Raw genomic sequence first — 56786 nt, forward strand, 5'->3', positions numbered from 1 at the left:
TGTCTAACTTTTCAATACGAAAGAGCTGGTTTCGCATACGCAAATCGACTAGCGTTGATCCCGCCATGACCCACATCGACAACACCACCCCAGACTTCGTCGCCGACGCCGGCATCACGCGTCACCCGCACACGCTGGCCGATGGCCGCGACCTCATCTACTTCGATGACCCCGACACCACCCTGTCGCCCGAGCGCGCACCCGACCTGCGCGACCTGGGCCCGCGCCCGCCGACCGCGCGCATGCGCCAGGACCCGCTCAGCGGCGAGTGGGTCTCCATCGCCGCAGCCCGGCAGAACCGGGTCTTCCTGCCGCCGGCGCACCTCGACCCGCTCGCGCCGTCCACGCCGGAGAACCCGTCGGAGGTGCCCAGCAACTACGACGTTGCCGTGTTCGAGAACAAGTCGCCCTCGTTCGGGCCGCTGCTCACCGACGACGACGCGCCCACCGGCCTCGACGACCTGCGCACGATCGGTCTGGGGCGCATCCGCACCTCGGTCGGCCGCTGCGAGGTCGTCTGCTTCAGCCCGGCCACCGAAGGTTCATTCGGCAGCCTGTCGGTCACCCGCGCCCGCACCGTGATCGAGGCCTGGGCGGAGCGCACCCACGCGCTCTCCCAGATGCCCGGCATCGAGCAGGTGTTCCCGTTCGAGAACCGCGGCGAGGCCATCGGCGTCACGCTGCACCACCCGCACGGCCAGATCTACTCCTACCCGTATGTCACCCCGCGCACCCAGCGGCTGATCGACTCGATCGAGAGCTACGGCCCCACCCTGTTCGCCGACATCCTGGCCAGCGAGCAGGCCGGCGACCGGGTCATCCTGCGCGGTGAGCACTGGACCGCGTTCGTGCCGTTCGCGGCCCGCTGGCCCGTCGAGGTGCACATGCTGCCGCACCGGCACGTGGCCGACTTCGCCGGCACCACCCTGGCCGAACGCGACGAGCTCGCGGTGTTGTACCGCCGGCTGCTGCGCGGCATCGACCAGCTCTACTCCACGCCCACCCCGTACATCGGCGCCTGGCACCAGGCGCCGGTGCACGCGCACCGCGACACCATCCGGCTGATGCTGCAGCTCACCAGCCCGCGCCGGGCCGAGGACAAACTGAAGTTCCTGGCCGGCTCCGAGGCCGCCATGGGCGCCTGGATCGGCGACGTCACGCCCGAGCAGGCGGCCGACAACATCCGTGCCGCGATCGCACGCTCGGACGCCGCCGACGCGGCCGCAACACCCACCAGCACCACCGGAGAGGCCCACTCGTGAACGACCAGACCCAGAGCACCACGAGCGGATTCCGCGACCGGTTCGACCGCGAGCCCGCCGGCCTGTGGTTCGGCCCCGGCCGGGTCAACCTGATCGGCGAGCACACCGACTACAACGACGGCTTCGTCTTCCCGTTCGCGATCAACCGCCGCGCCGTCGTGGCACTCGCCCTGCGCGACGACCGGATGCTGCGGGTCGCCAGCTCGTTCACCGACGAGGTCGTGGAGATCTCCCTCGACGAGCTCTCCCCCGAGACCGTGTCCGGCTGGTCGGCGTATCCGCTGGGCGTGGCCTGGGCGCTGGGCGAGAAAGGCGCAGATCTGTCGGCAGTGGCCGGCTTCGACGCGTTCATCGACTCCGATGTGCCGATCGGCGCCGGGCTCTCCTCCTCGGCCGCGATCGAGTGCGCCACCGCCGTGGCCCTCGACGAGGTCTGGAACCTCGGCTTCGACAAGCAGGTGCTCGTGCGCGTGGGCCAGCTGGCCGAGAACAAGGTCGTGGGCGCGCCCACCGGCATCCTCGACCAGTCGGCGTCGCTGCTCGGCCAGACCGACTCTGCTGTGTTCCTGGACTGCCGCAGCTTCGAGTCCGAAGTCATCCCGCTCGGTTTCGACGCCGCAGGCCTCGAGCTGCTCGTGATCGACACCAAGGTGAGCCACGCGCACGCCACCGGCGGCTACGCCGACCGGCGCGCCTCCTGCGAGACGGGCGCCGCCCTGATGGGCGTGGGGTCGCTGCGCGACCTCACCGTGGACGACCTGCCCCGGGCCACCGAGGTGCTCGACGACGAGACCTTCCGCCGAGTGCGGCACATCATCACCGAGAACCAGCGGGTGCTCGACACTGTGCGGGTGCTGCGCGACGAGGGCCCCAGCGCCATCGGTTCGCTGCTGGATGCGTCGCACACCTCGATGCGCGACGACTTCGAGATCTCGGTCGCCGAGCTCGACCTCGCGGTTGAGGCGGCCCGCGCGGCCGGCGCCCTCGGCGCCCGCATGACCGGCGGCGGCTTCGGCGGCTCGGCCATCGCGCTCACTCCGCACGCGCTCATCCCCGCCGTGCAGCACGCCGTGGCGGATGCCTTCGCGGCCGCCGGCTACACGGCACCCGACATGTTCGTGGTGCGTGCCGCGGCCGGGGCGGCCCGCCTCTCCTAAGGGTTCCGGCGTCCGGTGAGTTGCGGACTTCCGGCCTTCGTTCCCACAACGAAGGCGGGATCTCCGCAACTCAACGCGCGGATGGGTCGACCTCAGGGACCACCGGAGACGCCGTTCCGCCGGTGAGGCGCAGGAGCTCGGCGAACGAGGTCGGGAACACCGTGTGGGCGTGGCCGGCAGCGGCCCAGACCACGGGGTAGCCCGCGAGGTCCTCATCGACCAGCGTGCGAATCGGTGCCGGATGCCCGAGAGGTGCGACCCCGCCGATCACCTGCCCAGTGGCCTCCTTGACGAGGTCTTTGGAGGCACGCCCGATGGTGCCGCCAAGCCGCTCCCCTAGCCAGGCCGTGTCCACCCGGTGTGCGCCGGAGGTGAGCACCAGCAGCGGGGTGCCGTCGAGGGTGAAGACCAGCGAGTTCGCAATCGCGCCCACCTCGATGCCCAGGGCAGCCGCAGCCGCGACCGCGGTCGTGGCAGCATCGTCGAACCAGCGGATCTCGGGGTCGAGCCCCTGCGCGTTCAGTGCACGCCGCACTCTGTCGACGGCCGGATGCGCGGTGTTCACCATCCCCAAATCCTAGAGCCCGCGAACCGTGAGTTGGGCCCCGAAACCGCGACCTTTTTTGGGGCTCAGGTCACGGCTCGCGAGACGCGGATGCGTAGGGTGGACCCATGACCGCCGACAGCGCTGCCCGCCTCATCGTCCTGCCCGACCGACCGGGGCCGCAGGTGGCCGAGACTGCGTTCGTCGCCGCCGGCGCCGTGCTGGTGGGCAACGTGAGCCTCGCCGAACATGCGAGCGTCTGGTACAACGCGGTCCTGCGCGCCGAGGCCGAGCCCATCCGCATCGGCGCCGGCTCGAACCTGCAGGACAATGTCTCCTGCCACGTCGACGACGGTTTCCCGCTGATCGTCGGCCGCGATGTGTCGGTGGGCCACGGCGCGGTGCTGCACGGCTGCACGGTCGAGGACGGTGCGCTGATCGGCATGGCCGCCACGGTGCTCAACGGGGCCGTGATCGGCGCCGGGTCACTCGTGGCCGCCGGTGCCGTGGTGCTCGAGGGCACCATCGTGCCGCCGGGCTCCCTCGTGGCCGGCGTGCCGGCCAAGGTGCGCCGGGAGCTCACGCCCGCGGAGATCGACGGCATCCGCCACAACGCCGAAGCGTATCTGGGTCACGCGGCCCTACACCGCCTCGCGACCCGTGAGTAAAGCCCCGAAACCCTCGGGTTTTCGGGGCCGAACTCACGGCTCGCGGAACGAGGACTAGGGCTTGAGGAGGCGCTCGGAGGCCTTGACCACGTTGGCCAGCAGCATCGCACGCGTCATCGGGCCCACGCCGCGCGGGTTCGGGGACAGGTATCCGGCCACGGCGGCGACGTCGGGGTGCACGTCGCCGGTGAGAACGCCCTTGCCGGTCTCCGGGTTCTGCACCCGGGTGATGCCCACGTCGAGCACGGCGGCGCCGGGCTTGATCCAGTCGGCCTGCACCAAGTGCGGCACGCCAACGGCGGCCACGACGATGTCGGCACGGCGCACCTCGGCGGCCAGGTCGACGGTGCGGGAGTGGGTGAGGGTGACAGTGGCGTCCAGGCCCTTACGGGTGAAGAGCAGGCCCAGCGGACGGCCCACAGTGAGGCCGCGGCCGATGACCACCACGTTCTTGCCGGCGATCGGCACGTCGTAGCGGCGCAGGAGCTCCACGATGCCGGCCGGGGTGCAGGGCAGCGGCGAGGTGAGTTCACCCTCGATGCCGAGCACCAGGCGGCCCAGGTTGGTGGGGTGCAGGCCGTCGGCGTCCTTGGCCGGGTCCATCAGCTCGAGCATGGCGTTCTCGTTGTGCCCAACGGGCAGCGGCAGCTGGATGATGTAGCCGGTGACCTCGCGGGCGGCGTTGAGGTCGGCAATCGCGGCGCGCACATCCGCCGTGGTGGCGGAGCCGGGCAGGTCGATACGGATCGACTCGATGCCCACCTCGGCGCAGTCGCGGTGTTTGCCGGCCACGTAGGACAACGAGCCCGGGTCGGCGCCGACGAGCAGGGTGCCGAGCCCGGGCACGATGCCTTGCGCAGCCAGCGCGCGCACGCGCTCGGTGAGTTCGAGCTTGACCTGGGTCGCGGTCGCGACGCCGTCGAGGGTGAGTGCGGTCATGCGAAATCCGATCTGTTGGTTATCTGCGCGCACGCCCCAGCCTGGGGCCACGCGCCAATCTGGCGAGCCAGCGCCGGGCCCGAGAACGGGGGCGGCGCGACACTGCCGGGTGCGGGTGGTGACGGATGCGTGCACGCGCGTGCTCAGCATCCGCCACCACCCGGCAGGCCTACTGGGAGAGGCCGGGGTACAGCGGGAACGCGTCGGTGAGGCCCTTGACCCGGGCGCGGAGCGCGGGGATGTCGGCGCCGGGCTTGAGGGCCTCGGCGATGACGTCGGACACGACGGTGAACTCGGCGTCGCCGAAGCCGCGGGTGGCCAGGGCCGGCGTGCCGATGCGGAGGCCCGAGGTGACCATCGGCGGGCGCGGGTCGAACGGCACCGAGTTGCGGTTGACGGTGATGCCCACCTCGTGCAGGGCATCTTCGGCCTGCTGGCCGTTGATCTCGGAGTTACGGAGGTCGGCGAGCACGAGGTGCACGTCGGTGCCGCCGGTGAGCACGTCGATGCCCGCGGCACGCGAGTCGTCGGCGGTGAGCCGGTCGGCGAGGATGCGGGCGCCGCGCAGGGTGCGCTCCTGCCGCTCCTTGAACTCGGGCAGCGCTGCGAGCTTGAACGCGGTGGCCTTGGCGGCGATCACGTGCATGAGCGGGCCGCCCTGCTGGCCGGGGAAGACGTTGGAGTTGAGCTTCTTCGCCAGCGCGGTGTCGCGGGAGAGGATGAAGCCCGAGCGCGGGCCGGCGAGGGTCTTGTGCACGGTGCTGGAGACGACGTCGGCGTAGGGCACCGGCGACGGGTGCAGACCGGCGGCGACGAGGCCGGCGAAGTGGGCCATGTCGACCCAGAGCTTGGCGCCGACCTCGTCGGCGATGGCGCGGAAGGCGGCGAAGTCGAGCTGGCGGGGGTAGGCCGACCAGCCGGCGATGATGACCTGCGGCTTGTGCTCGAGGGCCTTGTCGCGCACCACGTCCATGTCGACGCGGAAGGTCTCCGGGTCGACGCCGTAGGCGACCGGGTTGTAGAGCTTGCCGGAGAAGTTGAGCTTCATGCCGTGGGTGAGGTGGCCGCCGTGCGCCAGCTCCAGGCCCAGGATGGTGTCGCCGGGGGTGGCGATGGCGGAGAGCACCGCGGCGTTGGCGGTGGCGCCGGAGTGCGGCTGCACGTTCGCGTACTCGGCGCCGAACAGGCTCTTGGCCCGGTCGATGGCGAGCTGCTCTGCCACGTCGACGTACTCGCAGCCGCCGTAGTAGCGGCGGCCCGGGTAGCCCTCTGCGTACTTGTTGGTGAGCACCGAACCCTGCGACTGCAGGATGGCGCGGGGCACGAAGTTCTCGCTGGCGATCATCTCGAGGTAGTCGCGCTGGCGTCCGAGCTCGAGTTCGAGGATCGCGGCGATCTCGGGGTCGACGACCTCGAGCGGCTCGTTGAAGGTGGAGGGTACGGAACTAGTGAGCACAGTGTCGGACACGGGAAAACTCCTCATACATATTGATGGATGTGTCGTGGCCCAGGCGTGCGGCCACTCACCGTGTCAGTCGCTCCCCGATGGTGACCCATCTTTCGTGCTACGCCAGTTGCGACTCGGCAATACTATCAGCCGCGTGCGTCCCGCAGCTCGTCGAGCACCAGTAAATCCGGGCGCAGGTGGTCGGTCTGGTAGGCGGCGCGGGCCACCAGGTGCGCCGCCATCGGCGCGGTGAGCGACTGGAACAGCACGATCGCGACGACGAGGGTGACGGTGCCGACACTGAAGTTCGTCACCGCGATGTCGAGGGTGACGGCCATCAGGCCGAGGATCTGGGGCTTGGTGGCGGAGTGCAGCCGGGTGAGCACATCGGGGAAGCGGAGCAGGCCCACGCCGGCCGCGAGGCACATCAGGGCGGCGAGCAGCACCAGCACGGCGGTGACCACGTCGCTCCACGGGGCGCTCATGCCCGGTCCCGTCCGGGCAGGAATCGGGCCACGCTGAGTGAGCCGAGCACCGCGAAAAGGGCCAGGACGAGCAGCACCGGCAGGTTGTCGGTGTGCCGGTTGAACGCCATCTCGGCGCCGAGGGCGCAGATGATGGTGGCCACGAGCACGTCGGAGGCGATGACCCGGTCGAGCACGCTCGGCCCCCGGATGATGCGGTAGATGGCGGCGAGGGCGCCGACGCCGAACATGATTCCGGCGACGACGGCGACGATATCCATGGGGGTCATGTGTGGGCTCCGTTCTCGGAATCGGAAGAATCGACCGGATGCGTCAGGTCGGGGCGGCTGTGCGGGCCGGGTGAACCCGGCGCATCGTCGGTGCTGTTCTCTGCACCCTGCACCCGGCAGACCCGTTCCACGTCTTCGGCCGAGCCGAAGGCCATCACGATTCGCCGCTCGGTGGCGAGCACTCGAGCACGGAAGCCGTCGGCGTCGGAGGCCGAGCGCATGTTGATGACGTGCAGGTAGAGCGTGGAATCCACCCGTTCGATGTCGACGACGATGGAACCGGGCACGATGGAGGTGGCCACGGCGGTCCAGGTGAGGATGAGGTCGCTGCGGGTGCGCAGGTGCACCGCGACGATGGCGTTGCTCGGCCGGTAGCCGGGGCCGAGGGCTAGCCAGGACACGTCGACGGACGCACGCACGATGTCGAAGAACAGTTTGCCGAACAGCCAGGCGCTGCGCCACAGGTTGATCCGGCCGCTCAGCTGCACCGCCGGCAGGTAGAACACCACGGACACGATCGCCGCGAACACGGCCCCGGTCACCAGGTTGAGCCAGGAGAATTTGCCCCAGAGCAGCGCCCAGAGCAGTACCAGGCCGAGGAACAGCGGCAACTGGCTGACGACGCCGCCGAGGCGTTCCTTCACGCTGCTCACGGGGTGCCCGCCGGGAATACGGCGTCGATGTACGTCGACGGTTCCACGATGTTCGCCGCGGCGCGGGCGGCCAGGTCGAACGCCGGGCCGGCGAACACCGTGAGGCTCACGGTGAGGGCCAGCATGGTCGCGGTCGCCGTGGTCATCAGCGCCGACGTGGTCTTGGTGGTGACGGTGCCCTCGTCGTGTGGGTCGTCCTGCAGGGCGTTGAGCATGGCGGAGTCGTAGTTCTCGACATCGCGCCGGGGCCGCCAGAACGCCATGTTCCAGGCCCGGGCCAGGGCGTAGAGGGTGAGCAGCGAGGTGGCCGCTCCCCCGGCCAGGAGCACGTAGCTCAGCGCGCCGCCCACCTGCACGCCCGCGTCGAACAGGGCGACCTTGCCGAGGAACCCGGAGAACGGCGGGATGCCGCCGAGGTTGAGCGCTCCGATGAAGAACAGGATGGCCACCAGCGGCGCGGCCTTGAGCATCCCGCCCAACCGGGCCAGCGAGGTGGTGCCGCCGATGCGCTCGATCAGCCCGGCGCAGAGGAACAGGGTGGTCTGGATCATGATGTGGTGCACCACGTAGAAGATGGTGGCCGCGATCGCCGCCTCGGTGCCGAGGGCGATGCCGAAGATCATGTAGCCGATGTGGCTGACCAGGGTGAACGACAACAGCCGTTTGATGTCGGCCTGGGCCAGCGCGCCGAGGATGCCCACCAGCATGGTGAGCAGCGCCACGATCATCAGCGGCACCGAGAGCCGGTTGTCGGGGAAGAGCAGCGTCTGGGTGCGCAGGATCGCGTAGACGCCGACCTTGGTGAGCAGGCCGGCGAACACCGCCGTGACCGGCGCCGGCGCGGTGGGGTAGGAGTCCGGCAGCCAGAACGACAGTGGGAACACCGCCGCCTTGACGCTGAACGCGATCAACAGCATCAGCCCGAGGATCAGCTGCACGTCACCGGGCAGTGCCGGGATGCGCTCGGCCAGCAATGCCAGCGTGACGGTGCCGGTGGCGCCGTAGATCAGCGCGATGGCGGAGAGGAACAGGATCGAGGAGACCAGGCTGACGACGATGTAGGTGACGCCGGCTCGGATGCGTGCGCCGGTGCCGCCGAGGGTGAGCAGCACGTAGCTGGCCGAGAGCAGCATCTCGAAACCCACGTACATGTTGAACAGGTCGCCCGCGATGAACGCGTTGAACAGCCCGGCGGCCAGCACCAGGTAGGTGGGGTGGAAGATCGACACCGGGGTCTCCCGGTCGCCCTCGACGATGCCCTGGCCGACGGCGAAGAGCAGCACGCCGAGCAGCATCAGCGCCGACACTATGAGCATGATCGCCGACAGCCTGTCGACGACGAGCACGATGCCCCACGGCGCCTGCCAGTCGCCGACGTGCACGACGGCAGGGCCCTGCTGGTCGACGAGCACCAGCAGGATGGCGCTGATCACGACTATCGCGGTGAGCGAGAGCACGCTCACCATCACCTGGTAGCGCGACCGGCGGCCGAGCGCGAGGGCGAGCGCCGCACCGAGCAGCGGGATGGCGACCACGAGGGGCACGAGGACGTTCATCGGGGGCCGCCCTCCCGGTCGGTGGTCGCGGAGTCGGGGGTCGACGGGTCGCGCTCATCGGAGCGGTCGGTGGCGTCGACGGCTGAGCTGTCGTCGTCGCTGCCGTCCTCGCTGGCATCGAGGGAGGCCTGCACGGCGGCCTCATCGTCGCTGGAGGACCTGAAGGTGATCTCGGAGTCTTCGCTGGTCTCCGCGGCGTGCTCGTCGGTGAGGGTGTCGCCCTCGTCGCCGAGCTGCGCCAGCCACCAGGATCGGTAGATCAGCGCGAGCAGCAGGGCCGTGATACCGAAGTTGATCACGATGGCGGTGAGCATGAGCACTTGCGGCACCGGGTCGACCATGGTGTCGTCCAGGGCCGTGCCGGTGACGATCGGCGAGCTGCCGGGTCGGCCGCTCATGATGAAGATCAGCAGGTTGGTGGCGTTGCCCACCAGAAGGAACCCGATCAGCACCCGGGTGAGGCTGCGCTCGAGCATGATGTAGATGCCCGCGGCGTACATCACGGCCATCACGATCACGAGGGTCAGGGACGCGCTCATCGGTGTCCCCCCGTCGGTGCGCTCTCGGTGTCGCCGGCCGGATCGGCGGGCTGGGTGATCGGTGACGTCTCCGGGCCCATGCCGGCAGCTGGCGCCTCGGCGGGAGTCCACTCCGACGATGCGTCGAAGCCCATGGCGTCGCCGGCATCGCTGGAGGCGTTGCCGATCGGCGGCACCGTGGGGTGGTCGGGGTCGTCGTCGCCGGGTTCGTCGAGTTCGCTCTGCCGGTCGATCTCACTGCCGAGGCTGCGCAGGATGTCCAGGCTCAGGCCGATCACGACGAGGTACACGCCGATGTCGAAGATGCTGGAGGTGCCGAAGGAGAGGTGGCCGAGCACGGGCAGGTCGGCCTCGAAGTAGGCGGACTCGAGCGGGATGCCGGTGATGAAGAGCGAGCCGACGGCGGTGCCGACGGCAAGCACCACGCCGAGGCCGAGGATCTTGCCCGGGTCGATCGGCGCGGCCTCGCCCAGCTCGTACCGGCCGCCGGCCAGGTATCGGGCCACGAGGGCCAGCCCGGCCAGGAGCCCGCCGGCGAAGCCGCCGCCGGGCAGGTTGTGGCCGGCGAAGAGCAGGTAGATCGACACGATGATCGCCGGGTGGAACAGAAGCCGCACGAGCACCTCGATGAGGATCGACCGGTTCTCGGCGGACTGGGTGCGGCCGCCGAGCAGCCAGGACTGCCGGGTGACGGCATGGCCGGCGGAGCTGGCGTGCGGGTCGGCGACAATGCGGCGGCGGTTCTTCGGGGCGCGGCGCTTGCGCGACTCCCGCAGTCTGGGCATCTGCTCGCTGCGGCCGGAGACGAACAGCAGGCTGGCCACACCGGTGGCCACGACGATGAGCACCGAGATCTCACCCATGGTGTCCCAGGCGCGGATGTCGACGAGCATGACGTTGACGATGTTGTTGCCATGGCCCTCCTCGACGGCCAGGCGGGGCAGTTCGGCGGCGATGCTCCGCGCCTGGCGGGCGCCGAGCGAAATGATCGCGATGGTGCCCATCACGAGGCCGACCAGGCCGCCGATGATCGCGCGGCGGCGGCGGTGCATCGGCCGGTTGTGCTGGGCGATACGGCTGGGCAGCCGGCGCAGCACGAGCACGAACACGACGAGGGTGATCGACTCGACGAGGGCCTGGGTGAGCGCCAGGTCGGGGGCGCCGTGGAAGGCGAACAGGGCGACCATGCCGTAGCCGGTGACACCGGCCAGCAGCACCGCGGTCATCCGCTGGCCGACCCTGGCGGCCATCACGGTGGCGATGATCATGACCAGGCCGATGATCACCTGGGCCGGGTAGTCCCAGAGCACGATCGCGTCGGGCCAGGTGCGGTTGACGAAGGAGGCGGCGCCCAGCGCCAGCACGAACACCACGAGGATCGTGGACAGGTATTGCGGCAGGCCGCCCTTCTGGGCGAGGTGGGTGGTGCGGGCGGCGACCCTGTCGATGAACCGCACGGTGTAGCCGTAGCCGTGGCCGGCGTCGACCCAGGCGGGCACCGTGGCCTGCCAGCGGGCCACGCGCTTGCGCTGGGCGAAGATGACCAGGCCCATGGCCACCACCACGATGCTGAGGAACAGCGCCGGCTCGAAGCCGTGCCAGAGCTGCAGGTGCGCGTCGCCCTCGCCGGGGACGGTGTCGGCGTAGACCGCAAGCACCGGGTCGAGCAGGAACACCAGCGGGCCGAGCAGCACTGTGGCGACCGTGAGGATGCCGGGCGCCAGCGCGAAATCCCAGCGGCTGGAGTGCAGGGGCGTGTCGCTGATGGCAGGGCGGGTGCCGAACGCGCCCCAGAAGAACTTGGCGCTGTAGGCGACGGTGAGCACCGAGCCGACCGCGGTTCCGGCCAGGGCGATCCAGCCCCAGCCGTCGCCGGCCAGGCCGGCCTCCAGGAACGCGGTGAACACCGATTCCTTGGCCACGAAACCGAGCAGCGGCGGCAGGCCGGCCATCGACGCGACGGCGATGAGCGCGATCGCGGCGAGCACCGGTTCGCGGCGGCCGAGCCCCGAGAGTTTCCGCCAGTCGCGGGTGCCGGCGCGGTGGTCGATGATGCCCACGACGAGGAACAGGGTGGCCTTGTAGAGCGCATGCGCGAGCAGCAGCAGCACCCCGGCGAGCGCCGCGTCGCGGGTGCCGAAGCCGACGACGACCATGAGGAAACCGAGCTGGCTGACGGTGCCGTAGGCCAGCATCAGCTTGATGTCGTGCTGGCGCAGCGACCGCCAGGCGCCCACGAGCATGGTCCAGACGCCGATGGTGACCAGCACCGGCAGCCAGCCGGGCGAGTCGGCGTAGCCGGGCGCGAAGCGGGCGGTGAGGTAAATGCCGGCCTTCACCATGGCGGCGGCGTGCAGGTAGGCGCTCACCGGGGTGGGCGCGGCCATCGCGGCCGGCAACCAGAAGTGGAAGGGGATCAGCGCCGACTTCGACAGCGCGCCGACCAGGATCAGCAGAACCGCCCAGATCGCGACGGGGCTGTCGGACGGATGCGCGACGATAGTGGCCAGCGAGGTGGTGCCCGCCTCCACGGAGATCATCACGACGCCGATGAGCATCACCAGTCCGCCGAAGGTGGTCACCAGCAGCGCCTGCAGCGCCGCACCGCGGCTCTCCCGCTTCGCGGTGTAGTGCCCGATCAGCAGGTAGGAGAGCACGCTGGTGATCTCCCAGAACATGAACATCACCAGGATGTCGTCGGCGGTGACGAGTCCGTACATGGTGCCGGCGAAGGCGAGCAGCAGGGCGGCGAACCGCCCCAGGCTGGGCTCGTCCGCGTCGAAGTAGCGAGCACAGTAGATCAGCACCAGCGCGCCGACGCCGGTCACGACGAGAGCGAGCAGCCAGGCGAGCGCATCCACCCGGAAGCTCAGGCTGATGCCCAGTTGCGGGATCCAGGGCAGGCTCTGGGTCACCGCGCCACCGGCAGCCACCGTGGCGGTCTGGGTGAGCGTGTACCCGAAGGCCGCTGCGGGCAGCAGGGCGACGACATAGAAAACACGCAACCCGAGCAGTCGGGTGAGCGTGGGGGTGAGGACGGAAACGAGCAGGAAGATCAGGAGGATTGTCGCCATGCGGCCTCCCGGCTCCCTGGAATCAGAGTGTCGTCTCTACGGTCAGAGTGTCGCCACTCAGTCTACAGGAGAGGGTCTTTAGGCCCGAACCGCTCTCTAGCGGTCGACTAGGGTTGCCGCAACCCCCAGAACGGATGCTCCACGTGACCACTCGCACCACCGGGCCTGACCGGCCCGAGAACTCGTCCGCGCAGTCCGGTGCCGCCGTGCACCACACCGGGCACGACGAAACTCCGCTCGAGCGCATCGACGACGCCCTGAGCGTGCACGAGGACCAGGGGCTGCACAAGGGCCTCAAGGCGCGGCACGTGCAGATGATCGCGATCGGCGGCGCCATCGGCACCGGCCTGTTCCTCGGTGCGGGCGGCCGGCTCGCCAGCGCCGGTCCTGCCCTGGTGTTCGTCTATGCCATCTGCGGCTTTTTCGCGTTCCTGATCCTCCGCGCGCTCGGCGAACTGGTGCTGCACCGGCCTACCTCGGGATCCTTCGTGTCGTACGCCCGGGAGTTCTTCGGCGAGAAGACCGCGTTCGTGACCGGCTGGCTGTACTGGCTCAACTGGGTGATGACCGCGATCGTGGACGTCACCGCGGTGGCGCTCTACATGAACTTCTTCGGCAAGTACTGGGCGCCCTTCGGCGACGTGCCGCAGTGGCTGTTCGCTCTGCTGGCCCTCGCCGTGGTGCTCGGCCTCAACCTGCTCTCGGTGAAGGTCTTCGGCGAGCTGGAGTTCTGGTTCGCGCTGATCAAGGTCGTCGCCATCGTGGTGTTCCTGCTGGTGGGCACCTGGATGGTCATCTTCGGCACCCCGGTTGAGGGCGCGACCGTGGGCTTCTCGCTCATCGCCGACAACGGCGGCTGGCTGCCCAACGGCATCATCGCGTCGGTGCTCGTGGTGCAGGGCGTGGTGTTCGCCTACGCCTCGATCGAGCTGATCGGCACCGCCGCCGGCGAGACCGAGAATCCGGAGAAGGTGATGCCCAAGGCGATCAACACCGTCATCGTGCGCATCGCGGTCTTCTACGTCGGCTCGATCCTGCTGCTCTCGCTGTTGTTGCCGTACACGGCATACGAAGCCGGGGTCAGCCCGTTCGTCACCTTCTTCGGCTCCATCGGAGTCGACGGCGTCGATGTGATCATGAACCTGGTGGTGCTCACCGCCGCGCTCTCGTCGCTGAACGCCGGCCTGTATTCCACCGGGCGCATCCTTCGTTCGATGTCGCTGGCCGGGTCTGCGCCCCGCTTCGCCGACAAGGTGAGTCGCAACGGGGTGCCGTTCGGCGGCATCCTGCTCACCGGTGTGGTCACCCTGCTCGGCGTGGGCCTGAACGCGATCGTGCCCGACGAAGCCTTCGAGATCGTGCTGAACATGGCCGCGATCGGCATCATCAGCGCGTGGGGCATGATCGTGCTCTGCCAGCTGCGGCTGCAGGCCTGGGCGAAGGCCGGCATCCTCACCCGGCCGACGTTCCGGATGCCCGGCGCCCCGTACACCGGCTACCTCACCCTGGTCTTCCTCGCCACGGTGCTCGTGCTGATGGCCTTCGACTGGCCCGTCGGCACACTCACCATCAGCTCGCTCGGGCTCATCATCCCGGGGCTGGTCGTGGGCTGGTTCGCCTGCCGCGGCCGCATCCTCGAGATCGCGGCCGCCCGGCCGCCGCTGCCCACCGCGAAGCGCTAGCCGGTCCCCGGCCGGCCCCAACTGTTCCCCGTCCGGACTTCTGCGCCCGGCACGCCAGACGCAGAAGTCCGCTTCGGCAACAGTTGCGGCTGGCGGGCGCGGCGCGGGTCAGGCGCGGCGGCGGCGGATGACCAGGTCGCTGAGCAGCACGAGCGCCAGGGCCAGCAGCAGGATGCCCACGTAGACCAGCGGCACCGTGCCCAGCCCCACCTGGCCCAGCAGGAGGGCGCCGAGGAATGCACCCAGGCCGATGCCCATGTTGAACGCGGTGGTGTACACGGCACTGGCGGTATCGCGGATGCGCACAGAGGCGGTCTGCAGCAACCGGGTCTGCAGCAGCGGCGGGAAGGTGCCGAACGCCAAGCCCCAGACCAGCAGGGCGCCGATCGCGAGCGGCAGGGTGGCGGTGGAGAGGGCCAGCACGGTGACGCTGACGGCGCTCACCGACATCCCGAGCACCAGGCCCAGCTGCGGTCGCTTGCTGAACACAACCCCGCTGATGAACAGGCCGGCGGCACCCGCGATGCCGTAGGCGAAGAGCAACGGCGCCACGGCGTCGCTGCCCACACCCATGTTCTCGCTGAGGAACGGCGCGATGTAGGTGTAGAAGGTGTAGTGCCCGATCATGGTGATCGCCGTGATGACGCAGACCAGCGCGACCGCGGCGATGGTGGGGTCGCGGGGAAGCTTGGCCGGCAGGGTGAGGGTTCCGGTGGCGGTCGTCACGGCGGCCGGACGCCTCGCGCCGTAGTGCTCGACCTTGGGCAGGAACCGCCAGATCACCACGGCGCCGACGAGCATCAGCCCGGCCAGCACCACGAAGGAGAGCCGCCAGCCGAGCAGGTGGCCGAGGAAGGTGCCCAGTGGCACCCCGAAGACGAACGCGAGGGTGCCGCCGGCGATGGTGATCGACACCGCCCTGGCGATCTGGTCCTTGGGCACCAGGTGCGCCGAGTAGGCGCCGACGACGCCCCAGAACAGGCCGTGCGCCAGCCCGCCGATCACCCGGGAGATCACCACGAAGGTGTAGTCGGGGGCGAAAGCCGTGAGCACGTTGCTGAGCGCGAAGACTATGAGCACCATCACGATGAGGCCGTGCCTGGGCATCCGTTTGGTGAGCAGGGCCAGCGGCGTGCTGGTGAGCACGACGGTGAACGCGAACCAGGACACGAGCAGGCCGACGTCGGACTGGCTGACGCCCAGGGAGTCGCTCATCTCCGGCAGCAGGCCGGTGGGCAGCATCTCGGAGGTGACCGAGAGGAAGACGGCGGCAGAGAGGGCGATCAGGCCGATCCAGGGGAACGGACCCGGCGGGGTGGTATCGGGGCGAGGCGCGGCGGTTGACGGCAGCGAGATGGGCGCGGTGAATGACATGGGTGCTGTGGCTCACAGACAGGGGCCCGCTCGCCCGGAGTGCCAGCGGCTGTCACGGCTGGTTGTGCGGGGGTGTTCGAGCGGTGCGCGCCGACGTGCGCGCCCGGGGCCGCGCGAAAATCCGCCGACCAGGGACCAGCCTAGCCGGATACCTGCTCGAGTGAGGGGTATGCCCAGCGCAACCAGCCGATCGGCAGCCCGCTGTGCTCGGCGAGGGCCTGATGGGTGGGCGCCCGCCCGCCTAACCGGCCGCGGAGTTCCTGCAGCCCGGCGACCACCGCGGCCTCCCGGCGCGCCTGCCGCTCGCTGCGCCGCAGCCCGGGTTCCCGTTTGGGCGCGGGGGTCTGGCGGGGATCGGCGGTCTGTTTCCAGTGCACAGACAGCTCAGGCCGCGGCGCTGGCCCCGGCGGCGTACCAGTCGCGGGTGTTTTGCACGTCCACGGCGAGCTGGTCGACGAGGGCCGGGGTGTCGACGAACGCCACCTCGGCGCGCAGGAAGAGGCGCAACTCCACGTTCAGCTCCTGCCCGTACAGGTCGCCGGCGAAGTCCAGCAGGTGGGCTTCGAGCAGCGGATGGCCGGCGTCGCCGTAGTAGGTCGGCCGGGTGCCCACCGAGATCGCGGCCAGCACACCCTCTGCGGGCAGCGCGTCGCCGCGCACGATGCCGGCCCAGATGCCGGAGTGCGCCAGGAGGTCCGGTACCTCGATGTTCGCGGTGGGAAACCCGATCACCCGTCCCCAGGCGTTGCCGTGGATGACGGTTCCGGTGATCGTCGTCGGCCGAGTGTCGGTGGCCCGCAAGCATCCGTCTGTCATGTGTTTCTGCCTTCCACGTCGGGGTCTCGGCAGCGATCCTGCCGACTGCTATCTCAGCATCCGCGAGTTTCGGTCACGAAACCATTTGATTGCCGGTTTGTTGCGCCGGTTTACGCTCCCCGGATCCGGCTCGGGGCGGGGCAAGGCCGCCCACAACGCCGTCGCACACGAGCGGGTGCGGCGGGGCCGGTACTCTGGTGCCATGAACACCAGCTCCTCGATGCCCGCCCACCATCACCACCTGGTCGTCACCCTGGTCTGCCCCGACCAGCCCGGCATCGTGCACGCCGTCAGCGGCGCCATCGTTGAATCCCGCGGCAACATCACCGAGAGCCAACAGTTCTCCAGCGCCGACACCGGTCGCTTCTTCATTCGCCTGCAGGTGGAATCGCCCGCGAACCGGGAGGAGCTGCAGGCCGCTCTCGCCCCGATCATCGAGCGGTACGCGATGGCTTCCGTCATCGACGTCGTCGGCCGCCCGTTGCGCACCCTGGTGCTCGCGTCCACGGCCGGGCACTGCGTGAACGACCTCCTGTTCCGCCAGCGCGGCGGACAGCTGGCCGTCGAGGTTCCCCTGGTGCTCAGCAACCACGGCACCCTGCGCGACCTGGTCGGCTTCTACGGGGTGCCGTTCGAGGCGCTGCCCATCACGGATGCCGCCAGCAAGGCCGCGTTCGAGGCGCGCGTGGTCGAGGCCGTGGAAGAGAACGACATCGAGCTCGTGGTGCTGGCCCGGTACATGCAGATCCTCTCCCCCGAACTCTGCGCCTACCTGGAGGGTCGGGCGATCAACATCCACCACTCCTTCCTGCCCGGCTTCAAGGGCGCCAACCCGTACAAGCAGGCGCATGCCCGCGGTGTGAAGCTCATCGGCGCCACGGCGCACTTCGTCACGAGCGACCTGGACGAAGGCCCGATCATCGAGCAGAACGTGGTGCGTGTCGACCATTCCCGCACACCGGCGGAGCTCGTCGCGATCGGTCAGGACGAGGAGAGCCGCACCCTCACTCAGGCCGTGAAGTGGTTCGCCGAGAACCGGGTGCTGCTCGACGGAGCGCGCACCATCATCTTCAAGTAGCCCGGTCGGTAGGATTGCTGGGTGAACGACACCCGCCCCACCCCTGTCATCGGCGCCAACGACATCCTGCGTTTTGTGCTCGAACTGTTCGCCTTTGTGAGCCTGGCGCTCTGGGGGTTCCTGGCGTGGCCGCTGCCGTGGCCGGGCATCCTGGTGGGCATCCTCGCGCCGGCGTTCGCGATCGTGGTGTGGGCCCTGTTCCGCTCCCCCAAGGCCGTGTTCAGGCTCGACCCGTTCGGCAAGGCGATCGTGGAGATCTTCGTGTTCGGGGCGGCCGCCCTGGCCTGGTGGGACCTCGGCCAGCCGATCGTGGCCGGCGTCTTCGCCGTGATCGCCACGGTCAGCGGCGTCATCTCCGGCCGCAAGGAGATCGGCGCCTGACCCGGCCTTCCTCCCGCCCTCGGAGTGGGCCGGAGGACAGCTCAGCGGTCGAGGGGCTCGGTGACCGGGGGCTGCGCGGCGGGCTTCGCCGGCAGGCCGGCAGGCATCCGGGTGGCGTAGAGCGAGGTGGCCACGAAGAGTAGGCCACCGAGCAGGAACGCAGCCGGGTACGACACCGTGTCGGCGAGCAGGCCGGCCACGAGCGGGCCGACGATGGCGCCGAAGTCGGAGAACATCGAGAAGATCGCCACCGGGCGGCCTCCCGCGGTGCCGGCCACGTCGCCGACGGATGCCGCCGGCGCGGTGCCCATGAACGCCGCGGCAACGCCGTAGACGCAGAGCAGCACCGTGAGCAGCACGATGTTCGGGGCGAACGGGATCGCCGTGATCGTGACCGCCGCCACCAGGAACGCCCCGATGATGGCGGGTTTGCGGCCGACGGTGTCGACGAACCTGGATGCCGGCGCGAGAGCGAGGGCCTGGGCGACGGCGGCGATCGCGAAGGCGATGCCGGTCCAGGAACTCGGGCCCTTGAGAACCTCGACGACCAGCACCGGCACGAGGGCGCCGCGCACCCCGAACGACGACCAGCCCTGCGAGAAGTTCGCCAGGCAGGCGGCGCGGAACCGGCTGTCGCGCAAAACCGTGCGAAGCGGCAGCAACGGGGTCGGGGCGCCCGTCGGGCCGGAGCCCGCACGAATGGCCGGCTGCAGCATCACCAGGCCGATCAGGCCGGCCACGGCGAGGGTGCCGGCGTAGAAGAAGAACGGCGCGGTCAGCGAGATGGTGGCGAGCAGGCCGCCGAGCGCCGGCCCGGCCATGCCGCCGATGAGGAAGCCGCCCTGGTAGAAGCCCACGGCGCGGCCGCGGATGCCCGGAGCGGTGGTGCGTAGCAGCAGCGTCATCGCGGCGACCGAGAACATCGCGGAGCCGATGCCGCCGGCGCCGCGCAGCAGCAACAGCTGCGGGTAGCTGCCGGCGATGCCGACCAGGCCGCTGGAGACGGCGACGATGCCTATGCCCACCGCCAGGACGGTGCGTTCGCCGGCCCAGTCGATGAGCTTGCCGCAGACCGGGCTGGCGATGAAACGCATCAGAGCGAACGCCGACACCACGGCGCCGATCTCCAGGTTGCCCACGCCGAAGCTCTTGACGTAGACCGGCAGCACGGGAACCACCACGCCGAAGCCCACCATGACGAAGAAGGCGATGACTCCGAGAACGTACACGTCCCGGCCGAGCCGCGGTTCGTCGGCCGATCGGAGGCGGGTGGACCCGAACGGGAAACGGAGGCGGCGCATCCCTCCAGAATATGCCGTCTGGGTGGCCGGCCCCGCCGGGCGGCGTCGGCTGCGGGCGCCTCCGTCGGCATCCGGCAACGACGGCTGGGTGTACCCGCTCAGCGGCTGGGCACCGGCTGGGTGGCCGCCGGCACCCGCGCGGCCACACCGCGGGCGCGCACATCGCGGCGCCCGCCGATGGCCCGCAGCGCGTTCAGGATCGTGGCCAGGTCGACGAGCTCCTGCAGCAGGGCGCCGACCGTGGCGGGGATCAGCCCGAACGCGGCGACGAGCATCAGACCGACGCTCAGGGCGATGCCCAGCCAGATGCTCTGCAGGGCGATGCGCACGGTGTCCCGGCCGATGCCCACGGCCCGGGCGGCGCGGGACAGGTCATCGAGCAGGATCACCGCATCCGCCGACTCGCTGGCCGCCGTGGCTCCCTTCGCGCCCATGGCGATGCCCACATCGGCAACCGCCAGCACCGGGGCGTCGTTGACGCCGTCGCCGACCATGATCACCGGGCGTTCCCGGATGGCGCGCACGGCGTCGACCTTGTCGGCGGGCAGGCAGTCGGCGCGCACCCTGGTGATGCCCACAAGCCGGGCGATGTGGTTGGCGGTCGGCCGGGCGTCGCCGGTGAGCATCACCGATTCGTGTACGCCGAGCCGGTCCAGGGCCTGCACGGTGGCGCGGGCGTTGTCGCGCACCTGGTCACCGGCCACGATGCAGCCGGCGTACTGGCCGTCGACGGCGAGGTAGATGGCGAGTTCACCGCCGGCCAGCTCGGCCGGGTAGGCATCCGGGGCGTGCTCGGCCACGAAGGCCAGCTTGCCCACGATCACCTCCTGGGCGCCGAACCGGGCGGTCACACCGTGCGCGGGCACCTCCACGGCCGTCTCGGTGCGCAACAGCGTCAGGTCGCGCATCTCCGCGGCCGTGACGACGGATGCGGCGAGCACGTGCGACGAATACTGCTCGGCCGACGCCGCCAGGGTGAGCAGCTCGTTCTCGGTGTACGGCGGTTCGGGGCAGACCCTGGCGATGGTGGGCGCACCGTAGGTGAGGGTGCCGGTCTTGTCGAAGACCACGGTGCGGGCCCGGGCGAGCATCTCCAACACCCCGCCGCCCTTGACGATGATGCCGTTGCGGGCGGCCCGGCTCATGCCGCCCATGAACGCCACCGGTGCGGCGAGGAGCAGAGGGCACGGCGTGGCGACGACGAGCACCTCGGCGAACCGGACGGGGTCGCCGGAGACGAACCAGGCGATGCCGGCGACGAGCAGTGCCACGACGGTGAACGGCACGGCGTACCGGTCGGCGAGGCGCACGACGGGGGCCTTGCTGGCCGAGGCCTCGGCCACGAGCGCCACGATCTGCTGGAACTGGCTGTCGGCGGCCAGGGCCGTGGCGCGCACCGTTGCGGCCGCCTGGCCGTTGATCGACCCGCTGAGCACCGGGTCGCCGGCGCGACGTTCGACGGGCAGGCTCTCCCCGGTGAGCGACGATTCGTCGAACGCGGCGCTCTCCGAGACCAGGTCGGCGTCGACGGGCACGATCTCCGACGGCCGCACCAGCAGCACGTCCCCGACCTGCACCAGGGTCGCGGGGATGTCCTCCACCTCCGACGAGCCGTCCCGCAGCAGGTGCGCCACCTGCGGGGCCCGGTCGAGCAGTGACGTCAGCTCCCGCTGGGCGCGCCCAGCGGCGTAGTCCTCGAGGGCGGCTCCGCCCGAGAGCATCAGCACGATGAGCAGGGTGGCCACGTACTCGCCCACGAGGATCGTGGCGATGATGGCCATGATCGCCAGCAGGTCGACACCGAACGAGCCCTGGCGCATCCGCTTGACCATGCCGACACCCTGGATGCCGGCCACGACCAGGCCGAGGCCGGAAAACAGCCACTGCACCGCCAGCGGCAGCCCGAGCGCCCAGAGCACCAGGCCGATCAGGCCGATCAGAATGGTTGCCGCCACAACCGGATACCGGCGGAATGCTCCCGTGAGCGTGGACATGGCTCCATTGTCGCCTCGGATGCGCGTGCGCACCAGCAAGGAAAGCCTCCCCTTGTCGGCCCGCCCGAGGCTAACTGTGCCCGGTGCGGCGCCCGCGGCATCCGGCCACGCATCCGGCCAGAACTGTTCCCGAAGCGGACTTCTGCGTCCCGCACACCGGACGCAGAAGTCCGCCCGGGCAACAGGTGGGCGCAGAAAAGGCCCCGCCGGCTGGGCGGGGCCTTTCAGTGCGGGCCCGGTCGGGCTCGGTGCGGGCGGACTACGCCAGGCGGGTCTGCAGGTTGTCGGCGATCGCGGCCAGGAATTCCTCGGTGGTGAGGTAGGCCTGGTCGGGGCCCACGAGCAGCGCCAGGTCCTTGGTCATCTTGCCGCTCTCGACGGTCTTCACGACCACATCCTCGAGGGTGTGCGCGAACTCGGCGAGCGCCGGGTTGCTGTCGAGCTTGGCGCGGTGCGACAGGCCGCGGGTCCACGCGTAGATCGACGCGATCGGGTTGGTGGAGGTGGGCTTGCCCTGCTGGTGCTGGCGGTAGTGCCGGGTCACGGTGCCGTGAGCGGCCTCGGCCTCGACGACGCTGCCGTCGGGGGTGGAGAGCACGCTGGTCATCAGGCCGAGCGAGCCGAAGCCCTGCGCCACGGTGTCGGACTGCACGTCGCCGTCGTAGTTCTTGCAGGCCCAGACGTAGCCGCCCTCCCACTTCATGGCGGATGCGACCATGTCGTCGATGAGACGGTGTTCGTAGGTGAGACCGGCGGCCTCGAAACGGTCCTTGAACTCGGTGTCGAAGATCTCCTGGAAGATGTCCTTGAACCGGCCGTCGTAGGCCTTGAGGATGGTGTTCTTGGTGGACAGGTAGACCGGGTAGTTGCGCTCGAGACCGTAGTTGAGCGAGGCCCGGGCGAAGTCGATGATCGACTTGTCCAGGTTGTACATGCCCATCGCCACACCGCTGCCCGGCGCCTGGAAGACCTCGAACTGCTGCGGGTCGCCGCCATCCTTCGGGGTGAAAGTCATGGTGAGGGTGCCTTCGCCCTCGAAGCGGAAGTTGGTGGCACGGTACTGGTCGCCGAACGCGTGGCGGCCGATGATGATGGGCTTGTTCCAGCCCGGCACCAGGCGCGGGATGTTGGAGATGATGATGGGCTCACGGAAGATGGTGCCGCCGAGGATGTTGCGGATGGTGCCGTTGGGCGAGGCCCACATCTTCTTCAGGCCGAATTCCTCGACGCGGGCCTCGTCGGGCGTGATGGTCGCGCACTTCACGCCGACGCCGTGCTTCTGGATGGCGTGGGCCGCGTCGATCGTGATCTGGTCGTCGGTCTCGTCACGCTTCTGGATCGACAGGTCGTAGTACTCGAGGTCGATGTCGAGATACGGGTGGATGAGGGTGTCCTTGATGGCCTGCCAGATGATGCGCGTCATCTCGTCCCCGTCGAGCTCGACGACAGTACCTGCAACCTTGATCTTCGACAATGGATTCTCCTCAGTGAGTCGGGGCATGGGGCCGTGGACAATCCTAGCCGAGCGCGATAACTCTCTCGACATCGAGAGACTTCGGCAGCGGAGCCACCCCCGTCCGTTTGTCCGTCAGAAACCCGACTATCTGCCGCCGCGGGCGGGCGATAGCCTTGGGTTATGCCTGAACTCCGACTTGAAGAACTGTCCGCGCGCAACATCGTCGCGGCCAATAACCTGAGCCTCAAGCCTGGTCAGGAGCAATTCATCGCCCCGGTCTCGTACTCGGTGGCGGCGTCCGTGATCAACCCGGCCACCGCCTGGCAGCGTGTGGTGGTACTCGACGGCCAGGTCGCCGGGTTCATCCACGGCAATTTCGACCCGGAGTCCGCCCAGGAGGAATTCCGGGCCTGCATCTGGCGCATCAACGTCGACGCTGAGGCGCAGGGCATGGGCGTGGGCAAGTTCGCCGCAGAGGCCCTCGCCGAGGAGGCCCGGCACCGCGGTTTCGACCGCATCACGGTGATCTGGGAACCCGGCGAGGACGGCCCGGAGGCGTTCTTCCACCGCATCGGCTTCACCGACATCGGTGAGACCGAGTTCGGCGAGGTCATCGGCGCGCTCGCCCTCTAACCCGTGCGCCTCAACCCGGCCAGCCCGTTCGTCGCCGCGGTGCTCGAGATTGTGGAGTCCATCCCGGCCGGTCAGGTGATGACCTACGGTGACGTCGCCGCCACCCTCGGCTCCCGCGCCGCCCGGGTGGTGGGCCAGACGATGGCGCAGTTCGGGGCGGATGCGCCGTGGTGGCGGGTGATCCGCGCCGGAGGTCTCCCACCGACCGGCCATGAGGCCAGGGCCTTGGCGCACTACCGGGCCGAACAGACACCGCTGCTGCCCGGCGCCGGGCCGGACACTGAGCCGGACACCGCGTACCGGATCGATCTCAGCCGAGCGCGCTGGCGTCCCTGACCGTTCCCACCTCGGCCAGGTCCGGCGCCGGATGCATCATGCCGGGCTCGTCCAGGAGCGCCTGCCAGTGCGCCACGAGCGCCGGCTGGTCGATGCCCAGCACACCCACCGGCCGGCCGCCACGGCGGTAGACGGCCACGAGGTCTCCGGTGTCGACCCCGCCGGCCTCGACCGAGATCTGCTCGGTGCCGGTCAGCCGGCCGGCGAACTGCACGCGCACACCGGCCTGCTCCGAGGCCACCCGGCCGGGCGTCAGCGCCGCGCCGGCGTCGACGCCCAGGAGCGCCGCCATGGCGATGGCCGACCGGTTGCGGGTGTCGCTCCAGTGCGGGATCCGCCGGTGCTGCCCGGTGACCGGGTCCAGCCACGCCGCACAATCGCCCACGGCCACGACCCCGGGCACCGAGGTGGCGCCGGCGGCATCGCACACGACACCGCCGCGCAGGTCGAGGCCGGCGTCGCCGAGCCATCCCGCCAACGGCACGGAGCCGATGTCCAGCAGAACCACGTCGGCGCCGATCTCCTCCCCGGTGCTGAGCCGCACACCCGACACCCAGCCGGGACCGATCAGATCGGCGACCCTGAGGTCGGTGCGCACCGTGGTGCCGCGCCGGGAGTGCAACGCGTAGACGGCGTCGGCGACGGTGCCGCCGAAGGCCGTGCAGAGCGCATCCGTGGTGCTCCCGAGCACCGTCACGTCCAGGCCCATGTCGCGGGCGGTCGACGCCACCTCCAGGCCGACGACGCCGGAGCCGACCACGATCATCCGCGCGCCGGGCAGCAGCTCTTCCCGCAGCGCCAGGGCGTCTTCGACGGTGCGGAGGGTGTGCACGCCGCGGGGCGAGGCCCCGAACCGGCGGGCGGCGGAGCCCGTGGCGATCACGACGGCGTCGGAGTCGAGGGTGCGACCGTTCGCCAGCGTCACCCGGTGCCCGGCCGCATCCAGCGCGACGGCGGCCACGCCCAGGCGCCAGTCGGCGTCGAGGTCCTCGTGGGGAGCCTCGAGGGCGAGCTCGCCGATGGTGGTCTGCCCGGTGAGGAAGCCGCGGCCGAGCGGCGGCCGGTCGTATGGGCGGTGACGTTCGCCGCCGATGACCGTGATCCGGCCGGTGTAGCCGAGCGTGCGCAGGGCGGAGGCGCTCGCGTGCCCGACGACCCCCGCGCCCACGATGGTGACTGAATCCATGCTGGGTGATCCCCCGATCAGACTGGCCGGCGCCTGGGCGGATGCCCCGTTGGCGACGGCTCGGGAACGAGCGTTCTCGTTCAGGCGGTTGTGTTCTCTGGGTCCAGATTCACCGCCCGCCCGGGGAGTGTCAAGCGTGTCAGGCGGGTTCCCGGCGAGTGGTTCGACGCCCTTGACATGCCTGAAACACCGCCGACTCAATCCCCCTCGAATAGGGGACTTTGGTCCTAAAAACCGACCGGACGCATGGATTCCCCGCCCTCCCCCGAGCCGTGAGTTCGGCCCCGAAAACCTCGAGTTTTCGGGGTCAACCTCACGGCTCGCGGGCGGTGTATCGTGCCTGCATGGATACCGCCGACCCGGTGAGCTCGAACCCGGACCACTACAGGGTGCTGTTCGAGAATGAGCGTGTACGCGTGCTCGAGTACCACGACGAGCCCGGAGACGAGACCGCGCCGCACCGGCATCCGGACAGCGTCATGGTCACCCTCAGCGCGTTCCGGCGCCGGCTGTCCAGCGGCGACCGGGTGTTCGACACCGTGCTGGATGCCGGCGACGCCCGCTGGCTGCCCGCCCAAACCCACTCGGGCGAGAACACCGGCGCTACGCCCACCCGGGCGATCTTCGTCGAGCTGCGGGAGCCCTCCCCCCTGGCACCCCCGGAGGTCACTCCCCTGGGTCCGTCCTAGCCCGCGAGCCGTGAGATAAGCCCCGAAAACGTGACGTTTTCGGGGCTTAAGTCACGGCTCGCGGAATTGGGGAAGGGGTTAGACCAGGGACTCCCGCCAGGCGGCGTGCAGGCGGGAGAACCGGCCGGTTCCGGAGATGAGCATGTCGGGGGTGCCGTCCTCCACGATCACGCCGTTCTCCATCACGAGCACCCGGTCGGCGATCGCGACCGTGGAGAGGCGGTGCGCGATGATGACCGCGGTTCGGTCGCTGAGCAGGGTCTGCAACGCCTCCTGCACCAACCGTTCGCTGGGGATGTCGAGCGAGCTGGTGGCCTCGTCGAGGATCAGCACCGCCGGGTCGGCCAGGAACGCCCGCGCGAACGAGATCAGCTGACGCTGACCGGCTGACACCCGGCCGCCGCGCTTGTTCACGTCGGTGTCGTACCCGCCGGGCAGACCCTCGATGAAGTCGTGCGCGCCCACCGCACGGGCGGCCGCCTCGATCTCCGACCGGGTCGCACCCGGCTTGCCGATCGCGATGTTGTCGGCGACGCTCCCGCTGAACAGGTACGCCTCCTGGGTCACCATCACAATGGCCCGGCGCAGGTCCTTGGGGTGCAGGTCGCGCAGGTCAACGCCGTCCAGCAGCACCCGGCCGTGCGACGGGTCGTAGAACCGCGAGATCAGCTTCGCCAGCGTCGACTTGCCCGCACCCGTCGACCCGACCAGGGCGATGGTCTGCCCCGGCTCCAGGGTGAGGTCGAAGGAGGGCAGGATGACGCGGTCGGCCTGGTACTCGAACTGCACGTTCTCGAAGGTCACGGCGCCCGTCGACGTCCACAGGTCCACCGGCGTGACCGGGTCGGGCACGCCCGGCTGCTCCTCGAGCACCCCGGAGATCTTCTCCAGCGCGGCCGCGGCCGACTGGTAGGAGTTGTAGAACATCGCCATCTCCTCCATCGGATCGAAGAAACGGCGGGTGTACAGCAGGGCGGCCAGCAGCGCGCCGATGGCCAGCTGCCCGTCGGCGACGCGGAAGCCACCGACCAGCAGCACCGCGGCGACGGTGACGTTGCCGATCAGGATCAGGCCCGGATCGAACACCCCGAACAACTGGATGACACGAGCGTTGACCATCCGGTAGGTCTCGACGAGCGTGCCGAACACGCGCTCGTTGCGGGGCTCGGTGCGGAATGCCTTGACCGCGCGGATGCCGGTCATGGTCTCGACGAACTGCACGATCAGGCTCGCCGACGCCGTGCGGGACTGGCGGAACAGGTGCTGCGAACGCACCTGGAACCAACGGGTGAGCGCGAGCAACGGCACCAGCGCCACAAGCAGGACCAGGCCGCTCACCCCGTCGAGGGTGACCAGGGCGATGGCGGTGAACACCATGTAGAGCAGGCCCTGCACGAGCTGGTTGATGCCGGAGTCCAGCAGTTCGCGGATCGCATCCAGGTCGCTGGTCTGGCGGGAGATGATGCGTCCCGACGTGTACGACTCGTGGAACTCGAGGCTGAGCCTCTGGGTCTGCAGGAACACGCGCTTCCGCAGGTCGATCAGCACGGCCTGGCTGATCCGCGCGGACAGCACGGTGTACCAGGCGATCAGCAGGGCCCCGGTGATGCCGGTGACGAGGTAGATCGCCCCGGTCGCCGCCAGTGGCACCCAGTCCTGGTTGAGCAGGGCGGGCAGGCCCTTGTCGATGCCGTAGGCGATCAGCGCGGGGCCGGCCACCTGCGCGGCGGTGGACACGACGACCACGAGCATCGCCACGACCACCGACCAGCGCACCGGGAACAACAGCGAGCCGAGCAGGCGCAGCGAACGACCGCGGATCTGCGCGCTCTCCGCTTTGGTGTAGTCGATGCGTTCTTCGCCCTCGACGCCGGTGACACTCACAGTGCTTCCTCCGCTCGCTTGGACTCTCGTCGTTCTTCGTCTTCCAGGCTGGAAATCACGAAGGTGTAGTGCGGGCTCGACGCCAGCAACTCTGAATGCGTGCCGACCGCGGTGACCCGGCCGTTCTCCAGCAGGGCCACCCGGTCGGCGAGCATCACCGTGGACGGCCGGTGCGCCACGATCAGCGCCGTGGTCTTCACGAGCACCCGGCGGAGCGCCGCTTCCACGAGCGATTCGGTGTTCACGTCGAGCGCCGAGAGCGGGTCGTCGAGCACGAGCACGGCGGGCGCCGCGGCCACGGCGCGGGCCAGCGCCACGCGCTGCCGTTGCCCGCCGGACAGGCTCATGCCCTCCTCGCCGACAAGAGTGTCGACACCGTCGGGCAGGTCGTGCACGAACCCCGCCTGGGCGATATCCAGCGCCTCGGCCAGCACCGCGTCGGCCTCCGGGCTGCGCTCGGCGAACTCCGGCCGGCCGAGCAGCACGTTGTCGCGCACGGATGCCGAGAACAGGGTTGCATCCTCGAACGCCATGGCGATGTGGCGGCGCAGCTCGTCGCGGCGGAGCGCACGCACGTCGACCCCGTCGAGGGTCACCGAGCCATCCGTCACGTCGTAGAGCCGGGTGGTGAGAGCGGTCAGGGTGGACTTGCCGGAGCCGGTGAGCCCCACCAGCGCCATGGTCTCGCCCGGTTCCAGCACCAGGTCGATGCCGTCGAGCAGGTCGGGGAAGCGTTCAGGCGAGTCCGCGTACCGGAAGTGCACATTCTCGAAGGCCAACCGGCCGCGCGGGGTGGTGATGGTGACCGGGCGGGGCGGGTCGGTGATGGTGTTCGGGGTGTCGAGGATGTCGAAGAACCTGTCGGTGGCGGTACGGGTGTCGAAGGTCATCGAGAGCAGGAACCCTATCGACTCGACCGGGAAGCGCAGCACGGTGGCGGTGGCGAAGAACGCCACCAGCTCGCCGACGCTGAGCTGGCCCTGGCTGGTGAGCCAGACGCCGGAGACCAGGCAGAGCGCGAACGCGACGTCGGGCACGAGCAGCAGCCACAGCCAGATGCCGGCGATGGCGCGGGCCTTCTCGATCTCGGTGCCGCGCAGCTCCTCGGCCTGGTTGGCGAAGCTCTTCAGCGCGAAACTGCCGCGGCCGAACGCCTTGAGCACCCGGATGCCGTGCACGGATTCCTCGACGGCGGTCGCCAGGTCACCGGACTGGTCCTGGCTGCGCCGGGCGATCACCGAGTACTTCTCCTCGAAGACGTAGCCGTAGATCCAGATCGGGATCGAGCAGACCAGGAAGATCAGGCCGAGGATCCAGTTCATCGACACGAGAATCACGACGCCGACGAGGATCGTGAGGAAGTTGACCACGAGCAGCACCAGACCGAACGAGATCCAGCGGCGGATCATGTTGAGGTCGCTGATGGCGCGGGAGAGCAACTGCCCGCTCGGCCAGCGGTCGTGGAAGGTCACGGGCAGGTCCTGCAGCCGGGCGTAGAGGGCGTTGCGCATCCGGGACTCGATGTGGGTGCCCGGCACGAGCACGAACCAGCGGCGCAGCGCGATCATCACGGCTTCGAGCACGCCGAGGCCCAGCACCGTGAGCACGGCGGGCCAGATCGGCGCGGTGTCGCCCTGGCTGAGGGCGCCGTCGACGAGCTGCTGCAGCACCTGCGGGATGGCGAGGGCCACCAGCGAGGCGAGCAGCGCCGCGAGCATGCCCAGACCCAGGCGCGGCAGGGCGGCCTTGGCGTACGGGTAGAGCCGCAGCAGGGTGCGGAGGGTGTTCGTTCGTGCGGCCGGTGTGGCCGAGACGTGTGGCGGATGCTGTGGGGCGGTGGTGGTCATGAGTCGTTCCTGGCTGGACCCCGACGGCGCTGATCGCCGGTGGGGTGGATGATGCGTACTGAGTCGGTGCGGGACCTACGGCAGAGCCGATGGCGGTGCCCGGTGCTGGCGCGGTGGGACCGCGTCCGAGAGGCGGCGCTAGGGCTCCCGCCGATATGTGCGGGCCCGCGACGGGCGCGGGCTGTGGGGTCTCTGGCCGAACGCCTAGGCGGAGGCGGGCCGGAGTGCCGGGGCGGCCAAGACAAGGGCAGCGCCGGTCGCAATCGTTGCGAGCATGGTGCGAGCTGTCTTAGTCATGTCGGCCTCCTGAGCGCGTCGAGTCATCGTCTTGTGCCCCCCTGATCAGGCAGCCTTTCAGGATACGGGAAAGCATTCGGGCGGCGCAAGCCTCAATTTCGGCCGGCGGAACCCCGTGCTCAGCGCACCCGCACGCTCAGGCAGGTGACGCAGCCCTCGAGCTTCTCGAACTCGGTGATGTCCACGGTCACGGTGCGGTAGCCGAGCCCGGTGAGCAGCGCCGTGGTGAGCGGGGCGGCGGCCGACAGCAGCAGGGTGGTCTCGTCGAGCAGCACCACGGCGGTGCCCTCGGCCTCGGGCACTGGCAGGAAACTGTCGAACAGGGCGGGGTCGTCGACAAGGGGCAGGTAGCCGATGATGGTGCCGTCCGGCAGCGCGGTGACGGCGGTCTTGAGGTGCAGGGCGCGGGTGACGGGAACCGGGACGACGGTGTAGCCGAGCGGTTCGACGATGGCGGCGAGTTGCCGGGCGCCGGCGGCGTTGGTGCGCAGGCTCTGGCCCACGTAGACGGTGCGGCCCACCTTGAGCACGTCGCCGCCGTCGAGGGTTCCCGGCAGCTCGAGGCTGTGCACGGTGAGGCCGAGCGCCCGCACGGCGGCCTCGGCGCCGGCCGTCTCCCCGCGCCGGCTGGGCGCACCGGGGCTGGAGAGCACGGCGGTGTCGCCGAACAGAATCACGGCGTCTTCGATGAACACCGAATCTGGCTGCCCGGGGGCCGGCTCCACCTCGGTGGTCGCCCAGCCCTCCCCCTGCAGCGCCGCGACGTAGCCGGCCCACTGCGCCCTGGCCAGGTCGAGGTCGATCGGCCGGCGTTCGATGTGGGTGATCTGCCCCGCGGCGAGGCTGTCGGCGGGCCGGCGAACCAGGGCACGTTTGCCGGCGCCCATCGGCGTCGTAGCGGCGGGGCGGCCAGAGTCACCGGAGGATGTCATGCGCACAGCCTAAAACACGGGTCAACTGTTGCCCGTGCGGACTTCTGCGCCCGGCGTACCGGACGCAGAAGTCCGCACCGGACGCAGAAGGTGCCCCGTCAGATTCGGCGCGAGCGAGTTGCCGCAAAGCGCCCCTTCAGCGGTCGCGAAGGGGAGATACGCCCTACCTCGACGAGGGACGCATCCGCCACTTGCCGCAAAGTGCCCCTTCGGATGCCGCCAGAGGGCGATGTGCCGCAACTCGGCGCGTGCGCTGGTTAGCGCGGCGCGGGCAGGGACTCGGGGGCGTCGGCCCAGTCCTGCACGGTGATCGATTCGGTGAAGTGCTGGGCGCGCTCCTTGCCGCTCTCGTCGCCGGAGAACAGGCCGACGGGCTCGATGACCTCGCGCTCGGGCTTGCGGGTACGGGACGCGCGCACGGGCTTGGCCTCGGGCTCCTGGCGCACCTCGACGCGGTTCATCGGCAGGGCGTCAGGGTTCTCGGCGTTGACCCAGTCGATGAGGTTCTCGCGCACGAGGCAGCGCAGGTCGAACAGGGTGGGGGCGTCCTGCGCGGTCACGAGCACGCGTACGCGCACGTAGCCGCCCACGGCATCCGTCACCTGCAGCACCACGGCCCGGCCGTCCCAGAGGTCGGTCTTCGCGACGATGCGGTTGAGCTCCTCGCGCATGCCGGCGGGGTTGACGCGCCAGTCCAGGTCGAACTCGATGGCGCCGAGCAGTTCGCTGTTGTGCCGGGTCCAGTTCTGGAACGGGGTGGTGGTGAAGTAGGTGGACGGCAGCACCATGCGCCGGTCGTCCCAGATGTGCACAACGATGTAGGTGAGGGTGATCTCCTCGATCTTGCCCCACTCGTTCTCGACGATGACGACGTCGTCGACGCGCAGCGCGTTGTTGAACGCGAGCTGCATGCCGGCGAAGATATTCGCCAGGGTGGACTGGGCGGCGAGGCCGGCCACGACGCTGAGCAGGCCGGCGGAGGCGAACAGGCTCGCGCCGACGGTGGCCGCGCCGGGGATGCTCAGCAGCACGGTGCCGATGGCGCAGATGATGAGGATCACGATGCCGATGCGCCGCATCATGCGCAGCTGCGTGCGCACCCGGCGGGCAACCCGGTTGTCGCGCACGTCGATGCGGTACCGGTTGGCGGCCATCTCTTCGGCGTAGTACAGCAGGGCGCAGAGCAACCAGGTGGCGCTGCCGATGAACAATGCCCGGAAGATGAAGCCCACCACGGTGTCCCAGTCGGCGGGCACATCGAGGTAGCCGGCCACGGCCAGCCAGAGCGCACCGATCAGCACGGTCATGCGGAAGGGAACCCGGATGAGCTGCACGAGCACCCGTGCCCAGCCCTTGCGCCTACCGACGAGGCGGAAGACGAAGGCGACGATCGCGGTGATGGCGAGGGCGAGGACGATCGCCGCGAGAGCGGCAACCGGGAAGGCGGGCAGGGACAGCCCGAGAACATCGATCACAAGTGGCCTTTCCGTGTCAGGTCAATGAATGTCTGCAACGGCGGTGTCACGTGGTTGACCTGCAATCATGGCAGACCCGACTGGGAGGACCATCAGAAAAGACACACGCCGGGTGCCGCATCCGTCGATCGGATGCGACGCCCGGCGTCGGAAACACTGTGTCAGTGGAAGAAGTGACGCTCCCCGGTGAAGTACATCGACACTCCGGCGGCCGTCGCCGCGGCGATGACCTCCTCGTCGCGCACCGAACCGCCGGGCTGCACGACCGCGGTCACGCCGGCCTCCAGCAGCACCTCGAGGCCGTCGGCGAAGGGGAAGAACGCGTCGGACGCGGCGACGGCGCCCTCGGCCCGGTCACCGGCCCGACTCACGGCCAAGTGGCAGGAGTCCACCCGGTTGACCTGGCCCATGCCCACGCCAACGGATGCGCCGGCGTGCGCCAGCAGGATCGCGTTCGACTTCACCGCGCGGCAGGCCTTCCAGGCGAACTCGAGGTCGGCGCGGGTCGCGGCGTCCACCTCGGGGCCGGAGACCAGGCGCCACGCGTCGGTGTCGAGCGTGTCGAAGGTGTCGGTCTCCTGCACGAGCAGGCCCCCGGAGATCTGGCGGAGCTCCAGCGACGAGCGGCGGTAGTCGGCCGGCAGCTCAAGCAGGCGGATGTTCTTCTTGGCGCTGAGCAGCTCGAACGCGGCCGGCTCGAACCCGGGCGCCACGAGCACCTCGGTGAAGATCTGGCTCACGGTCTCGGCCATGCCCAGGGTGACGACACGGTTGGCGGCGATGACCCCGCCGAACGCCGACACCGGGTCGCAATCGTGCGCGCGGTGGTGGGCGGACGCGATGGCGTCGGGCGCCTTGGGGTTGGCGACGGCGATGCCGCACGGGTTGGCGTGCTTGATGATGGCCACGGCCGGTTCGGCGAAGTCGAACGCGGCGCGCACGGCGGCATCCGCGTCGACGTAGTTGTTGTACGACATCTCCTTGCCGTGCAGCTGCACGGCCTGGGCGATGCCCTGTCCGCCCTCGCCGAGGTACAGTGCGGCGGCCTGGTGCGAGTTCTCGCCGTAGCGAAGCACTGTGGCGCGGGTGGCTTCGATTGCGAGGGTGTCCGGGAAGCGCGGGTCTTCGTCCGCTGCGCCGCCGACGATGGCGTCGAACGCCTCGAGGATCTCTTCGCCGAGCGACTCGGAGTCGTCCTGCCACTGGTCGTAGACGTTCTCGGTGAACCACGCGGACACGCTCAGGTCGTAGTTGGCGGTGTGCTCGAACGCGAGCGAAGCCAGCTTCTGGCGCAGGCGCAGTGTGCTGCCGCCGGCGGCGACCGCGGCGATGATCTCGGGGTAGTCCTCCGGGTCGACGACGATGGCCACGTTGGGGTGGTTCTTGGCGGATGCGCGCACCAGCGCCGGTCCGCCGATGTCGATCTGCTCGATCACGCCGGCGGGCTCGGCGCCGGACTCGACGGTCTCGACGAACGGGTACAGGTTCACGACCACGAGCTGGAACGGCGCGATCGACAGGTCGGCGAGCTGGTTCTCGTGCGCCTCGAGGCGGAGGTCGGCGAGGATACCGGCGTGAACGCTCGGGTGCAGGGTCTTCACCCGGCCGTCGAGCGACTCCGGGAATCCGGTGACGGCGGAGACATCCGTGACGTCGTGGCCGGCCTCGCGGATGGTGGCGGCGGTGGAGCCGGTGGAGACCATCTCGACGCCGGCGGCGGCGAGGGCGTTGGCCAGTTCGACCAGCCCGGTCTTGTCGGAGACCGAGATCAGCGCGCGCTGCACGGGAATGACGTCCCGGTCGCGGTAGAGGCTCCGGGCGTTGGTGTGACCGCTCATATGGGGGAATGCTCCTTGAGATCGACGTGTCCGTTGGCGATGTCGAGCACGGCCTGCACGAGCAGGCGGCGTTCGACGAGTTTGATGCGGTCGTGCAGCGAGTCCTGGGTGTCGCCGGGATGCACCGGCACCCGTTCCTGGCTCACGATCGGTCCGTCGTCGACTCCGTTGTCCACGACGATGATGCTGGCGCCGGTCTGGCTGGCCCCGGCGGCGAGCGCGTCGCGCACCCCGTGGGCGCCGGGGAACTCGGGCAGGTAGGCGGGGTGCGTGTTGATCAGGTGCGGCGACAGCGCGGAGACCACTCGCGGCGGCAGCAGGCGCATGAAGCCGCTGAGCACGGTGAGGTCGGGCTGCCACTGCTGCACCTGCTCCAACAGCGCGTCACCCCAGGCGTCCCGGTCGGGGTACGACGAGAACGGAACCGTGAAGGTGGGGATGCCGAATTCCTCGCCGAGCGCGAGCCCATCGGCGTCCCGGTCGGCGCCGATGGCGACGATCCGGGCGGGGAACTCGGCGTCGCCGGACGCCTCCAGAAGCGCGCGCAGGTTCGAGCCTCCGCCGGAGATCAATACGACCAGTGACAGCACCATCCGAGCCTACCGTTTCGTTGAGACTTCCTCGGCGCGCTTATCCGTGCTCCGGGCCCGACGGCCACCGACGAGCATACCGAGTGCGGCGGCGATGCCCACCTCCACGAACGTGAGCACCCCGACGAGCAGCGGGTTCGGGCCGACGTCGGCGAGGCGCCCCGGTCCCATCGCTCCGGCCGACCACCAGGCGAGCAGGCCGAGCAGGATGCCGGCGACGACGCCGGTGAGCGCCCCGGTCACGAGCATCGGGACCGGCCCGTGCGGCGCGTTGGCGCGTTTGTCCAGGCCCTGGCGCACGAGCACAGCCACCACGAAGCCGATCAGCACGGGCACGAGCAGGCCGAGGAAGCCGAACTCGAGGGTGCCGTGCGGCAGCGCGCCGAACAGCGGCAGTCCGGGCACCGCAGCGAGGGAGGTGCCGAGCGGGCTGACGCTGCTGCCGGTGCCGAGCGCGATGCCGGGGCCGACGAACCAGCTGGCCGCCCAGACGACGAGGTTGGGGATGAAGGCGAGCTGGCCGATGGTGAGGCTGATGCCGCCCATCACGTCGGCCTGCAGGGTCTCGTAGAGTCCGATCACGGTGGCGAAGTTGGCCAGCACCGACACGAACACGGCCAGACCGGAGACCACCATGATGCCGGCGACCGTGGCAGCGCCGGCGCGCAGCGCGGCGACGAGCTGGCTGCGCACCTCGGCGGGGATCCGGCCCAGCAGGTCGGCGAGCGGGCGGGCGGCCCAGCCGGGAAGCACGGTGCCGGCCGCGCGGGGCGACCCGGATGCGCCGATCAGCACGCCGAGGGCGAAGACCAGGGTGGGCAGCAGAACCCCTTGCACGGGCGCGGGGGTGACGACGACGGTTCCGGCGGAGTAGGTGAGCAGCGCCGCGAGCAGTCCGTAGCTGAGGATGGCCACGCCGGCCGCGGTGAGACGGTAGTCGGTGGTTGCGGCACGGCGGCCGGTGCGCACGCCGAGCAGCACCGCGAGCACGGCGAAGCCGAGCAGCGCGATGGTGAGGCTGAACGGGGCCTCGGCGCCGGCCAGGCCCAGCGAGGTGGTCACGTCGACGGGCAGTTGCACGGCCAGGTCCACGCCGTTGCCGAGCAGCCAGACGTCCACGGCGGCCCGCCAGAACACGAACCAGTCGATTCCCAGGCCGTAGTGGGTGCCCCAGAGGATGGTGAGCGGCACGAGGGCGATGCCCACGCCGATGGCGACGACAATGAGCGCCTCGAGCGCGGCGAGCAGGGCAGTCGTTATACGGTTCATATTCGAGAGGGAGCTTATCGTTGCCGGGCTGCGCGGCAGCCGTACCCCGCCGGGGAGCGGCGGAATCCGCCGGGCAATCCGCAGCGGACAGCGCGCCGGTCCCGGCGAGGTTCCGGTCAGATTCCGCCGTCCACCGACCGCGGCACCGGCAGGTCGTCGTCCGGCACGAGCACCGCGGTGTCCCGGTTGAGCGATTCACCGCGGAAGAACGGCCGGGAGCCGGCGAAGAACGACCAGACGATCATCAGCACGACGCCGGCCAGCAGCGACCCGACCCCCACCACGAAGACACCGCCGATGCCGAAGAGCACCGTGTAGCCGTAGTCCGGGTCGAGCATGTCGATCACGGAGAACACGAATGCCGCGGTGAGCAGCAGCGACCCGATCAACGGGAAGACGAAACGCATCCAGGCGTTGCGCCAACTGGTGAACAGGTCGCGTCGGAAGTACCAGACGCAGGCGTACCCCGTGATGGCGTAGTAGAAGGCGATGGCCAGACCGAGCGAGAGGATGGTGTCGTTGAGGATATTCGAGCTCACCAGGGTCATGCCCACGTAGAAGCCCACCGCCACGACACCCATGATGAACGTCGAGAACGACGGGGTCTGGAACCGCGGGTGCACCCGCGCGAACCGGCGCGGCAGCGCCTTGTACACGGCCATGGCCAGGGTGCCGCGGGCTGTGGGCAGGATGGTGGTCTGGGTGGACGAGATCGCCGAGATCATCACCGCGGCCACCAGCAGCCACGCCCAGGGCCCGAACACGGCGTCTTTCAGGGCGAAGAACACGTCATCGGCGTTGCCCTCGTTGCCCAGGCCCAGCCCCGTGCTGCCCAGCCCGGCGTAAGCCATTGCCGCTACGGCGACGCCCACATAGGTGACCAGCAGGATGAGGGTGGTGAGCACGGCGGCCTGCCCCGGGATGCGTTTGGGGTCGCGGGTCTCCTCGTTGAGGGACAGGCAGGTGTCCCAGCCCCAGTAGATGAACAGCGCCAGCAGCACCCCCTCCACCAGCCCGGGGAAGGAGGTGAGCGCGAACGGGTTGAACCAGTCGGCCTGAGGCACCGTGGAACCGGCCGGGGCGCTGCCGTCGAACACCGACCAGAGCGTGAACACCGTGAACAGGATCAGCGCCAGGTACTGGAAACCCAGCAGCACGTTCTGCAGCCGCTCGCCGATTTCCAGCCCGCGATAGCTCACCCACACCATCAGGGCGATGAACACCACCCCGGTGAGGGTCACGACGAGCTCGTTCTCGGCCAGGTCGGGCGCCACCAGCAACCAGAAGTAGATCCCGGCGATCTGGGCCAGGTTGCCGAGTACGACGATGCCGGCCACGGCCACGCCCCAGCCGCCCATCCAGCCCACCCAGGGGCCGAACGCCTTGGTCGCCCAGGTGAACGTCGTGCCGCAGTCGGGGATGTCCCGGTTCAGCTCCCGGTAGGCGAACGCCACCAGCAGCATGGGGATGAACGCGATCACGAACACGACCGGCGCCTGCGCGCCCACGGCGAGCACCACGAAGCCGAGCGTCGCGGCCAGGGAGTACACCGGTGCGGTGGAGGCCAGCCCGATGACAGTGGAGCCGAACAGGCCCAGGGTGCCGGTGGCGAGGCCCTTGCCCTCCGACGGGGATGGCTCCGGCCGCACCGGAACCGTGGCGTCGTTGCGAGACATGCTCCTCCGATCGGGCGTCGACGTCCTGGCCCGACGGTGCCCGGCCGACCGGGGCCGGCCGGGCGCATCCGTCGATTGCGGGCATGATACTCGCCGCCCCGGGCACGAGAAAGGGCCCGCCGGTCGGCGGGCCCTTCATCGGATGGTGCGGTTACAGCGCGGCGAGCACCTCGCGCAGCAGGGTCGCGGTCTCGCTCGGCGTCTTGCCGACCTTGACCCCGGCGGCCTCGAGGGCCTCCTTCTTGCCCTGCGCGGTTCCGGCGCCGTCGGAGACGATGGCGCCGGCGTGGCCCATGGTCTTGCCTTCGGGGGCGGTGAACCCGGCCACGTAGCCCACGACGGGCTTGGTGACGTGTTCCTTGATGTACGCGGCAGCCTTCTCTTCGGCGTCGCCGCCGATCTCGCCGATCATCACGATCGCGAGGGTCTCCGGGTCGGCCTCGAACGCGGCGAGCGCGTCGATGTGGGTGGTGCCGATGATGGGGTCGCCGCCGATGCCGATGGCGGTGGAGAAGCCCAGGTCACGCAGCTCGTACATCATCTGGTAGGTCAGGGTGCCCGACTTGGAGACCAGGCCGACCGGGCCCTTGCCGGTGATGTTCGCCGGCGTGATGCCCACGAGCGCCTCACCGGGGGTGATGATGCCGGGGCAGTTCGGCCCGATGATGCGGGTCTTGTTGCCCTTCTCCTGGGCGTAGGCCCAGAACTCGGCGGAGTCCTGCACGGGCACGCCCTCGGTGATGATCACGAGCAGGCCGATTTCGGCGTCGATCGCTTCGATGACGGCGTCCTTGGTGAACGCCGGCGGCACGAACGCGATGGAGACATCCGCGCCGGTCTTCGCCATCGCCTCGGCGACCGTGCCGAAGACGGGCAGTTCGACGTCACCGTGGGTGACGGTGGTGCCGGCCTTGCGGGCGTTGACGCCGCCGACGATCTGGGTGCCGGCCTTGAGCATCAGGGCGGTGTGCTTGGTGCCCTCGCCGCCGGTGATGCCCTGAACGATGACCTTGGAGTCCTTGTTGAGGAAGATAGACATTCTCTTGGGTTCCCTTACTTCGCGGCGTAGGCGAGTTCGGCGGCCTTGGCGGCGCCCTCGTCCATGGTGGCGGCCAGCGTGACCAGCGGGTGGTTGGCCTCGTTGAGGATGCGGCGGCCTTCCTCGACGTTGTTGCCGTCGAGGCGCACGACCAGCGGCTTGTTGGCGGCGTCGCCGAGGGTGGCGAGCGCGCCGACGATGCCGTGGGCGACGGCGTCGCAGGCGGTGATACCGCCGAAGACGTTGACGAAGACGCTCTTCACCTGCGGGTCGCCGAGGATCACGTCGAGGCCGGCGGCCATGACGGCAGCGGATGCTCCGCCGCCGATGTCGAGGAAGTTGGCCGGCTTGACGCCGCCGAAGTCCTCGCCGGCGTAGGCGACCACGTCGAGGGTCGACATGACGAGCCCGGCACCGTTGCCGATGATGCCGACCTCACCGTCGAGCTTCACGTAGTTCAGGTCGTTCTGCTTGGCCTTGGCCTCGAGCGGGTCCGCGGCGGCCTTGTCTTCGAGCTCGGCGTGGCCCGGGTGGCGGAAGCCGGCGTTCTCGTCGATGGTGACCTTGCCGTCGAGGGCGATGATGTCGCCCTCGTCAGTGAGGACCAGCGGGTTGACCTCCACGAGGGTGGCGTCCTCGCCCGTGAAGACGTTGTACAGCTGCACGAACACCGGGGCGACCTTGTCGACCAGCTCGGCGGGGAACTTGGCCTGAACGGCGATCTCCTTGGCCGTGGCCAGGTCGATGCCGGCGTTCGGGTCGATCGCCACGTAAGCGAGCGCGTCGGGCTTCTCCACCGCGAGAACCTCGATCTCCACGCCGCCCTCGTAGCTGGCGAGTGAGAGGTAGGAGCGGTTGGACCGGTCCAGCAGCACCGAGAAGTAGAACTCCTGCTTGATGCGGGCTCCCCCGGCGACCATCACCCGGTGCACGGTGTGCCCCTTGATGTCCAGGCCCAGGATGGCGCGCCCGGCGGCTTCGGCCTCATCCGGGGTCTTGGCGACCTTGACGCCGCCGGCCTTGCCGCGGCCGCCGACCTTGACCTGCGCCTTGACGACGACGACACCGCCGAGCTTCTCGGCCGCGGCGCGCACCTCCTCGGGAGTGTCTGCGACGATGCCCGGCAGAACCGGGACTCCATACTGCTCAAACAGGTCTCTGGCCTGGTATTCGTAAAGATCCACGCTGCTCTTCCAATCCGCGTCATAGCGTTCCGTGCATGGGGTGTGGGTGGTCGGCCTCCCCGGCGCGAAACTAGCTCGACGTCGAGAGATACTGACCCTGTCAAACTCTACCTTCTCAGATCGGCGGCCGAGCTCGCTGGTCGAGCCTGTCGAGACCCGCCTACCGAACGCCATTTCGGGAGAACGCACGGTGTGCGCGAGGAACGAGCGTGTTTTCTTCCGAAACGAGCGGATGCCGATGCCCGTATTCTGGAGACATGCCGTATCGCAATTCCAGCCCCGCCCTCATTTCGCTCGCGGCCGGCCTGGATGCGGCCCTGCTACTGCTGTTCGTGGTGATCGGGCGGGCCAGCCACGGTGAGGGTCTCTGGGGTGTGCTGGGCACCTGGTGGCCGTTCTTGGGCGGCTTGCTCGTTGGCTGGCTTGTGCTGCGGGCCTGGCGGACGCCCCTGCAGATCGTGTGGACCGGACTGGGCGTCTGGCTGATCACCGTCGTGGTGGGCATGCTGCTGCGGGTGGCCAGCGGCCAGGGCGTGCAGCTCAGCTTCGTCATCGTCACCGTCCTGGTGATCGGCGTGTTCCTGCTCGGCTGGCGCGCGATCGCCCTCCTCACGCGCCGCCTGCGCGGTCGCACGGCAGGCACGGATGCGGTTCGGGGCGGCAGCCTATAACCCCGAACGGTGACCAACCCGTGGCCGGCATCCGCAGACGCCTCACCAGGTTTCGACAAGCTCAACAAACGACACGGGCACGACCTCGACACCCGCGCCGGTCGAGCCCGTCGAGACCCCGCAAGACAACCCCGCAAACGCCTGGCCGGCATCCGCAGACACCTCACCAGGCTTCGACACGCTCAACCAACGACACGGGCACGACCTCGACCCACCCGCTGGTCGAGCTTGTCGAGACCCCGCGAGACAGCGTCGCCAACGGATGGCCGGCATCCGCAGACGCGTCACCAGGTTTCGACAAGCTCAACCAACGAGACGGGAACGACCGCCCCTAACGGTCGAGGTCGTCCTCATCGTTGTCGGTCTCGTCGTCGCCGAGGTCGACGAGCCGGTTGTCGGCGTCGTCGCCCCACTCGTCGGCGGTGTCCATGTCGGTGGCGGCGGTGTCTTCCTCGTCGGGGAGCAGGTCCTCGTCTTCGGGGATCTCCAGGTCGTCGACCAAGCGGTTGTCATCGAGCGCCTCCGGGTCGTGCGGCCACAGGCCGCCGGAATCGTTGGTCACAATCGAGCCTCCTTCGAAACGTGGACCGACACTGGTGTGAGCGGGGAGCGGGAGAACGGGCGACGGGCGACGGGCGCGCAGGGTTCCCCGGTGCAGCACACCGTACCTGCGTCTGCGACTGCCGACAAGGCGCGGTCGGGAGCCGGTACGGCAGCGAGGAGACCAGCGGAAAGGAGAGCCGGCCGCGGAGGCTCAGCCCGTCGGGGCCGGTCGCCGGGCCGCGGCGCGGGCCAGGCCGGCGCGCGTGATGACCACGATCACGAGGGCGACCGCGCCGCCGAGCGCCGTTTCCACGACCCTGTCGACGAGAAGCTCAGAGACCGACGCCGGGCTGGCCAGGTGGGAGACCGTCAGCGCCAGCGGTGTGATGAACAGCAGGGCGGCGCCGTAGTGCCGGCCGACCAGGATCTCGGCGCCGAACTGGCCGATGCCGATCACGAGGATCAGCACCCACATCGGCGGGCCGGGCAGCAGGATCAGCGCGGTGAGCACGACTCCGGCGACGGTGCCGAAGATGCGGTGGAAGGCACGGGAGGTGGAGTGCCTGGCGCCGGGCGGCGGCAGCACGGCCACCACGCTCACCACGGCCCAGTACGGATGCCCGATGCCCGCCAGTATCGCCAGGCCGCCGGCCACGAGCACCCCCACGAGCATCTGCGCGATCGAGAGCCAGACCAGCCGGTCGCGGTACGCGGCCCGGTTGATCCGGGGGCGCCGGGGCAACGCCTTGAACAGCGCGGCGGAGCGCTCCGGCGCGGCCTTGCGCACGGCCCAGCCCGACATGGTGACGAGCCAGGCGAACGCGGCGCCGGCCGCCCCCACGAGCAGACTCGGCAGCACGTCGCCGGGTTCAGTGGGCACCTGCGCGCACACCGTGTAAGCGAACACGAAGAACAGCGGTGTGCCGGGGAACAGCCCGGTGCTGCTGATCAGCAGCACCCCGAGCACGATCACGGCCATCAGACCGAGCGTGAGCAGCGCCAGCGGCGCGCCGATGGCGGCCATCACGAGCCCGAAGCCGATGCTGCCGAGCATCCCGACCGCCGCGATGCTCACGGAGCGGGCCCGTAGCCGGTACGGTTCGCCGCGCCCGAACAGCGCGGTCATGCCGCCGAAGGTGGCGTACACCGCCCAGTCGACACGGCCGGCGATCACCAGCACGATGAGGGGAACCACCATCGCGAGCGTCGCCCGGCTGGCCACCTCCAGGTCGAGGGCGCGCACCGACCGCGCCCACTGCCTCAGGGATTCGGGCCGGGCGGGCGCATCCGCTGAATCGTCGTGGTGCGGGCCGGTCACTCGATCTTCTCGATCGGGGCGATCTTGATCAGCAGCTTCTTCGCCCCGCTCGTGTCGAACTGTACGTGCGCGATGCGCTTGGTGCCTTCACCGGTGACCTGGTTCACCCGGCCGTCGCCGAAGTCCACGTGACGGATGCGGTCGCCCGCGTTGAGGGTGAGGTCGCCGTTGTCACGCACCTGCGCGGTGACCCGGTTGGCCCACTCGGTCTTTGGCTTGGGCGCGGGCGGCAGCTGGCCGGGCGTGCCGCTGCGGGAGCCGAAGCCGCCGCCGTCCCTGCGGGCGTTGAGCGCCCGCGGCTGCGTGCCGCCCCGGGAGTTGGCCATGCCGGGCGACTGCTTCCAATCGATCAGCGTCGCCGGGATCTCCTGCAGGTAGCGGCTGGGCATGGCCACGTTCACCTCGCCGAACTGGGCGCGGGTCATCGCCAGCGACAGGTACAGCCGCTGCCGGGCGCGGGTGATGCCCACGTAGAACAGGCGCCGTTCCTCGGCCGGGCCGCCGGGCTCGCCGGCCGACATCTGGTGCGGCAGCAGCCCCTCCTCGACGCCGGTGAGGAACACGGCCTCGTACTCGAGGCCCTTGGCGGTGTGCAGCGTCATCAGCGATACCGTGCCGGAGGCGTCGTCGAGGTCGTCGGCGGCGGCGACAAGCGACACCTGGGTGAGGAAGTCGACCAGGCCGGCGTCGGGGTTCTCCCGGTTGAAGTCCTTGGTCTGGGCGACGAGCTCCTCGATGTTCTCCGCCCGCACCTCGTCCTGCGCGTCGCGGCTGGCCCGCAGCACGGCGAGCAGGCCGCTTTCGGCGAGCAGGAAGCTGAGCAGGTCGCTGACGTTGGAGGCTCCGGCCGGGTTTTCCGGATCCATCATGAGCGCGGCCGAGTCGAGCAGGGTGGCCAGCTGCAGGATGGCGCCGGTCACCTTGGGGCCGAGCCCCAGGCCGCCGGAGTCGCGCATGGCCTGCCGGAAGGTGATGCCGTTCGTCTCGGCGAAGCTGGCCAGCTGGGTTTCGGTGGCCGGGCCGATGCCGCGCTTGGGGGTGTTCAGGATCCGGCGGAGCGCCAACTCGTCTTGCGGGTTGGCGACCGCGATGAGGTACGCCAGCGCATCCTTGATCTCGGCGCGTTCGTAGAACTTGGTGCCGCCGACGACCCGGTACGGCACCGCGGCCCGCACCAGGATCTCTTCCAGCGCACGGGTCTGCGCGTTGGTGCGATAGAACACGGCCATGTCGCGGTAGGCCATGCCCTTCTGGTGCAGCACCTCGATCTCGTCGGCCACGAACTGGGCCTCGTCGTGCCCGTTGTACGCGGTGTAGCCCACGATCTTCTCGCCGTCGCCGCCGGCGCTCCAGAGCCGCTTCTCCCGGCGGTCGAAGTTGTTGCCGATCACGGCGTTCGCGGCGGAGAGGATGTTCTGGGTGGAGCGGTAGTTCTGCTCGAGCAGGATCACCTTGGTACCGGGGAAGTCCCGTTCGAACTCGGTGATGTTGCGGCTGGAGGCGCCACGGAAGGCGTAGATGGACTGGTCGGAGTCGCCGACGACGGTGAGGCTCGCACCGGGGATCTGGCCGGAGGCATCCTGCAGGTTCTTGACGTGCAGGCCCTGATCCTCCATGTCATCGGCGAGTTCGGCGTCGACCGGGCGGGTGAGCTCCCGCACCAGGGCGTACTGGGCGTGGTTGGTGTCCTGGTATTCGTCGACCAGGATGTGCCGGAACCGGCGCCGGTACAGCGCCGCGACCTTGGGGAAGGCCCGGAACAGGAACACCGTCTCGCCGATCAGGTCGTCGAAGTCGAGGGCGCTGGCCGCCCGGAGGCGCCGGGTGTACTGGCGGAAGATCTCGACGAACATGACCTCCTGCGGGTCGCTCATGTTCGCGTTGCGAGCGTAGGAATCGACATCCGCCAGCTCGTTCTTGAGCTTGGAGATCTTGGAGGCGACGTTGCCGGGGGTGAAACCGAGGGTGTCGGCGTCGAGCTGCTTGATGATGCGCTTGATCGTGACTTTGCTGTCGGCGGAGTCGTAGATGCTGAAGTTGGTCGACAGGCCCGCGCTCTCGGCCTCGCGGCGCAGGATGCGCACACAGGAGGAGTGGAAGGTGCTGATCCACATGCCGTCAGAGGCCTGGCCGAGCAGGGCCTTGACCCGTTCGCGCATCTCGGCGGCGGCCTTGTTGGTGAAGGTGATTGCGAGGATCTGGCTGGGCCAGGCCTCGCGGCTCTCGATCAGGCCGGCCACCCGACGGGTGAGCACACTGGTCTTGCCGGAGCCGGCGCCGGCCACGATGAGCAGGGCGGGCCCGCGGTACTTCACGGCCTCGAGCTGCTGCGGGTTGAGTCCGTCGAACAACGGGCTCTGGTACGAGTCGTCGGCACCGGTGCTGCCGGAGCCGATCGGTCCGCGGCCGTCCAGGATGATCGGGGTCGCCGACGACCTGGGTGCGGGGGTGTTGGGCAGGTCTGAGGACAATGTCATGGCCAGCCAATTCTAGGCGCAGCGGCCGACATCACGCCCGGCAGCAGGTCAGGCCGGGGCGAGCGGATGCGGCATCCGCGTGTGCATCCCGTCGCGCACGAAGACCGCCAGGTCGGGGTGGTCGGCGAAGACGCCGTCGATGCCGGTGTCCATGATCGTGCGGAATTCGGCCTGCCAGTTGCCGACATCGGCCTTGCGCGTTCCCACCCGGAAACCGGGCGCCAGGAACCGGTTCTCCGGCCGCAACGTCCAGCAGAAGATCTCCAGGCCGGCCGCGTGCGCCGAGTCGACGAGGTCGGAGGCACCGTCGACGGTGCCGTCCGCGTCGGTGTTGAGGATGAGGGACTTGGGCACGCTGATGCCATCGACCTGGTGGCCGAGCTGGTACAGCGCCAGGTCGGTGAGGTAGTCCTCGTAGCGGGTGGCGCGGTCGCCGAACCTGGCGACGAGGTCGGCGGGGGCGCCGGTGGCCTCGAGCAGGAACACCCGCCGGCCGAAGACCCCGCGCGCCTGCACCTGGGCCAGCACCGTGCGCTCGAAGCTCTCGATGGTGAGCCGGCCCTCGCCCGTGTTCCAGCCGGCCTCGTTGACCTCGGCGGCGAACAGTTCGTCCAGCGGCAGCCCGATCGACTCGAAGTAGCTGGCGTGCTTGATCTCGGCCACCACGCCGAGCTCACGGTCGAGGGGAGCCTCCGCCCGGTCCACCAGCCGGAACACATCGCGCAGGCGCAGGATCGGGAAGAGCCCGTCGAAGCTGGCGCTCATGGTGCGCAGCGCCGGCAGCCGTTCGCGGGCGCGCAGGGTGCGCAGCTCCGCCCAGGTGAAGTCCTCGGTGAACCAGCCGGTGAGGGCGACGCCGTCGATGACCTTCGAGGTGCGCCGGCCGGCGAATTCGGCGTGATCGGCCACATCCGTCGTGCCGGAGATCTCGTTCTCGTGCCGCACGACCAGCACCCCGTCCTTGGTGGCGACGATGTCGGGCTCCACGGCGTCAGCGCCCAGCGCGAAAGCCAGGCTGTACGCGGCCTCGGTGTGCTCGGGACGGTAGCCGCTGGCGCCGCGGTGGCCGATCACGAGGGGCAACATGTCTCAAGGTTAGCCGTGGCCTGCGAGAATCACAGATTATGAACGATTGGATCGAACCCACCCCGCGCGTGCGCTGGGGCAACCCCCGGTGGCGGTACGGGGTTGGGCTGGTCACGATCGTTCTCGGCGCGGCGGCCACCAACCTGACGAGCACCTACAGCCTGTGGTTCCTGCTGCTCGGACCCCTCGTACAATTGGTCGGCTGGATGATCCTGCCTGGAGCCCTGTGGCGTCGGCTGTTCGTGCTGCTGCCCTGCCTGGTGGCCGCGCTGGTGCTCGTGGCCGGCCCGGATTTCATGGGGGCTTTCGCGGTGCTGCTGGCCGGATGGCTGTTCGCCAGGCACCGACCGCCGCTGAGCTACCTGGCCGTTGTGCCGGTGATCGTGCTGAGCTTCGTGCTCAAGGGCGCGCTGAACGAATACGGCCAGAACTGGATCGGGCTGGTGAGCGGCACCCTGACGACCGTGGCGTGTGCCTGGCTCGGCCGCGCGCTGGCGATCTGGCGGTGGCACCGGATCATCGCCTGGCGGGCGCGGCGGGCGCGCAACACGCGCGGCACCTCGACGGCGCCGGGGCCGGCGGACCAGGCTTACGGCCCGGCCTCCACGGTGCCGGCCGGGGCGTCCGCGGCCCTCGATGGCCACCCTGTCAACCCTGAGTAGACTCTCAGCAAACTACGGGTTGTTCCAGTAGATTTGGTGCACAGACTCACGCGCCGGCCGACGGTGCGTATCCCCGACCCAGCTGATTGTTAGGCAGGAAACCATGGCAACCTCCAACCCCGCATTCCGAAACGCCGCGTTCGGCGCTCCCGGCGCCGTTGCAACGTCCAAGGTGCTTTCCGACAACGACCTGCAGACGCTCTACAACGCGCCGTCCGCCGGTTCGCAGGACACCGACCGGATGACCTATGAAGACACGATCGGCAAGACCGTCATCGCGTTCGTCATCCTGCTCGCCGCAGCGGCCACGGCATGGGTGCTCACGCCCGTCGCGCCGTTCCTGCTCATCCTCGGCGCGATCGGCGGGCTCGTGCTCGGCCTCGTCAACGCGTTCAAGAAGGAGCCGTCGCCGCCCCTGATCCTCGCGTACGCCGCGATGGAGGGCCTGTTCGTCGGTGGCATCTCCCGCGTCTTCGAGCAGATCTACGCCGGCGTCGTCACCCAGGCCGTCATCGCGACCCTCGTAGTCGTCGGCGTGACCCTGGCGCTGTTCTCCAGCGGCAAGATCCGCGCGTCGGCGAAGGCCACCAAGGTCTTCCTGATCGCGATGGTCGGCTACGCCGTGTTCTCCCTGGTGAACTTCGGCATGATGATGTTCGGTGCTGCCGACGGCGCGTTCGGCATGCGCAGCAGCAGCATCGAGATCGCCGGCTTCGAGATCAAGCTCGGCCTGGTCATCGGTGTCCTCGCGGTGCTCATGGCCGCGTACTCGTTGGTGCTCGACTTCGACTTCATCCAGCGCGGCGTCAACAACCGTGTTCCGCGCAAGTACGGCTGGAGCGGCGCGTTCGGCATCATGGTCACCGTCGTGTGGCTGTACGTGGAGCTGCTGCGCATCTTCGCGATCGCCAGAGACTAGCGCTCCCCCCGGCCCCGGCGCCGGCACGCAGCACCCGCACCACCCGATAGGGCCGGCCCACCACGGGCCGGCCCTCTCGTCGTTCACGCGCGAAAACGAGGTGCGCGGGCTACGCGCCGCTGCGCGGGTGGCACGCCACCCGCGGAACGGCGCCTGACCCGCGCATCGGTGGGGCGGGTCGCTGCGCCGGTGGCACGCAACCCGCGCAGCGGCGCCTGACCCGCGCGACGGCATCCGCGCACGGCGCATCACGTGCGCACGGCGCATCACGTGCGCACCGCGAGTACGGCGGCGGCGCATCGCTCGGGCAGCCCGGGTTAACGGCGGAAGCACCCTCGCGCGGGGCGAGGGTGCTTCCGGCACAACTACGGGAGCGGCGAAATGCCTACTCCCATTCAATGGTTCCCGGCGGCTTCGACGTGACGTCGAGTACCACGCGGTTGACCCCGTCGACCTCGTTGGTGATGCGGTTGGAGATCTTGGCGAGCAGGTCGTACGGCAGTCGGGTCCAGTCGGCCGTCATGGCGTCCTCAGAAGACACGGGGCGCAGCACGATCGGGTGGCCGTAGGTGCGGCCGTCACCCTGTACGCCCACGGAGCGCACATCGGCGAGCAGCACGACCGGGCACTGCCAGATCTCGCGGTCGAGGCCGGCGGCGGTCAGTTCGGCGCGCACGATCGCATCCGCCTGGCGCAGCAGGTCGAGACGCTCCTGGGTGACCTCGCCGACGATGCGGATGCCCAGGCCGGGTCCGGGGAACGGCTGGCGCTGCACGATCTCGGCGGGCAGTCCGAGCTCGGCGCCGATGGCCCGCACCTCGTCCTTGAACAGGGCCCGCAGCGGCTCGACGAGCTCGAACTGCAGGTCCTCCGGCAGGCCGCCCACGTTGTGGTGGCTCTTGATGTTGGCGGTGCCGCTGCCGCCGCCGGACTCGACGACGTCGGGGTACAGGGTGCCCTGCACGAGGAACCGGATCGGGTCGCCGTCGATCTCGGCGGCCTCCTTGATGAGCTCGGCCTGGGCCTGCTCGAAGGTGCGGATGAATTCGCGACCGATGATCTTGCGCTTGGTCTCCGGGTCGCTGACCCCGGCCAGCGCCTGGATGAACTGCTCGCGCACATCCACCGTCACCAGGCGAATGCCGGTGGCCTTGACGTAGTCTTCCTCGACCTGGCGACGCTCGTCCTGGCGCAGCAGGCCGTGGTCGACGAACACGCAGACGAGCTGGTCGCCGATGGCCTTGTGCACCAGGGCGGCCGCGACGGCGGAGTCGACCCCGCCGGAGAGTCCGCAGATGACCTTGCCGGTGCCCACCTGGGCGCGGATCTTGGCGACCTGCTCGGTGATGACGTTGCCGCTGTTCCAGTCGGCGGCGATGCCGGCGGCGCGGTGCAGGAAGTTCTCCAGCACGTGCTGGCCGTGCGCGGAGTGCTTGACCTCCGGGTGCCACTGCACGCCGTAGAGGCGGCGCTCGTCGTTGGCGAACGCGGCAACAGGGGTCGACACCGTGGAGGCAAGTACCGTGAAGCCTTCCGGGGCCTTGGACACCGAGTCGCCGTGGCTCATCCACACGGTCTGCTCTACCGGCTGGTCGGCGAGCAGCGCGTTGACGCTGTCGGAGACCACGACGGGCGTGGAGCCGTATTCGCGCTGGCCGGTGTGCGAGACCTCGCCGCCGAGGGCGGTGGCCATCACCTGGAAGCCGTAGCAGATGCCCAGCACCGGGATGCCGAGGTCGAAGATGGCCGGGTCGAAGCTGGGGGCACCCTCGGCGTAGACGCTGGACGGTCCGCCGGAGAGCACGATGCCGATCGGGTTCTTGTCGGCGACCTCCGCAGCGGTGATCGAGTGCGCCACGATCTCCGAGTACACGGATGCCTCACGCACGCGGCGGGCGATCAGCTGCGCGTACTGCGCGCCGAAGTCCACCACCAGCACCGGGCGGCTGATGCCGGATGCCGCGGGCTCCACGGAATCGGTGGCGAGCAGGTTTTCGAGGCCCTCAGCGCCCTCGGCGCCGTCGGCTCCGACGATGTCCATCGGGTTCACGGCGCTCATGCGCGTGCCCTGCTTTCCACCGGAGTACCGGAGTGCGCGGCAAGGTAGGCCTTGACCCGGTTGCCGATCCGCACCTCCAGGAAGAAGGACAGGAACGGGATGATGCCACCGAGGGCGATCAGCAGGAAGGTGGGGAAGGGCCAGCGCATGATGCTCCAGAGACGGAAGTCGGCGAACAGATACAGGACGTAGAACCAGCCGTGCACGATCAGGATCGCGGTGCTCAGGTTGAACGCGGTGACGGAGTCGCGCGCCACGAGCGCGAGGAAGCCGTTGGGGCCGCCCAGTTCGATCTCGTACTGGAAGACGAACTTGAGGATGACCTCGACGCACAGCAGCAGCAGGAAGACACCGGTGATGATCGACGAGACCTGGTACAGCCGCAGCGCACCGGGGATTCTGGGCAGGTCGGTGGGCTTGGGTTCAAGTGGCATGGGCTAATTCTACGGGGCCGCGGCGTGCGGCCGGTCGGCGTCGGCGGCTGCGTCGGCGGCCGCGAGCTCGGCCTCCTCGGCTTCGCGCTCCCAGGCATCGCGCACGAGGCGGTACCAGAGGAACACGGCGAAGCCGGCGAAGACGGCCCACTCGAGCGCGTAGAAGATGTTCAGCCAGTTCAGCGGAACCTCCACCTCCGGCTCCGGGGAGTCGATGAGGCTCAGGCCGTCCGGCGCGGCGGAGTCGACGATGTAGCCCTGGTACACGGACTGGTCGTCCCAGTTCGCCCAGAGGTTGATCAGCGCCGCGGTCGACACCGTCGTCATGGTGTGCGGATCGGCGTCCTCGTCGGGCAGCGCGGGTGCTTCGGAGGAGAGGAACCGTCCGGTGAGCGGCTGCAGCGACGCTATCGTCATCTCGGTGGCGAGCCGGTCGCGCACGTCGGCGGCCGCATCCGCGTCGGCCGTCCAGCCACGGGCGACGGCGATGCTGGCGCCCTCGTTGGTGACGAAGTGGCTGACCACCCAGAAGCCGGTCTCGCCGCCGTTGTGCCGACCGCTGATGATCTGCTCGTCGCCGGGCACGTAGGAGCCCGTCGTCTCGATCAGTTGTCCCTCGGCCGCCTGGCGGGGCGGGCCGTCCGGCGACACGGTGTCGGTCAGCGGCTGCACGGTCTCGGTGCTGCGCTCAACGACCTGGCCGGATGAGATGGCCCGGTCGAGCTGCCACTGGCCGAGCAGCGCGAACGCCGCGGCGATCGCCAGGGCCAGCAGCAGGGCGGCGATCCAGCGGGGGCGCAGCATCATACGAATCATGAGTAGTCTCCGGAGCGGTCGTCGGCGCCGGTGCTGTCGGCCTTTTTCTTGGCGGCCGGGTAGCTGTCCGAGATGAAGTCCATCATCGGGTCACCGGCTTTCTGGTCTTTGGTGGCGGCTTCCACGAGCGCGATCTCCTCGGCGCGCATGGCGTCGCGCTCCTGGGTGCGAATGGGCGGATGCGCGGCCTTGGACCGGCGGCCCAGCGCGGCGCCGATCTTCTCGGAGTTGGCGGTGAACAGCGGGCCGAGGATCGCCATCGTGAGCACGTAGAGGCCGGCGAAGGGTTGCAGCCGTGCGTCGAGGCCGGCGCTCACCGAGAGGGTCGCCAGGATCAGGGTGAACTCGCCGCGGTTGACGAAGATGGCTGCGGTGTTGAGGCCTTCCCGCACCCCCATCTGGTGCATCCGGGCCAGCAGCATGCCGGAGCCCAGGCTCAGCACGAAGGTCATCACGATCGCGATGCCCACCACGCCGATCACCGAGCCGAACTCGGCGACGTTCAGCGCCAGGCCGAAGTTGAGGAAGAAGAACGCCCCGAAGACGTCGCGCAGCGGCACGGCAACCCGTTCGATGCGCCCCCGGTAGGTGCTGGCACCCAGCACCACGCCGATGAGGAACGCGCCGATGGCGTCGGTGACGCCGATGATCTCGCCGATGCCGGCGAAGAGCACCGCCAGGCCGAAGAACAGGATGGTGAAGAGTTCGTCGTCCTTGGTGCGCATCAGCCGCGACACCACCCGGCCGCCCCACCTGGCCACGGAGAACATCACCACGAGGAACAGGAACGCGATGCCCAGTTGCAGCACGATCGGCCAGATCTCGGTCTTGCCGCTGAGCACGACGGAGACGATGGCGAGGTACACGGCGATGAAGATGTCGCCGACCACCGTCACCCCGAGGATCATCGGGGTTTCCTTGTTCGCCAGCCGGCGCAGCTCGATGAGCAGCTTGGTGATGATGGCGCTCGACGAGGTGCCGGTCATGCCGGCGATGACGAGGGCCTCCCTGGTGCCCCAGCCCACCATCAGGCCGAACGCGAATCCGGCGCCCATGTTGATCAGGATGTAGGAGCCGCCGGAGATCAGCAGTTTTCCGGCGTCGCCGAAGAAGGCATCCTGATCGAACTCGAGGCCCAGGCTGAACAAGAGCAGGATCAGCCCGAAGACCGCGATGAGTTCGATGTCGGCCGAGTGGAAGTCGAGGGGGAACCATCCGCTGTACGGGCTGGCCAGCAGGCCGACGATCATGTAGATCGGGATCGACGGCAGGCCGATCAGCTTGCCCAGGCGGCCCAGGACGTAGGCAACCACGAGCAGGATGCCCAGGGTGAGTAGATCTTCACCGAGGTTCATCGACTACCCTCCAGGCGGCGCGTCGACGGGCTTGGACTTGATCTCACCGGTGCGGAAGAAGGCGAAGGCCTTCGCGACCTTCTCGGGAGAGCCGGCCACCACGAGGGTGTCGCCGGGGAAAACCTTGAAGTCCGGCGCGGGAGCGGGGTTGGCGGATTCGCCACGGACGACGGCCACGACGGTGAGGCCGGCGATGCCGCGCTCGGCGGGGTTGCCCAGCGGCTGGCCGGCTATATGGTCTTCGTAATCCACGGTGAACCAGTCGATGCTGAGCCCGGGGATCTGGTCGAGCGCGGTGAGCGACTCGGTGATCTGGGTGCCGCCGAGCAATTCGGCGAGGGTGTGCGCTTCGTCCTCGCTCAGGCGCAGGGACACCTTGCTGGCGTCGGGGCCGCCCTCGTCATCGGCGAAGGTGATGAGGTCGCTGTGACCGGACCGGTGCGCGATGACGCCCACCTTGCCGCCGTCATCGGTGATGAAGGTGTGCAGCACACCCACACCGGGGAGCTTGACCCGTCGAACGTCAACCATGGTGCGACTCCTGAGGCTTGTGGGCGGTGTGACTATTCTACCGGAGGCTTTCGGCCGGTTGCCCGGGGTTCGGTGCGCCCCGTGTGGCCCGGTGCGCCAGCTATGCCTGGCGCACCACGCCATACGAGGCGCACTCAAACAGATGCGTGGATCGGGAGTGCACAGATGTCACCGGCTCCCGCCGACAGTCCTCGCACTCTGCGAGCCTGTCGGCATGGGAATCTCCTCATCAACCACCCTCGGCATGCTCGCCGCGCTGTCCAGCCGCGACGGGCTGATCCTCGCGAGCGACGCGGGGTGCGTCGGCCTCCAACGGGAGCTTCGCCTCGAGTTCGAACGACAGACCGTCATTCGTCTGCGCCGAGGGGTGTACGTGCTCACCGCAGAGTGGGCTGCCCTGGGAGCGGATGAGCGCTACCTCCGTCAGATCCGAGCCCATGCAGCTGTCGCCGAGGGGCCCGCCGTCTACTCGCACTTCTCCGCGGCCGCTCTGTGGGGGCTGCCGGTTGTCGGGACCTGGCCGTCGGAGATCCACCTCACTGCGTCGGCGGCAGCGGGCGGACGATCCCGGCCCGGTGTTGTGCGTCATTCTCAGGAGCATTGCCTCGACGTCGTAGAGCACGATGGGCTTCGGGTGACGTCCGTCGCGGCCACCGCGGTGGCCATGGCCCGGATGCTCCCATTCGGTCGGGCGGTAGCGGTGGTGGACAAGGCCATACACGAGCCCCGCAATGGTGCGCCACTGACGACCAGAGCCGAACTCGAGCGGGAACTCGCACAGCTCGGCCGTGTACCCGGCCGAGCGGCAGCTGGGCGGGTGTTGGAGTTCGCCACGCCGCTATCCGGCTCCGCGGGAGAGTCGATCAGCCGGGCCGGCATCTTCCTGCTGGGGTTTCTCGCTCCGGACTTGCAGGTGCCGCACTGGGATCGGGCCGGCCTGATCGGGTATTCCGACTTCTTCTGGCCTGGCATCCGCTCCGTCGGCGAGTTCGACGGCCACGGCAAGTACCTGCGGGACGAGTTCACCCGCGGGCGCCCCGCCGCCGACGTTGTCATCGCCGAGAAGATCCGGGAAGACAGGCTGCGCGCACTGGGGCTGGGCGTGTTTCGGTGGGACTGGCCGGTTGCCACATCCCTTCCGGCTCTGGGCGACCTCCTCACTCGCAACGGTGTGCCGCGAGCGCGCTAGCCGGCACGAGGCAGCGCACCCCCTGCGTGAGTCGGGTACCGTCGCTGCACCTCTGGTGGCCCGATGCGCCAGCTATAGCTGGCGCACTGCGCCACCCGGGGCGCAACGAGCGGAGCAGACGGGGCGGGCGTCACCCCCGCCACCCCGCGCCACCCGCACGGTCAGTTCGTCACGATGTCGGGCGCCTCCAGGCGCACCCGGTCGGCAGACTCGTCGTCGGGCTGGGTCTGGGAGGCCCGCTCGGCGGCGACCCGCTTGAGGTAGATCGACACCTCCCGTTCCTCGCGCTCGGTGTCCCAGCCGAGCACCCCGGCCAGCAGCCGCGCGGCGACCGGAGCCGCGGAGACTCCCCGGTCCCAGGCCTCGATCGAGATGCGGGTGCGGCGGGCGAGCACGTCCTCGAGGTGCAGGGCGCCCATGTGCGTGGCGGCATAGACCACCTCGGCCTGGATGTAGTCGTCGGCTCCCGGCAGCGGGTCGGCCAGCTCCGGCCGCTCCTTGATCAGGTCGAGCAGCTCGTCGGTGAGGGTGCCGTACCGGTTGAGCAGGTGTTCGATCCGCACCGTGTGCAGGTTGAACGCGTGCGCGATCTTGCCGCGCTTGTTCCACGCCGCCCGGTACCCCTCGGCGCCGAGCAACGGGATCTCCTTCGTCGTCGACGGCGGCACAAGGCCGTCGAGGGCATCCACGGCCGCGTCGATGGCGTCCTTGGCCATCACGCGGTACGTGGTCCACTTGCCGCCGGCGATCACCACCAAGCCGGGCACCGAGTGACCGACCAGGTGCTCGCGGGACAGCTTGGAGGTCTGCTCGCTCTCCCCCGCCAGCAACGGCCGCAGTCCCGCATAGACGCCCTCGACGTCTTCCCGGGTGAGCGGGACCTGCAACACGGCGTTGACGTGTTCGAGCAGGTAGTCGATGTCGGCCGCCGTGGCCGCCGGATGCGCCTTGTCCAGGTGCCAGTCGGTGTCGGTCGTGCCGATCAGCCAGTGCCGGCCCCAGGGGATCACAAAGAGCACGCTCTTCTCGGTGCGCAACAGCAGCCCCATCGCCGACTGGAACCTGTCGCGCGGGACGACCAGGTGGATGCCCTTGGACGCGCGCACCTTGAAGGTGCCGCGTTCGCCGACCATCCGCTGGGTGTCGTCGGTCCAGACGCCCGTGGCGTTGACCACCTGCTTGGCGCGCACCTCGAACCGCTCCCCCGTCTGCAGGTCGTGCGCCTGCACGCCCACCACGCGTTCGCCCACCTTGATGAATCCCTCGACCCGCACCCGGCTGGCGACGTGAGCGCCGTAGGCCGAGGCCGTGCGGGCCAGCGACGCCACGTAGAGCGCGTCGTCAACCTGCGCGTCGTAGTAGGTGATGCCCCCGACGAGGGCGTTGTGGTTGAGGCTGGGCACCATCTTGGCCACCTGGCCGCGGCTGAGGTGCCGGTGGTGCGGCACACCGGGGCGCCCGCCCACGTAGGAGAGCACGTCGTAGAGCAGCATGCCGGCGCCCACGTAGGCGCGCTCGATCACCCGCTTCTTCAACGGGTAGAGGAAGCGCACCGGCTTGACCAGGTGCGGGGCGATGCGTTTGAGCAGCAGTCCGCGTTCGGTGAGGGCTTCCCTCACCAAGCGGAAGTCGAGCTGTTCGAGGTAGCGGATGCCGCCGTGCACGAGCTTCGACGAACGGCTGGAGGTGCCGGACGCCCAGTCGCGCGCCTCGAGGAGGCCGACGCTCAGGCCGCGGGTGACGGCATCCAGCGCGCTGCCGGTGCCGACGATGCCGCCACCGACAACGAGGATGTCGAGTTCCTTGGATTTAAGGCGTTCGATCGCCGCCGCGCGTTCCTCAGGTCCGAGCTTCGTGGACCTGGTCACCGAATTATCGTGCGTCATCTGCAAACTCCCATCGCCATCGGTGGTGCTTGCTTCGACGCTAGTTCACTCAGTACGGCGCTACAACTACCTCTACCCGCTGAAATTCTTTGATTCCGCTGTACCCGGTGGTGGCCATCGAGCGACGCAGGGCGCCGACCAGGTTGGCGGTGCCGTCCGCGGCGGAGGCCGGTCCGTAGAGGATGGCCTCGAGCGGGGCGACGGTGCCGACCTCGACACGCTTGCCGCGGGGCAGCTGCGAGTGGTGCGCTTCCGCACCCCAGTGGAAGCCGCCGCCGGGCGCGTCGGTGGCGCGGGCGAGGGCGGTGCCGAGCATTACGGCATCCGCACCGCAGGCGATGGCCTTGACGATGTCGCCGGAGGTGCTCAGGCCGCCGTCGGCGATGACGTGCACGTAGCGGCCGCCGGATTCGTCCATGTAGTCGCGGCGGGCGCCGGCGACGTCGGCCACGGCCGTGGCCATGGGGGCGTGGATGCCGAGGCTGGTGCGGGTGGTGGAGGCCGCGCCGCCGCCGAAGCCGACGAGCACACCGGCCGCGCCGGTGCGCATCAGGTGCAGGGCCGCGGTGTAGGTGGCGGCGCCGCCGACGATGACGGGCACGTCGAGGTCGTAGATGAACTTCTTGAGGTTGAGCGGCTCCTGGTTGCGGGAGACGTGCTCGGCGCTCACGGTGGTGCCGCGGATGACGAAGAGGTCGACGCCGGCGGCGACGACGGTCTCGTAAAGCTCCTGGGTGCGCTGCGGCGACAGGGCGCCGGCCACGGTGACGCCGGCGGCGCGGATCTCGGCGAGGCGCGCGGTGACGAGGGACGGCTTGATCGGCTCGGCGTAGATCTCCTGCATGCGCGCGGTGGTCTGGTCTGCGGGCAGCTCGCGGATCTCCTTGAGCAGCGGCTCCGGGTCTTCGTAGCGGGTCCAGAGGCCCTCGAGGTCGAGCACGCCGAGACCGCCGAGCTGGCCCATCATGATCGCCGTGGTCGGTGAGACGACGGAGTCCATCGGGGCGGCGAGGAAGGGGATGTCGAATTGGTATGCGTCAATGGACCAGCCGACCGACACATCCTCGGGGTCACGGGTGCGCCGGGAAGGCACCACCGCGATGTCGTCGAAGGCATACACACGCCGTGCGCGCTTGGACCGGCCGATCTCAATTTCCATACTCACCCGACCAGTTTAGTCGCAGCGCATTTGGTCGCCGAACCGTGAGAAAAGCCCCGAAAACTCAAGGTTTTCGGGGCTTTGCTCACGGCTCGCAGATGGTTAGCGGCGGTAGTTGGGTGCCTCCACCA

The 56786-nt window shown here is 69.5% G+C and carries 51 protein-coding genes and 1 riboswitch (1 of these 52 running past the window's edge); of the genes, 13 read left to right on the top strand and 38 right to left on the bottom strand.

The window, feature by feature from the left end; genetic code table 11:
• Positions 1–65 precede the first annotated feature (65 nt).
• Together galT and galK are read left to right on the top strand one after the other, a co-directional pair.
• On the top strand, positions 66–1262 hold the full coding sequence (galT, locus tag BJQ94_RS14990) for a galactose-1-phosphate uridylyltransferase (RefSeq protein WP_265401296.1): 1197 nt from the start codon (positions 66–68) through the stop codon (positions 1260–1262).
• On the top strand, positions 1259–2419 hold the full coding sequence (galK, locus tag BJQ94_RS14995) for a galactokinase (protein WP_265401297.1): 1161 nt from the start codon (positions 1259–1261) through the stop codon (positions 2417–2419). Before galT ends, galK begins: the two co-directional genes overlap by 4 nt.
• A gap of 70 nt (positions 2420–2489) precedes the next feature.
• Here the strand turns inward: galK and BJQ94_RS15000 are convergent, their stop codons facing one another.
• Positions 2490–2987 (bottom strand): YbaK/EbsC family protein, encoded by a 498-nt coding sequence (locus BJQ94_RS15000; protein WP_265401298.1) that lies wholly within the window; start codon positions 2985–2987, stop codon positions 2490–2492.
• Between the two features lie 104 nt (positions 2988–3091).
• On the opposite strand from BJQ94_RS15000, the gene BJQ94_RS15005 reads away from it, so the two are divergent.
• On the top strand, positions 3092–3631 hold the full coding sequence (locus tag BJQ94_RS15005) for a gamma carbonic anhydrase family protein (protein WP_265401299.1): 540 nt from the start codon (positions 3092–3094) through the stop codon (positions 3629–3631).
• 54 nt (positions 3632–3685) lie between these two features.
• On the opposite strand, the gene BJQ94_RS15010 is transcribed toward BJQ94_RS15005, so the two are convergent.
• The 8 genes from BJQ94_RS15010 to BJQ94_RS15045 all read right to left on the bottom strand — a co-directional run bounded on the left by BJQ94_RS15010 (position 3686) and on the right by BJQ94_RS15045 (position 12593).
• Complete coding sequence (locus BJQ94_RS15010) at positions 3686–4570, bottom strand: bifunctional methylenetetrahydrofolate dehydrogenase/methenyltetrahydrofolate cyclohydrolase (protein WP_265401300.1); 885 nt, start codon at positions 4568–4570, stop codon at positions 3686–3688.
• 169 nt (positions 4571–4739) lie between these two features.
• Positions 4740–6038: a serine hydroxymethyltransferase gene (gene glyA / locus BJQ94_RS15015; RefSeq protein WP_275875506.1), complete on the bottom strand. Its 1299-nt coding sequence runs from the start codon at positions 6036–6038 to the stop codon at positions 4740–4742.
• A gap of 30 nt (positions 6039–6068) precedes the next feature.
• A riboswitch (ZMP/ZTP riboswitch) is annotated at positions 6069–6158 on the bottom strand.
• Between the two features lie 5 nt (positions 6159–6163).
• A complete protein-coding gene (gene mnhG / locus BJQ94_RS15020; RefSeq protein ID WP_265401301.1) occupies positions 6164–6502 on the bottom strand; it encodes a monovalent cation/H(+) antiporter subunit G in 339 nt (112 codons plus the stop codon).
• Positions 6499–6771 carry a monovalent cation/H+ antiporter complex subunit F gene (locus BJQ94_RS15025; RefSeq protein ID WP_265401302.1) on the bottom strand — a complete coding sequence of 91 codons (273 nt, stop codon included), beginning with the start codon at positions 6769–6771 and terminating at the stop codon, positions 6499–6501. The genes mnhG and BJQ94_RS15025 overlap by 4 nt, the downstream gene beginning before the upstream one ends.
• Entirely contained in the window at positions 6768–7424 is a 657-nt protein-coding gene (locus tag BJQ94_RS15030; RefSeq protein WP_265401303.1) for a Na+/H+ antiporter subunit E, read from the bottom strand. Before BJQ94_RS15030 ends, BJQ94_RS15025 begins: the two co-directional genes overlap by 4 nt.
• Positions 7421–8980, bottom strand: a complete 1560-nt coding sequence (locus tag BJQ94_RS15035) for a Na+/H+ antiporter subunit D (RefSeq protein ID WP_265401304.1) — start codon at positions 8978–8980, stop codon at positions 7421–7423. Before BJQ94_RS15035 ends, BJQ94_RS15030 begins: the two co-directional genes overlap by 4 nt.
• The gene (locus BJQ94_RS15040; RefSeq protein ID WP_265401305.1) at positions 8977–9519 is read right to left on the bottom strand and encodes an NADH-quinone oxidoreductase subunit K; all 543 of its coding nucleotides are present in this window, start codon (positions 9517–9519) and stop codon (positions 8977–8979) included. The genes BJQ94_RS15035 and BJQ94_RS15040 overlap by 4 nt, the downstream gene beginning before the upstream one ends.
• On the bottom strand, positions 9516–12593 hold the full coding sequence (locus BJQ94_RS15045; protein WP_265401306.1) for a Na+/H+ antiporter subunit A: 3078 nt from the start codon (positions 12591–12593) through the stop codon (positions 9516–9518). The genes BJQ94_RS15040 and BJQ94_RS15045 overlap by 4 nt, the downstream gene beginning before the upstream one ends.
• A 245-nt stretch (positions 12594–12838) precedes the next feature.
• On the opposite strand from BJQ94_RS15045, the gene BJQ94_RS15050 reads away from it, so the two are divergent.
• A complete protein-coding gene (locus tag BJQ94_RS15050; protein WP_265401361.1) occupies positions 12839–14275 on the top strand; it encodes an amino acid permease in 1437 nt (478 codons plus the stop codon).
• Between the two features lie 108 nt (positions 14276–14383).
• On the opposite strand, the gene BJQ94_RS15055 is transcribed toward BJQ94_RS15050, so the two are convergent.
• The 3 genes from BJQ94_RS15055 to BJQ94_RS15065 form a co-directional block, all read right to left on the bottom strand.
• Positions 14384–15649: an MFS transporter gene (locus tag BJQ94_RS15055; RefSeq protein ID WP_265401307.1), complete on the bottom strand. Its 1266-nt coding sequence runs from the start codon at positions 15647–15649 to the stop codon at positions 14384–14386.
• A gap of 140 nt (positions 15650–15789) precedes the next feature.
• Positions 15790–16026, bottom strand: a complete 237-nt coding sequence (locus tag BJQ94_RS15060) for a hypothetical protein (RefSeq protein ID WP_265401308.1) — start codon at positions 16024–16026, stop codon at positions 15790–15792.
• Between the two features lie 7 nt (positions 16027–16033).
• Complete coding sequence (locus BJQ94_RS15065; RefSeq protein ID WP_265401309.1) at positions 16034–16465, bottom strand: riboflavin kinase; 432 nt, start codon at positions 16463–16465, stop codon at positions 16034–16036.
• A gap of 220 nt (positions 16466–16685) precedes the next feature.
• Between BJQ94_RS15065 and purU the strand changes: the two genes are divergently transcribed.
• Together purU and BJQ94_RS15075 are read left to right on the top strand one after the other, a co-directional pair.
• Positions 16686–17543 (top strand): formyltetrahydrofolate deformylase, encoded by an 858-nt coding sequence (gene purU, locus BJQ94_RS15070; RefSeq protein WP_265401362.1) that lies wholly within the window; start codon positions 16686–16688, stop codon positions 17541–17543.
• 21 nt (positions 17544–17564) lie between these two features.
• Entirely contained in the window at positions 17565–17924 is a 360-nt protein-coding gene (locus BJQ94_RS15075) for a YrdB family protein (RefSeq protein ID WP_265401310.1), read from the top strand.
• 41 nt (positions 17925–17965) lie between these two features.
• On the opposite strand, the gene BJQ94_RS15080 is transcribed toward BJQ94_RS15075, so the two are convergent.
• From BJQ94_RS15080 to BJQ94_RS15090, 3 genes are all read right to left on the bottom strand, one after another.
• A complete protein-coding gene (locus BJQ94_RS15080; protein ID WP_265401311.1) occupies positions 17966–19225 on the bottom strand; it encodes an MFS transporter in 1260 nt (419 codons plus the stop codon).
• A 98-nt stretch (positions 19226–19323) separates the two neighbouring features.
• Entirely contained in the window at positions 19324–21219 is a 1896-nt protein-coding gene (locus BJQ94_RS15085) for a heavy metal translocating P-type ATPase (protein WP_265401312.1), read from the bottom strand.
• A gap of 259 nt (positions 21220–21478) precedes the next feature.
• A complete protein-coding gene (locus BJQ94_RS15090; RefSeq protein WP_265401313.1) occupies positions 21479–22693 on the bottom strand; it encodes an NADP-dependent isocitrate dehydrogenase in 1215 nt (404 codons plus the stop codon).
• Between the two features lie 162 nt (positions 22694–22855).
• Here BJQ94_RS15090 and BJQ94_RS15095 point away from each other — a divergent pair, with 162 nt between their 5' ends.
• Both BJQ94_RS15095 and BJQ94_RS15100 read left to right on the top strand, forming a co-directional pair.
• Positions 22856–23308, top strand: coding sequence for a GNAT family N-acetyltransferase (locus BJQ94_RS15095; protein WP_265401314.1), 453 nt, complete (start codon positions 22856–22858; stop codon positions 23306–23308).
• A gap of 3 nt (positions 23309–23311) precedes the next feature.
• Positions 23312–23644: an MGMT family protein gene (locus BJQ94_RS15100; protein WP_265401315.1), complete on the top strand. Its 333-nt coding sequence runs from the start codon at positions 23312–23314 to the stop codon at positions 23642–23644.
• On the opposite strand, the gene BJQ94_RS15105 is transcribed toward BJQ94_RS15100, so the two are convergent.
• Entirely contained in the window at positions 23619–24830 is a 1212-nt protein-coding gene (locus tag BJQ94_RS15105) for an FAD-dependent oxidoreductase (RefSeq protein WP_265401316.1), read from the bottom strand. The genes BJQ94_RS15100 and BJQ94_RS15105 overlap by 26 nt on opposite strands.
• Positions 24831–25174: 344 nt before the next feature.
• Here BJQ94_RS15105 and BJQ94_RS15110 point away from each other — a divergent pair, with 344 nt between their 5' ends.
• Positions 25175–25519 carry a cytoplasmic protein gene (locus BJQ94_RS15110; protein ID WP_265401317.1) on the top strand — a complete coding sequence of 115 codons (345 nt, stop codon included), beginning with the start codon at positions 25175–25177 and terminating at the stop codon, positions 25517–25519.
• 78 nt (positions 25520–25597) lie between these two features.
• Here BJQ94_RS15110 and BJQ94_RS15115 read toward each other — a convergent pair whose 3' ends face one another.
• The 10 genes from BJQ94_RS15115 to sucC form a co-directional block, all read right to left on the bottom strand.
• Positions 25598–27403: an ABC transporter ATP-binding protein gene (locus tag BJQ94_RS15115; protein WP_265401318.1), complete on the bottom strand. Its 1806-nt coding sequence runs from the start codon at positions 27401–27403 to the stop codon at positions 25598–25600.
• Positions 27400–29250 carry an ABC transporter ATP-binding protein gene (locus BJQ94_RS15120; protein WP_265401319.1) on the bottom strand — a complete coding sequence of 617 codons (1851 nt, stop codon included), beginning with the start codon at positions 29248–29250 and terminating at the stop codon, positions 27400–27402. The genes BJQ94_RS15115 and BJQ94_RS15120 overlap by 4 nt, the downstream gene beginning before the upstream one ends.
• A gap of 416 nt (positions 29251–29666) precedes the next feature.
• Complete coding sequence (ddaH, locus tag BJQ94_RS15125) at positions 29667–30479, bottom strand: dimethylargininase (RefSeq protein WP_275875507.1); 813 nt, start codon at positions 30477–30479, stop codon at positions 29667–29669.
• 257 nt (positions 30480–30736) lie between these two features.
• Positions 30737–31954, bottom strand: coding sequence for a mechanosensitive ion channel domain-containing protein (locus tag BJQ94_RS15130; protein WP_265401320.1), 1218 nt, complete (start codon positions 31952–31954; stop codon positions 30737–30739).
• 161 nt (positions 31955–32115) lie between these two features.
• A complete protein-coding gene (purH, locus tag BJQ94_RS15135) occupies positions 32116–33792 on the bottom strand; it encodes a bifunctional phosphoribosylaminoimidazolecarboxamide formyltransferase/IMP cyclohydrolase (RefSeq protein WP_265401321.1) in 1677 nt (558 codons plus the stop codon).
• On the bottom strand, positions 33789–34382 hold the full coding sequence (gene purN, locus BJQ94_RS15140) for a phosphoribosylglycinamide formyltransferase (RefSeq protein ID WP_265401364.1): 594 nt from the start codon (positions 34380–34382) through the stop codon (positions 33789–33791). The genes purH and purN overlap by 4 nt, the downstream gene beginning before the upstream one ends.
• A gap of 9 nt (positions 34383–34391) precedes the next feature.
• Positions 34392–35651, bottom strand: a complete 1260-nt coding sequence (locus tag BJQ94_RS15145; protein WP_265401322.1) for a DUF6350 family protein — start codon at positions 35649–35651, stop codon at positions 34392–34394.
• A 116-nt stretch (positions 35652–35767) separates the two neighbouring features.
• Positions 35768–37327, bottom strand: a complete 1560-nt coding sequence (locus tag BJQ94_RS15150; protein WP_265401323.1) for an APC family permease — start codon at positions 37325–37327, stop codon at positions 35768–35770.
• A 151-nt stretch (positions 37328–37478) separates the two neighbouring features.
• Positions 37479–38366, bottom strand: coding sequence for a succinate--CoA ligase subunit alpha (gene sucD, locus BJQ94_RS15155; protein ID WP_265401324.1), 888 nt, complete (start codon positions 38364–38366; stop codon positions 37479–37481).
• Between the two features lie 14 nt (positions 38367–38380).
• Positions 38381–39550: an ADP-forming succinate--CoA ligase subunit beta gene (gene sucC, locus BJQ94_RS15160; protein ID WP_265401325.1), complete on the bottom strand. Its 1170-nt coding sequence runs from the start codon at positions 39548–39550 to the stop codon at positions 38381–38383.
• A 257-nt stretch (positions 39551–39807) separates the two neighbouring features.
• Between sucC and BJQ94_RS15165 the strand changes: the two genes are divergently transcribed.
• A complete protein-coding gene (locus BJQ94_RS15165; protein ID WP_265401326.1) occupies positions 39808–40221 on the top strand; it encodes a DUF3054 domain-containing protein in 414 nt (137 codons plus the stop codon).
• A gap of 331 nt (positions 40222–40552) precedes the next feature.
• Here BJQ94_RS15165 and BJQ94_RS15170 read toward each other — a convergent pair whose 3' ends face one another.
• The 4 genes from BJQ94_RS15170 to BJQ94_RS15185 form a co-directional block, all read right to left on the bottom strand.
• A complete protein-coding gene (locus BJQ94_RS15170; protein ID WP_265401327.1) occupies positions 40553–40783 on the bottom strand; it encodes a hypothetical protein in 231 nt (76 codons plus the stop codon).
• Positions 40784–40975: 192 nt separating this feature from the next.
• The gene (locus BJQ94_RS15175) at positions 40976–42082 is read right to left on the bottom strand and encodes an FUSC family protein (protein ID WP_265401328.1); all 1107 of its coding nucleotides are present in this window, start codon (positions 42080–42082) and stop codon (positions 40976–40978) included.
• Entirely contained in the window at positions 42079–44559 is a 2481-nt protein-coding gene (locus BJQ94_RS15180) for a UvrD-helicase domain-containing protein (protein ID WP_265401329.1), read from the bottom strand. Before BJQ94_RS15180 ends, BJQ94_RS15175 begins: the two co-directional genes overlap by 4 nt.
• Before the next feature lie 48 nt (positions 44560–44607).
• Positions 44608–45645, bottom strand: coding sequence for a glycerophosphodiester phosphodiesterase family protein (locus BJQ94_RS15185; RefSeq protein ID WP_265401330.1), 1038 nt, complete (start codon positions 45643–45645; stop codon positions 44608–44610).
• Positions 45646–45683: 38 nt separating this feature from the next.
• On the opposite strand from BJQ94_RS15185, the gene BJQ94_RS15190 reads away from it, so the two are divergent.
• Together BJQ94_RS15190 and BJQ94_RS15195 are read left to right on the top strand one after the other, a co-directional pair.
• On the top strand, positions 45684–46307 hold the full coding sequence (locus BJQ94_RS15190; protein WP_265401331.1) for a hypothetical protein: 624 nt from the start codon (positions 45684–45686) through the stop codon (positions 46305–46307).
• A 103-nt stretch (positions 46308–46410) separates the two neighbouring features.
• On the top strand, positions 46411–47226 hold the full coding sequence (locus BJQ94_RS15195; protein WP_265401332.1) for a Bax inhibitor-1/YccA family protein: 816 nt from the start codon (positions 46411–46413) through the stop codon (positions 47224–47226).
• Positions 47227–47611: 385 nt separating this feature from the next.
• On the opposite strand, the gene guaA is transcribed toward BJQ94_RS15195, so the two are convergent.
• From guaA to BJQ94_RS15220, 5 genes are read right to left on the bottom strand one after another with little or no spacing between them, the layout of a single operon-like run.
• Entirely contained in the window at positions 47612–49285 is a 1674-nt protein-coding gene (gene guaA / locus BJQ94_RS15200; protein ID WP_265401333.1) for a glutamine-hydrolyzing GMP synthase, read from the bottom strand.
• Positions 49282–49719 carry a DUF3817 domain-containing protein gene (locus BJQ94_RS15205; RefSeq protein WP_265401334.1) on the bottom strand — a complete coding sequence of 146 codons (438 nt, stop codon included), beginning with the start codon at positions 49717–49719 and terminating at the stop codon, positions 49282–49284. Before BJQ94_RS15205 ends, guaA begins: the two co-directional genes overlap by 4 nt.
• A gap of 9 nt (positions 49720–49728) precedes the next feature.
• Positions 49729–50535, bottom strand: coding sequence for an SURF1 family cytochrome oxidase biogenesis protein (locus BJQ94_RS15210; RefSeq protein ID WP_265401335.1), 807 nt, complete (start codon positions 50533–50535; stop codon positions 49729–49731).
• On the bottom strand, positions 50532–51890 hold the full coding sequence (locus tag BJQ94_RS15215) for a cation:proton antiporter (protein ID WP_265401336.1): 1359 nt from the start codon (positions 51888–51890) through the stop codon (positions 50532–50534). Before BJQ94_RS15215 ends, BJQ94_RS15210 begins: the two co-directional genes overlap by 4 nt.
• A 3-nt stretch (positions 51891–51893) precedes the next feature.
• Positions 51894–52421, bottom strand: coding sequence for a TrkA C-terminal domain-containing protein (locus tag BJQ94_RS15220; protein ID WP_104165663.1), 528 nt, complete (start codon positions 52419–52421; stop codon positions 51894–51896).
• A 214-nt stretch (positions 52422–52635) separates the two neighbouring features.
• On the opposite strand from BJQ94_RS15220, the gene BJQ94_RS15225 reads away from it, so the two are divergent.
• On the top strand, positions 52636–53610 hold the full coding sequence (locus BJQ94_RS15225) for a hypothetical protein (protein ID WP_265401337.1): 975 nt from the start codon (positions 52636–52638) through the stop codon (positions 53608–53610).
• Between the two features lie 161 nt (positions 53611–53771).
• On the opposite strand, the gene BJQ94_RS15230 is transcribed toward BJQ94_RS15225, so the two are convergent.
• From BJQ94_RS15230 to guaB, 3 genes are all read right to left on the bottom strand, one after another.
• A complete protein-coding gene (locus BJQ94_RS15230) occupies positions 53772–55496 on the bottom strand; it encodes a glycerol-3-phosphate dehydrogenase/oxidase (protein ID WP_265401338.1) in 1725 nt (574 codons plus the stop codon).
• Positions 55497–55545: 49 nt separating this feature from the next.
• A complete protein-coding gene (locus tag BJQ94_RS15235) occupies positions 55546–56655 on the bottom strand; it encodes a GuaB3 family IMP dehydrogenase-related protein (protein ID WP_265401365.1) in 1110 nt (369 codons plus the stop codon).
• A gap of 102 nt (positions 56656–56757) precedes the next feature.
• Positions 56758–56786, bottom strand: the 3' end of a protein-coding gene (guaB, locus tag BJQ94_RS15240; protein ID WP_265401339.1) for an IMP dehydrogenase. 1474 nt of this gene lie beyond the right edge of the window; 29 of the gene's 1503 nt are visible here — the last part of the coding sequence; its start codon lies off the right edge, out of view; it ends in the stop codon at positions 56758–56760.

The organism is Cryobacterium sp. SO2, from assembly GCF_026151165.2.
Classification (GTDB): Bacteria; Actinomycetota; Actinomycetes; order Actinomycetales; family Microbacteriaceae; genus Cryobacterium.

Bases quoted from the DNA above. Each gene is read 5' to 3' on its own strand.
- galT (WP_265401296.1), top strand. From the start codon at position 66: ATGACCCACATCGACAACACCACCCCAGACTTCGTCGCCGACGCCGGC.
- BJQ94_RS15000 (WP_265401298.1), bottom strand. From the start codon at position 2,987: ATGGTGAACACCGCGCATCCGGCCGTCGACAGAGTGCGGCGTGCACTG.
- BJQ94_RS15005 (WP_265401299.1), top strand. From the start codon at position 3,092: ATGACCGCCGACAGCGCTGCCCGCCTCATCGTCCTGCCCGACCGACCG.
- BJQ94_RS15010 (WP_265401300.1), bottom strand. From the start codon at position 4,570: ATGACCGCACTCACCCTCGACGGCGTCGCGACCGCGACCCAGGTCAAG.
- mnhG (WP_265401301.1), bottom strand. From the start codon at position 6,502: ATGAGCGCCCCGTGGAGCGACGTGGTCACCGCCGTGCTGGTGCTGCTC.
- BJQ94_RS15025 (WP_265401302.1), bottom strand. From the start codon at position 6,771: ATGACCCCCATGGATATCGTCGCCGTCGTCGCCGGAATCATGTTCGGC.
- BJQ94_RS15035 (WP_265401304.1), bottom strand. From the start codon at position 8,980: ATGAACGTCCTCGTGCCCCTCGTGGTCGCCATCCCGCTGCTCGGTGCG.
- BJQ94_RS15040 (WP_265401305.1), bottom strand. From the start codon at position 9,519: ATGAGCGCGTCCCTGACCCTCGTGATCGTGATGGCCGTGATGTACGCC.
- BJQ94_RS15045 (WP_265401306.1), bottom strand. From the start codon at position 12,593: ATGGCGACAATCCTCCTGATCTTCCTGCTCGTTTCCGTCCTCACCCCC.
- BJQ94_RS15055 (WP_265401307.1), bottom strand. From the start codon at position 15,649: ATGTCATTCACCGCGCCCATCTCGCTGCCGTCAACCGCCGCGCCTCGC.
- BJQ94_RS15065 (WP_265401309.1), bottom strand. From the start codon at position 16,465: ATGACAGACGGATGCTTGCGGGCCACCGACACTCGGCCGACGACGATC.
- purU (WP_265401362.1), top strand. From the start codon at position 16,686: ATGCCCGCCCACCATCACCACCTGGTCGTCACCCTGGTCTGCCCCGAC.
- BJQ94_RS15080 (WP_265401311.1), bottom strand. From the start codon at position 19,225: ATGCGCCGCCTCCGTTTCCCGTTCGGGTCCACCCGCCTCCGATCGGCC.
- BJQ94_RS15085 (WP_265401312.1), bottom strand. From the start codon at position 21,219: ATGTCCACGCTCACGGGAGCATTCCGCCGGTATCCGGTTGTGGCGGCA.
- BJQ94_RS15095 (WP_265401314.1), top strand. From the start codon at position 22,856: ATGCCTGAACTCCGACTTGAAGAACTGTCCGCGCGCAACATCGTCGCG.
- BJQ94_RS15105 (WP_265401316.1), bottom strand. From the start codon at position 24,830: ATGGATTCAGTCACCATCGTGGGCGCGGGGGTCGTCGGGCACGCGAGC.
- BJQ94_RS15110 (WP_265401317.1), top strand. From the start codon at position 25,175: ATGGATACCGCCGACCCGGTGAGCTCGAACCCGGACCACTACAGGGTG.
- BJQ94_RS15120 (WP_265401319.1), bottom strand. From the start codon at position 29,250: ATGACCACCACCGCCCCACAGCATCCGCCACACGTCTCGGCCACACCG.
- ddaH (WP_275875507.1), bottom strand. From the start codon at position 30,479: ATGACATCCTCCGGTGACTCTGGCCGCCCCGCCGCTACGACGCCGATG.
- purH (WP_265401321.1), bottom strand. From the start codon at position 33,792: ATGAGCGGTCACACCAACGCCCGGAGCCTCTACCGCGACCGGGACGTC.
- BJQ94_RS15145 (WP_265401322.1), bottom strand. From the start codon at position 35,651: ATGAACCGTATAACGACTGCCCTGCTCGCCGCGCTCGAGGCGCTCATT.
- BJQ94_RS15150 (WP_265401323.1), bottom strand. From the start codon at position 37,327: ATGTCTCGCAACGACGCCACGGTTCCGGTGCGGCCGGAGCCATCCCCG.
- sucD (WP_265401324.1), bottom strand. From the start codon at position 38,366: ATGTCTATCTTCCTCAACAAGGACTCCAAGGTCATCGTTCAGGGCATC.
- BJQ94_RS15165 (WP_265401326.1), top strand. From the start codon at position 39,808: ATGCCGTATCGCAATTCCAGCCCCGCCCTCATTTCGCTCGCGGCCGGC.
- BJQ94_RS15180 (WP_265401329.1), bottom strand. From the start codon at position 44,559: ATGACATTGTCCTCAGACCTGCCCAACACCCCCGCACCCAGGTCGTCG.
- BJQ94_RS15185 (WP_265401330.1), bottom strand. From the start codon at position 45,645: ATGTTGCCCCTCGTGATCGGCCACCGCGGCGCCAGCGGCTACCGTCCC.
- BJQ94_RS15190 (WP_265401331.1), top strand. From the start codon at position 45,684: ATGAACGATTGGATCGAACCCACCCCGCGCGTGCGCTGGGGCAACCCC.
- BJQ94_RS15195 (WP_265401332.1), top strand. From the start codon at position 46,411: ATGGCAACCTCCAACCCCGCATTCCGAAACGCCGCGTTCGGCGCTCCC.
- guaA (WP_265401333.1), bottom strand. From the start codon at position 49,285: ATGAGCGCCGTGAACCCGATGGACATCGTCGGAGCCGACGGCGCCGAG.
- BJQ94_RS15205 (WP_265401334.1), bottom strand. From the start codon at position 49,719: ATGCCACTTGAACCCAAGCCCACCGACCTGCCCAGAATCCCCGGTGCG.
- BJQ94_RS15210 (WP_265401335.1), bottom strand. From the start codon at position 50,535: ATGATTCGTATGATGCTGCGCCCCCGCTGGATCGCCGCCCTGCTGCTG.
- BJQ94_RS15215 (WP_265401336.1), bottom strand. From the start codon at position 51,890: ATGAACCTCGGTGAAGATCTACTCACCCTGGGCATCCTGCTCGTGGTT.
- BJQ94_RS15220 (WP_104165663.1), bottom strand. From the start codon at position 52,421: ATGGTTGACGTTCGACGGGTCAAGCTCCCCGGTGTGGGTGTGCTGCAC.
- BJQ94_RS15225 (WP_265401337.1), top strand. From the start codon at position 52,636: ATGGGAATCTCCTCATCAACCACCCTCGGCATGCTCGCCGCGCTGTCC.
- BJQ94_RS15230 (WP_265401338.1), bottom strand. From the start codon at position 55,496: ATGACGCACGATAATTCGGTGACCAGGTCCACGAAGCTCGGACCTGAG.
- BJQ94_RS15235 (WP_265401365.1), bottom strand. From the start codon at position 56,655: ATGGAAATTGAGATCGGCCGGTCCAAGCGCGCACGGCGTGTGTATGCC.